The organism is Streptomyces sp. WAC 04229 (assembly GCF_003947455.1).
Lineage (GTDB): Bacteria > Actinomycetota > Actinomycetes > Streptomycetales > Streptomycetaceae > Streptomyces.
Genome location: NZ_QHJH01000020.1, coordinates 1 through 55,676, shown reverse-complemented (window position 1 = coordinate 55,676; position 55,676 = coordinate 1). Strand labels below are relative to the sequence as shown.

Annotated in this window: 53 protein-coding genes, 1 pseudogene and 1 riboswitch (1 of these 55 running past the window's edge); of the genes and pseudogenes, 32 read left to right on the top strand and 22 right to left on the bottom strand. The window is 73.1% G+C overall.

Features of this window, described 5'->3' with window-relative positions; all coding sequences use genetic code 11:
- Positions 1-458, top strand: the 3' portion of a protein-coding gene (locus DMH12_RS08815) for a type 1 glutamine amidotransferase (RefSeq protein WP_125490992.1). 241 nt of this gene lie to the left of the window's left edge; 458 of the gene's 699 nt are visible here — the last part of the coding sequence; its start codon lies beyond the left edge, outside the window; the stop codon is at positions 456-458.
- A 10-nt stretch (positions 459-468) separates the two neighbouring features.
- Here DMH12_RS08815 and DMH12_RS08810 read toward each other — a convergent pair whose 3' ends face one another.
- Entirely contained in the window at positions 469-1,644 is a 1,176-nt protein-coding gene (locus DMH12_RS08810; RefSeq protein ID WP_125490991.1) for a GDSL-type esterase/lipase family protein, read from the bottom strand.
- A gap of 169 nt (positions 1,645-1,813) precedes the next feature.
- On the opposite strand from DMH12_RS08810, the gene DMH12_RS08805 reads away from it, so the two are divergent.
- The 7 genes from DMH12_RS08805 to DMH12_RS08775 all read left to right on the top strand — a co-directional run bounded on the left by DMH12_RS08805 (position 1,814) and on the right by DMH12_RS08775 (position 8,430).
- Positions 1,814-2,767, top strand: coding sequence for a hypothetical protein (locus DMH12_RS08805; RefSeq protein ID WP_125490990.1), 954 nt, complete (start codon positions 1,814-1,816; stop codon positions 2,765-2,767).
- A 71-nt stretch (positions 2,768-2,838) separates the two neighbouring features.
- Positions 2,839-3,129, top strand: coding sequence for an SCO0607 family lipoprotein (locus DMH12_RS08800; protein WP_399186897.1), 291 nt, complete (start codon positions 2,839-2,841; stop codon positions 3,127-3,129).
- A gap of 187 nt (positions 3,130-3,316) precedes the next feature.
- The gene (locus DMH12_RS08795; RefSeq protein WP_125490989.1) at positions 3,317-4,102 is read left to right on the top strand and encodes a BlaI/MecI/CopY family transcriptional regulator; all 786 of its coding nucleotides are present in this window, start codon (positions 3,317-3,319) and stop codon (positions 4,100-4,102) included.
- A gap of 64 nt (positions 4,103-4,166) precedes the next feature.
- On the top strand, positions 4,167-5,030 hold the full coding sequence (locus tag DMH12_RS08790) for a DMT family transporter (RefSeq protein WP_125490988.1): 864 nt from the start codon (positions 4,167-4,169) through the stop codon (positions 5,028-5,030).
- A 79-nt stretch (positions 5,031-5,109) separates the two neighbouring features.
- Positions 5,110-6,564 (top strand): basic amino acid/polyamine antiporter, encoded by a 1,455-nt coding sequence (locus DMH12_RS08785; RefSeq protein WP_125490987.1) that lies wholly within the window; start codon positions 5,110-5,112, stop codon positions 6,562-6,564.
- Between the two features lie 20 nt (positions 6,565-6,584).
- Positions 6,585-7,847, top strand: coding sequence for an arginine deiminase (locus DMH12_RS08780; protein ID WP_125490986.1), 1,263 nt, complete (start codon positions 6,585-6,587; stop codon positions 7,845-7,847).
- Positions 7,848-7,983: 136 nt separating this feature from the next.
- A complete protein-coding gene (locus DMH12_RS08775; RefSeq protein ID WP_125490985.1) occupies positions 7,984-8,430 on the top strand; it encodes a hypothetical protein in 447 nt (148 codons plus the stop codon).
- A gap of 12 nt (positions 8,431-8,442) precedes the next feature.
- Here the strand turns inward: DMH12_RS08775 and DMH12_RS08770 are convergent, their stop codons facing one another.
- Together DMH12_RS08770 and DMH12_RS08765 are read right to left on the bottom strand one after the other, a co-directional pair.
- Positions 8,443-10,818 carry a glycoside hydrolase family 65 protein gene (locus DMH12_RS08770; RefSeq protein ID WP_125490984.1) on the bottom strand — a complete coding sequence of 792 codons (2,376 nt, stop codon included), beginning with the start codon at positions 10,816-10,818 and terminating at the stop codon, positions 8,443-8,445.
- Positions 10,815-13,205 (bottom strand): phosphoketolase, encoded by a 2,391-nt coding sequence (locus DMH12_RS08765; RefSeq protein WP_125490983.1) that lies wholly within the window; start codon positions 13,203-13,205, stop codon positions 10,815-10,817. The genes DMH12_RS08770 and DMH12_RS08765 overlap by 4 nt, the downstream gene beginning before the upstream one ends.
- Before the next feature lie 318 nt (positions 13,206-13,523).
- On the opposite strand from DMH12_RS08765, the gene DMH12_RS08760 reads away from it, so the two are divergent.
- Both DMH12_RS08760 and DMH12_RS08755 read left to right on the top strand, forming a co-directional pair.
- Positions 13,524-14,162 (top strand): TetR/AcrR family transcriptional regulator, encoded by a 639-nt coding sequence (locus DMH12_RS08760; protein ID WP_125490982.1) that lies wholly within the window; start codon positions 13,524-13,526, stop codon positions 14,160-14,162.
- Positions 14,163-14,254: 92 nt separating this feature from the next.
- Positions 14,255-15,829 carry an MDR family MFS transporter gene (locus DMH12_RS08755; protein ID WP_399186905.1) on the top strand — a complete coding sequence of 525 codons (1,575 nt, stop codon included), beginning with the start codon at positions 14,255-14,257 and terminating at the stop codon, positions 15,827-15,829.
- A 68-nt stretch (positions 15,830-15,897) separates the two neighbouring features.
- Here DMH12_RS08755 and DMH12_RS08750 read toward each other — a convergent pair whose 3' ends face one another.
- The 7 genes from DMH12_RS08750 to DMH12_RS08720 all read right to left on the bottom strand — a co-directional run bounded on the left by DMH12_RS08750 (position 15,898) and on the right by DMH12_RS08720 (position 24,514).
- Entirely contained in the window at positions 15,898-16,902 is a 1,005-nt protein-coding gene (locus DMH12_RS08750) for a twin-arginine translocation signal domain-containing protein (protein WP_125490980.1), read from the bottom strand.
- 25 nt (positions 16,903-16,927) lie between these two features.
- On the bottom strand, positions 16,928-18,208 hold the full coding sequence (locus tag DMH12_RS08745) for a TRAP transporter large permease subunit (protein ID WP_125490979.1): 1,281 nt from the start codon (positions 18,206-18,208) through the stop codon (positions 16,928-16,930).
- A gap of 3 nt (positions 18,209-18,211) precedes the next feature.
- The gene (locus DMH12_RS08740) at positions 18,212-18,826 is read right to left on the bottom strand and encodes a hypothetical protein (protein WP_125490978.1); all 615 of its coding nucleotides are present in this window, start codon (positions 18,824-18,826) and stop codon (positions 18,212-18,214) included.
- Entirely contained in the window at positions 18,823-20,952 is a 2,130-nt protein-coding gene (locus DMH12_RS08735; protein ID WP_125490977.1) for a hydantoinase/oxoprolinase family protein, read from the bottom strand. Before DMH12_RS08735 ends, DMH12_RS08740 begins: the two co-directional genes overlap by 4 nt.
- A 100-nt stretch (positions 20,953-21,052) precedes the next feature.
- Positions 21,053-22,651 carry an FAD-dependent oxidoreductase gene (locus DMH12_RS08730; RefSeq protein ID WP_125490976.1) on the bottom strand — a complete coding sequence of 533 codons (1,599 nt, stop codon included), beginning with the start codon at positions 22,649-22,651 and terminating at the stop codon, positions 21,053-21,055.
- 49 nt (positions 22,652-22,700) lie between these two features.
- A complete protein-coding gene (locus tag DMH12_RS08725; protein ID WP_125490975.1) occupies positions 22,701-23,810 on the bottom strand; it encodes a LacI family DNA-binding transcriptional regulator in 1,110 nt (369 codons plus the stop codon).
- Between the two features lie 191 nt (positions 23,811-24,001).
- Positions 24,002-24,514: a GNAT family N-acetyltransferase gene (locus tag DMH12_RS08720; protein WP_125490974.1), complete on the bottom strand. Its 513-nt coding sequence runs from the start codon at positions 24,512-24,514 to the stop codon at positions 24,002-24,004.
- 306 nt (positions 24,515-24,820) lie between these two features.
- On the opposite strand from DMH12_RS08720, the gene DMH12_RS08715 reads away from it, so the two are divergent.
- Together DMH12_RS08715 and DMH12_RS08710 are read left to right on the top strand one after the other, a co-directional pair.
- On the top strand, positions 24,821-25,405 hold the full coding sequence (locus DMH12_RS08715; RefSeq protein ID WP_114531742.1) for a sigma-70 family RNA polymerase sigma factor: 585 nt from the start codon (positions 24,821-24,823) through the stop codon (positions 25,403-25,405).
- Entirely contained in the window at positions 25,405-26,157 is a 753-nt protein-coding gene (locus DMH12_RS08710; RefSeq protein ID WP_125490973.1) for an anti-sigma factor domain-containing protein, read from the top strand. Before DMH12_RS08715 ends, DMH12_RS08710 begins: the two co-directional genes overlap by 1 nt.
- 59 nt (positions 26,158-26,216) lie before the next feature.
- On the opposite strand, the gene DMH12_RS08705 is transcribed toward DMH12_RS08710, so the two are convergent.
- The 3 genes from DMH12_RS08705 to DMH12_RS08695 are packed head-to-tail and all read right to left on the bottom strand — an operon-like array spanning position 26,217 to position 28,869.
- Positions 26,217-26,963 (bottom strand): SDR family NAD(P)-dependent oxidoreductase, encoded by a 747-nt coding sequence (locus tag DMH12_RS08705; RefSeq protein WP_125490972.1) that lies wholly within the window; start codon positions 26,961-26,963, stop codon positions 26,217-26,219.
- Positions 26,960-27,952, bottom strand: a complete 993-nt coding sequence (locus DMH12_RS08700) for a S9 family peptidase (RefSeq protein WP_125490971.1) — start codon at positions 27,950-27,952, stop codon at positions 26,960-26,962. Before DMH12_RS08700 ends, DMH12_RS08705 begins: the two co-directional genes overlap by 4 nt.
- Positions 27,949-28,869, bottom strand: coding sequence for a zinc-binding dehydrogenase (locus tag DMH12_RS08695; protein ID WP_125490970.1), 921 nt, complete (start codon positions 28,867-28,869; stop codon positions 27,949-27,951). The genes DMH12_RS08700 and DMH12_RS08695 overlap by 4 nt, the downstream gene beginning before the upstream one ends.
- A gap of 89 nt (positions 28,870-28,958) precedes the next feature.
- On the opposite strand from DMH12_RS08695, the gene DMH12_RS08690 reads away from it, so the two are divergent.
- Positions 28,959-29,903 carry a LysR family transcriptional regulator gene (locus DMH12_RS08690; protein WP_125490969.1) on the top strand — a complete coding sequence of 315 codons (945 nt, stop codon included), beginning with the start codon at positions 28,959-28,961 and terminating at the stop codon, positions 29,901-29,903.
- Between the two features lie 19 nt (positions 29,904-29,922).
- On the opposite strand, the gene DMH12_RS08685 is transcribed toward DMH12_RS08690, so the two are convergent.
- From DMH12_RS08685 to DMH12_RS08660, 6 genes are all read right to left on the bottom strand, one after another.
- On the bottom strand, positions 29,923-30,696 hold the full coding sequence (locus DMH12_RS08685) for an ABC transporter ATP-binding protein (RefSeq protein ID WP_125490968.1): 774 nt from the start codon (positions 30,694-30,696) through the stop codon (positions 29,923-29,925).
- Positions 30,693-31,721 carry an iron ABC transporter permease gene (locus tag DMH12_RS08680; protein WP_125491007.1) on the bottom strand — a complete coding sequence of 343 codons (1,029 nt, stop codon included), beginning with the start codon at positions 31,719-31,721 and terminating at the stop codon, positions 30,693-30,695. Before DMH12_RS08680 ends, DMH12_RS08685 begins: the two co-directional genes overlap by 4 nt.
- 98 nt (positions 31,722-31,819) lie before the next feature.
- A complete protein-coding gene (locus DMH12_RS08675) occupies positions 31,820-32,908 on the bottom strand; it encodes an ABC transporter substrate-binding protein (RefSeq protein WP_399186889.1) in 1,089 nt (362 codons plus the stop codon).
- 62 nt (positions 32,909-32,970) lie between these two features.
- A riboswitch (cobalamin riboswitch) is annotated at positions 32,971-33,157 on the bottom strand.
- A gap of 70 nt (positions 33,158-33,227) precedes the next feature.
- Entirely contained in the window at positions 33,228-33,887 is a 660-nt protein-coding gene (locus tag DMH12_RS08670) for a fasciclin domain-containing protein (RefSeq protein ID WP_125490967.1), read from the bottom strand.
- 335 nt (positions 33,888-34,222) lie between these two features.
- Entirely contained in the window at positions 34,223-35,155 is a 933-nt protein-coding gene (locus tag DMH12_RS08665; protein WP_125490966.1) for a M56 family metallopeptidase, read from the bottom strand.
- Between the two features lie 7 nt (positions 35,156-35,162).
- Complete coding sequence (locus DMH12_RS08660) at positions 35,163-35,546, bottom strand: BlaI/MecI/CopY family transcriptional regulator (RefSeq protein WP_161327483.1); 384 nt, start codon at positions 35,544-35,546, stop codon at positions 35,163-35,165.
- A 92-nt stretch (positions 35,547-35,638) separates the two neighbouring features.
- Between DMH12_RS08660 and DMH12_RS08655 the strand changes: the two are divergent.
- Positions 35,639-35,834 (top strand): annotated as a pseudogene (locus DMH12_RS08655) (TerD family protein); the annotation flags it as partial.
- A 19-nt stretch (positions 35,835-35,853) separates the two neighbouring features.
- Here DMH12_RS08655 and DMH12_RS08650 read toward each other — a convergent pair.
- The 3 genes from DMH12_RS08650 to DMH12_RS08640 all read right to left on the bottom strand — a co-directional run bounded on the left by DMH12_RS08650 (position 35,854) and on the right by DMH12_RS08640 (position 40,732).
- Complete coding sequence (locus tag DMH12_RS08650; protein WP_125490964.1) at positions 35,854-37,542, bottom strand: hypothetical protein; 1,689 nt, start codon at positions 37,540-37,542, stop codon at positions 35,854-35,856.
- A 128-nt stretch (positions 37,543-37,670) separates the two neighbouring features.
- Entirely contained in the window at positions 37,671-38,369 is a 699-nt protein-coding gene (locus DMH12_RS08645) for a lytic polysaccharide monooxygenase (RefSeq protein ID WP_125490963.1), read from the bottom strand.
- 185 nt (positions 38,370-38,554) lie between these two features.
- The gene (locus tag DMH12_RS08640) at positions 38,555-40,732 is read right to left on the bottom strand and encodes a DUF1996 domain-containing protein (protein ID WP_185832209.1); all 2,178 of its coding nucleotides are present in this window, start codon (positions 40,730-40,732) and stop codon (positions 38,555-38,557) included.
- Positions 40,733-40,994: 262 nt separating this feature from the next.
- On the opposite strand from DMH12_RS08640, the gene DMH12_RS08635 reads away from it, so the two are divergent.
- The 18 genes from DMH12_RS08635 to DMH12_RS08550 all read left to right on the top strand — a co-directional run bounded on the left by DMH12_RS08635 (position 40,995) and on the right by DMH12_RS08550 (position 55,379).
- The gene (locus tag DMH12_RS08635; RefSeq protein ID WP_125490961.1) at positions 40,995-41,828 is read left to right on the top strand and encodes a DUF899 family protein; all 834 of its coding nucleotides are present in this window, start codon (positions 40,995-40,997) and stop codon (positions 41,826-41,828) included.
- Between the two features lie 146 nt (positions 41,829-41,974).
- Positions 41,975-42,631 (top strand): bifunctional 2-polyprenyl-6-hydroxyphenol methylase/3-demethylubiquinol 3-O-methyltransferase UbiG, encoded by a 657-nt coding sequence (locus DMH12_RS08630; RefSeq protein ID WP_185832208.1) that lies wholly within the window; start codon positions 41,975-41,977, stop codon positions 42,629-42,631.
- Between the two features lie 95 nt (positions 42,632-42,726).
- Complete coding sequence (locus DMH12_RS08625) at positions 42,727-43,044, top strand: gas vesicle protein (protein WP_125490959.1); 318 nt, start codon at positions 42,727-42,729, stop codon at positions 43,042-43,044.
- A 36-nt stretch (positions 43,045-43,080) separates the two neighbouring features.
- Positions 43,081-43,557, top strand: coding sequence for a gas vesicle structural protein GvpA (locus tag DMH12_RS08620; protein ID WP_125490958.1), 477 nt, complete (start codon positions 43,081-43,083; stop codon positions 43,555-43,557).
- A complete protein-coding gene (locus tag DMH12_RS08615) occupies positions 43,554-44,318 on the top strand; it encodes a GvpL/GvpF family gas vesicle protein (RefSeq protein ID WP_125490957.1) in 765 nt (254 codons plus the stop codon). The genes DMH12_RS08620 and DMH12_RS08615 overlap by 4 nt, the downstream gene beginning before the upstream one ends.
- Before the next feature lie 4 nt (positions 44,319-44,322).
- The gene (locus tag DMH12_RS08610; RefSeq protein WP_125490956.1) at positions 44,323-44,601 is read left to right on the top strand and encodes a gas vesicle protein GvpG; all 279 of its coding nucleotides are present in this window, start codon (positions 44,323-44,325) and stop codon (positions 44,599-44,601) included.
- On the top strand, positions 44,598-45,233 hold the full coding sequence (locus DMH12_RS08605; RefSeq protein WP_125490955.1) for a hypothetical protein: 636 nt from the start codon (positions 44,598-44,600) through the stop codon (positions 45,231-45,233). The genes DMH12_RS08610 and DMH12_RS08605 overlap by 4 nt, the downstream gene beginning before the upstream one ends.
- Complete coding sequence (locus tag DMH12_RS08600; protein ID WP_125490954.1) at positions 45,230-46,120, top strand: SRPBCC family protein; 891 nt, start codon at positions 45,230-45,232, stop codon at positions 46,118-46,120. Before DMH12_RS08605 ends, DMH12_RS08600 begins: the two co-directional genes overlap by 4 nt.
- 18 nt (positions 46,121-46,138) lie before the next feature.
- The gene (locus tag DMH12_RS08595) at positions 46,139-46,519 is read left to right on the top strand and encodes a gas vesicle protein (RefSeq protein ID WP_125490953.1); all 381 of its coding nucleotides are present in this window, start codon (positions 46,139-46,141) and stop codon (positions 46,517-46,519) included.
- Positions 46,516-47,355, top strand: a complete 840-nt coding sequence (locus DMH12_RS08590; RefSeq protein WP_125490952.1) for a GvpL/GvpF family gas vesicle protein — start codon at positions 46,516-46,518, stop codon at positions 47,353-47,355. The genes DMH12_RS08595 and DMH12_RS08590 overlap by 4 nt, the downstream gene beginning before the upstream one ends.
- The gene (locus tag DMH12_RS08585; RefSeq protein ID WP_125490951.1) at positions 47,352-47,600 is read left to right on the top strand and encodes a gas vesicle protein; all 249 of its coding nucleotides are present in this window, start codon (positions 47,352-47,354) and stop codon (positions 47,598-47,600) included. Before DMH12_RS08590 ends, DMH12_RS08585 begins: the two co-directional genes overlap by 4 nt.
- Complete coding sequence (locus tag DMH12_RS08580; RefSeq protein ID WP_125491005.1) at positions 47,597-47,890, top strand: gas vesicle protein K; 294 nt, start codon at positions 47,597-47,599, stop codon at positions 47,888-47,890. The genes DMH12_RS08585 and DMH12_RS08580 overlap by 4 nt, the downstream gene beginning before the upstream one ends.
- A gap of 88 nt (positions 47,891-47,978) precedes the next feature.
- Entirely contained in the window at positions 47,979-49,130 is a 1,152-nt protein-coding gene (locus DMH12_RS08575; protein ID WP_260474143.1) for a substrate-binding domain-containing protein, read from the top strand.
- A gap of 126 nt (positions 49,131-49,256) precedes the next feature.
- Positions 49,257-50,588: an ABC transporter substrate-binding protein gene (locus DMH12_RS08570; protein ID WP_125490950.1), complete on the top strand. Its 1,332-nt coding sequence runs from the start codon at positions 49,257-49,259 to the stop codon at positions 50,586-50,588.
- A gap of 24 nt (positions 50,589-50,612) precedes the next feature.
- Positions 50,613-51,599, top strand: coding sequence for a carbohydrate ABC transporter permease (locus tag DMH12_RS08565; RefSeq protein ID WP_125490949.1), 987 nt, complete (start codon positions 50,613-50,615; stop codon positions 51,597-51,599).
- Positions 51,596-52,459: a carbohydrate ABC transporter permease gene (locus DMH12_RS08560; RefSeq protein WP_125490948.1), complete on the top strand. Its 864-nt coding sequence runs from the start codon at positions 51,596-51,598 to the stop codon at positions 52,457-52,459. The genes DMH12_RS08565 and DMH12_RS08560 overlap by 4 nt, the downstream gene beginning before the upstream one ends.
- Positions 52,456-53,487, top strand: coding sequence for a hydroxyacid dehydrogenase (locus DMH12_RS08555; RefSeq protein ID WP_125490947.1), 1,032 nt, complete (start codon positions 52,456-52,458; stop codon positions 53,485-53,487). Before DMH12_RS08560 ends, DMH12_RS08555 begins: the two co-directional genes overlap by 4 nt.
- A complete protein-coding gene (locus DMH12_RS08550) occupies positions 53,484-55,379 on the top strand; it encodes a DUF2264 domain-containing protein (RefSeq protein WP_125490946.1) in 1,896 nt (631 codons plus the stop codon). The genes DMH12_RS08555 and DMH12_RS08550 overlap by 4 nt, the downstream gene beginning before the upstream one ends.
- Positions 55,380-55,676: the final 297 nt, after the last annotated feature.

Sequence of the window (55,676 nt, the reverse complement as noted above, 5' to 3'; positions counted from 1 at the left end):
GTGCCGCCGTGTTCGGGATCTGTCTCGGCGGGCAGCTGCTCGCCCAGGTGTCGGGTGGGACGGTGCGGGGCGACCACGGCGAACCGGAGGTCGGGAGCACGCCGCTGAGCCTGCGGTCCGAGGCCGCGGACGATCCGCTCCTGCGGGGGCTGCCGTCTCGGGTGACGGCGGTCGAGCACCACAAGGACGCCGTCACCGCCCTGCCGCCCGGCGCCACCTGGCTGATGGAGAGCGAGCGGTGCCCGTACCAGGCGTTCCGCGTCGGTGAGCGGGCGTGGGGCGTGCAGTTCCATCCCGAGGCCGGGGCGGACCGGGTCCGGGCGTGGGACGCCGGGCGGCTCCGGGCGAGCGGACTTGACCCGGTGGAGCTGTCCCGCCGGGCGGAGCGCGACGAGCCCGCGGCCGAGGCGGTCTGGCACGAGGTCGCCCGGCGCTTCGCCGCGGTCGTCGGGGCGTGAGGGACCGGGGTCAGCCGCTGAAGGCGCCCTGGTCGGCGAAGACCAGCTCGGCGAAGCGTTCGCCCATGCGGCGGTGGGTGGCAGCGTCCGGGTGGAGGCCGTCGGGCAGGGGCAGTTCGGCGGTGTCGGCCTCGCCGTAGAGGTCGCGGCCGTCCAGGTAGGACAGGTGCGGGTCGGTGGCGGACCGCTGCGCCACGATCCTGGCCAGCTCGTCCCGGATGACGTTCAGGGTCAGCTTCCCGCTCGCGCGCTCCGCCGGGTCGCCCGTGGCCACCCAGCTCATCCGTCCCTCGGCGACGCCGGAGAAGTCGGGGGCGAGCGGGCCGGGCGTGTCCTCGTGGACGGGGCACAGGATGGGCGAGACGACCAGCAGCGGGGTGGTGGGATGGCCGTCGCGGATGGTGTCGAGGAAGCCGTGCACGGCCGGGCCGAAGGCACGCAGGCGCATGAGGTCGGCGTTGACCACGTTGATGCCGATCTTCACGCTGATCAGGTCGGCCGGGGTGTCGCGCATGGCGCGCGCGGTGAACGGGTCGAGCAGGGCGCTGCCGGCCAGTCCGAGGTTGACGAGTTCGACGCCGCCGAGGGTGGCGGCGAGCGCCGGCCAGGTGGTGGTGGGGCCCGCGGCGTCGGAGCCGTGGCTGATCGAGCTGCCGTGGTGCAGCCAGACCCTGCGGCCGTGGTCCGGGGCGGGCTCGACGGGGGCGTCGGTGCGCAGGGCGACGAGTTCGGTGGTCTCGTTGTGCGGCAGCCAGATCTCGATGTCCTTGTCGCCCTCGGGCAGGTCGGCGAAGCGCAGGGTGCCGACCGGGCCGCGCTCGACGTCCGTCGTGCCGGTGGTCATGTCGATGGTCAGGGTGTTGCCGCCCGCGACGCTGCCCCGGCCCGACGGGCGGCCGTCGACGAGCAGTTCGTAGATCCCCTCCGGGCGCGGCGGGGCGCCGACGTAGGACCGCTTGGTGGGCAGGGTGTCCAGTTCGAGCGCGGTGGCACGGGTGCGCAGCACGAGGCGTACGCCGGAGGGCTGGGACTCGGCCATGGCCAGCTGTCCGTCGGTGTTCTGGGCGCGGGCCGCGGCGGGGAGCCGGTGGGGCAGCAGGCCGTGCTCCGTGCGCTCCAGGTCGAGGGCGCCCCGCAGGAGGTCCCCGGTGAGGGGCGTGGTGATCCAGCCGTCCGTGGTGTGCATGTCGCCTCCGGCGATGGTGATGCGTCTCGCTGCGTCGCGCTTTCCTTCGCCGATTATGCGCTTGCCTAATTCAATTAGGCAAACGGGGTGCCGCTCCGGTCGCGGGGCGTGCGGGGTGACCGTAGACAGGAGGTGTGAGCGCGGGCCCCGAGAGAGGAGGCGGAAGAGCATGCGGCGCAGGAGCGGGCAGGGCGGGAAGACCGGCACCTCCGACGCGGGCTCGGTCGAGGCGGTCCTCGACGAGCTGTACACGACACCGCCGTCCGACTTCGTCTCCCGCCGCGAGGAACGCGCCGCCGCCGCGCGGACGGACGGCCGCAAGGACGACGCGCGGCTGATCCACGCCGCCCGCAGGCCCACGCTCGCGGCCTGGGCGGCGAACCTGCTGGCCCGCTCCCAGCCGGAGGAGAGCCGGCGGTTCCTGGAGCTGGGGCAGTCACTGCGGGAGGCGCACCGCACCCTGGACGCCGCCGGACTCAGGGAGCTGTCCGCGCAGCGGCGGCGCATCGTCACCGCTCTGTCCCGGCAGGCCGCGCACCTCGCCGACGAGGCCGGGCACCGGTTGTCCCAGGGGGCGCAGCGGGAGGTCGAGTCCACCCTGCGCGCGGTCCTCGCCGACCAGGAAGCGGCCGACCGGTGGTCCGGCGGCCGCCTGGAGGTCGCGCTCGCCCCGCCGTCGGAGTTCCCCTCGGCCACCTCCCCGGCCGCACCCGCGACACCCGCACCGGCGCCCCGGAAGGAACCGGCCGGCACCGGGGCCGAGGACGAACTCGCCGAGCGGCGCCGCAAACGGCAGGAGGACCTCGCCCGCGCCGAACAGGAGGCGGAGCGGGCCGCGGAACGACTGCGGGACGCACAGGCCCGGCAGGCGGACGCCGAGACACTGCTGCGGCGGACGGACGGGGAACACGACCGTGCCCGCGAGGCGTTGTCGGCCGCGGAGGACGAACTGCGCGCGGCACGCGAGGACCTCGACCGGACCGGGCGGGAACGGCGGGACGCCGAGGAAGCGGCCCGTACGGCCCGGAAGGCGGTGACGGGGGCGGAGCGGGAGGCACGCACCGCGGCGCGCCGGGTGGACCGTCTGGTCACGCGCGTCGGGCAGCGGGACACATCCGGTTGAGTATCCGTACTCATGATGTGTCCCACCCGTCGCGGGAGGCTTGGGTCATCAGTCACCCGAGGGAGCCAATCGTGCGTACCGGCAAGCGAGTTCGTCTGGCCCTGGCCTGTGTGGCCGCCGCGGCGGCCATGACCGGCTGCTCCGTCGAGGAGGCGACCTGCGGCGGCGGCGAGTACCCGGTCCTGTCCATCGGCGGCACCGGCAGCGCATGTGTGCCCAACGACGAGGAACCGCCCGAGGGTTACACCCGGTACCCCGAGGGCAAGGTGCCCGAGCACGTCGGCGACGCGTGGGACACCTACTGGCAGACACACACCGTCGACGAGGACGGAAGGATCGTGGAGGTGCCCCGGGGCGGGTGAGCGCGGGGGCCATGTGTGCCGAACACACACACGAGATTGCGGCGGCACATACCACGTCGGCCGCCATACGTGGTATACCGGCCCGGCAGCAAACAGGGGAACAACAGACGCTGTTCGTCCGTACTATCTGTGTGTCCCGCCGTTCCTCACGAGCCTTCACGGCCGCGAATCGAGGAGAGTCACCCTCATGTCCGAGAGCACGACGCAGTCCGCCACCCAACTGGCGTCGCAGTACAGCGTCCAGGTCACCGACGACCTGGAGCGCAACGTCAAGGAGCAGGAACGTGTCAGCGCGGAGCTCACCGCGCTCCAGCAGCAGTTGGCCGCGCTGCAGCACGACCACGCCCTGCTGGTGAGCGTGCAGCAGGCGCTCGGCATCGCCGCGCCCGAGCCCGCGACCGGTGCGGCCACCGTGCCCGCGCCGCGCGACAGCGCCCCCGCCGAGCCGGCCACCCGCGGGCGTTCGCGCGGCAGGAAGGCCGCCACCGCGCCCAAGCGGGCCGCCGCACCGAAGCCGGGCGTCAAGCAGTCCACCAAGCCGTCGGCGACGAAGCCCGCCGCCAAGCCGGCCGCGAAGTCCGCCGCGAAGCAGGGCCCGAAGTCCGGCACCAAGCAGGCCGGCAAGGCCATCACCAAGGCGGCCACGAAGGCCGCCGCCAAGCCCGCGGCGAAGAAGGCACCCGCGCCGGCCACCACCCAGCCCACGCTGGTCGAACTGGTGCGGACCCACCTCGTCGAGGCGAGCGAGCCGCGGTCCGCCGCGGAGGTCACCACGGCGCTGGGCAAGGCCCACGCCGAGCGCAACGTCAAGACCACGGTCGTGCGCACCACCCTCGAAGGGCTCGTCGCCAAGAACCTGGCCCAGCGCACCAAGCAGGGTTCCTCGGTCTACTACACCGCCACCGACGCCGCCGCGCCGAAGCAGAAGCAGGAGACCGCGAGCGCGGAAGCGTCCGCGCAGGCCGGCAGCTGAGCACACCGTCCCCCGGGGCGCGGTGCGGCGCGCGGCCGGGGGGATTCGGGGTGAGTATCGGTGGATGGGCTTTGTGCTGCCGGTGCTCTTCGCACTCGTCGCCGCGTTCAGCAACGCGCTGGCCACCGTGCTCCAGCGGCGTGCCGCGCTGAGCGTGCCGCAGTCACAGGGTTTCCGGCCGGGGCTCGTCCTCGACCTGCTCCGGCGGCCCGTGTGGCTCGGGGGCATGCTGGCCGTCGTGGTGGCCGGTGTGGGGCAGGCCGTGGCACTGGCGACGGGGCCCCTGTCACTCGTACAGCCCCTGTTCGTGCTGGAGCTTCCGCTGGCCCTGCTGCTCGCCTCGCTGATGACCGGCGGCAAGCTGCCCCAGGCCATGTGGCTCGCCGTGGGCGCGGTGGTCGTCGGGCTGGGCGTCGCGCTGGTCTCGGCGGCACCGGACCACGGCGAGGAGGATGTGCCGCTGGACCGCTGGGTGCCCGCGCTGGCGGCATGTGCCGGGGCGGCCGTGCTGCTCGCGGCGGCCGGACTGAAGCGGCCCGTCGGCAAGGCCCGCGCCGGATGCCTCGGCGCGGCCACCGCGGTGTGCTACGCGCTGACGGCCGGTCTGATGAAGGACTCCATGCGCGTCCTGGACTCCGACGGCGTGACCGGCTTCCTGTCCGCCTGGCAGACCTACGGGTTCGCCGTGGCCGGGGTGTGTGCCGTGCTGCTCCTGGAGCACGCCATGCAGGGCGGTCCGCTCGTCGCCTCCCAGCCCGCCCTGACCCTGGGCGACGCGACGGTCAGCCTGCTGCTCGGCGTGGTCCTGTACCGCGAGGACGTGCGCGGTGACTGGTGGGTCGTGCCGCAGCTGCTCGGTGTGGGCCTGATCGTCCTGGGTGTCCTCAGCCTGGCCCGGCGCGGCACCGACCTGCGCACCGCGCAGTGACCGGCTCCCCGGCCGGGATGCCCGCCTCCGCCACCTGAGGCACAGTGGTCCCAGTCGCCGAGCCACCCGGAGGGACGGCATGTCGCAGGCCGCTGCTTCCGGCGCCGACGGCGCATCCCCGCCCCCCGCCAAGCTGCCGTTGTTCACCCTGACCGCCATGGTGGTCGGGTCGATGGTGGGCGCGGGTGTGTTCTCACTGCCGGGGCGGTTCGCCGAGGAGACCGGCGTCGCCGGGGCGCTCATCGCGTGGGCGATCGCCGGTACCGGCATGCTGATGCTGGCCTTCGTCTTCCAGTCCCTGGCCGTACGCCGGCCAGACCTCGACGCGGGTGTCTACGCGTACGCCAAGGCGGGCTTCGGCGAGTACCTGGGCTTCTTCGCCGCCTTCGGCTACTGGGCCAGCACCTGTGTGGGCAACGTGACCTACTGGGTCCTCATCATGTCGACCGTGGGCTCCGTCTGGCCGGCCCTCGGCGACGGGGACACCGCCCTCGCGGTCGTCCTGTCCTCCCTCGGGCTGTGGGCCTTCTTCTGGATCATCCGGCGCGGTGTGAAGGAGGCGACCGCCATCAACAAGGTCGTCACCGTCGCCAAGCTCGTCCCCATCGTCTTCTTCGTCATCCTGGCCCTGGTGTACTTCGAACCGGGTGTGTTCGCCGACAACTTCGGCGGCGCCGACTACGCCGGTTCCCTGTTCACACAGGTGCGCGGCACCATGCTGGCCACCGTCTTCGTCTTCCTCGGCGTCGAGGGCGCCAGTGTCTACTCCCGGCACGCCAGACGCCGCTCCGACGTGGGCCGGGCGACGGTGCTGGGCTTCCTCAGCGTCTTCGCCGTCTTCGCGTCGGTCACCATCGTGTCGTACGGCATCATGCCGATGGACGAGATCGCCGGCCTGCGCCAGCCGTCCATGGCGGGCGTCCTGGAGTCGGCCGTCGGCACCTGGGGCCGGGTGTTCATCAGCGTCGGCCTGATCGTGTCGGTGCTGGGCGCCTACCTGGCCTGGACGCTGATGGCGGCGGAGGTGCTCTTCGTCGCGGCCAAGGACGACGACATGCCGCGCTTCCTGCGCCGTGCCAACGCCGTGGACGTGCCCGTGCCGGCGCTGCTGATGACCTCGCTGCTCACCCAGGTGGTGCTGGTCGCCACCAGTTTCTCGGACGACGCGTTCAACTTCGCGCTCAACCTGACCAGCGCCCTCTCCCTGGTCCCGTACCTGCTGGCGGCGGCGTTCGCGGTGCGGATCGGCACCCGGGACGATCCGCGCACCGAGGGCGGCCGCACCTCCCGGCGGGAACTGACCTGCGCGGTCGTCGCGACCCTGTACACGGCGTTCCTGCTGTACGCGGCCGGCCCGAAGTTCCTGTTGGTGTCCTTCATCCTCTACGCCCCGGCGACCGCCCTGTTCGTGATGGCCCGCCGCGAACAGGGCCGGCGGCTGTTCTCGCCCGGGGAACTGGTCGTCCTGGCCGTCTCCGTAGTGGGTGCCGTACTCGGTCTCGTAGCCCTCGCGGCCGGGTGGATCAGCCTGTGAGTCCTTCTCGAGGAGGCAGTGTGACCAGCAACGAGAGCGCCGCGCAGCCCGCGCTCGGCGTCCACTCCGAGGTCGGCAGACTGCGCAAGGTCCTGGTGTGTTCGCCAGGTCTCGCGCACCGGCGGCTCACCCCCACCAACTCCGACGACCTGCTCTTCGACGACGTGATGTGGGTGGAGAACGCCCAGCGCGACCACGCCGCGTTCGTCGGCGAACTGCGCCGGCGCAGGGTGGAGGTGGTGGAACTGCACGACCTGCTGGCGCAGATCATGGCGGTCCCGGAGGCCAAGGCATGGCTCCTGGACCGGAAGATCGTCGCCAACCGGGTCGGCGTCGGCCTCGTCGACGCCACCCGCGCCTACCTGGAGACCCTGTCGCCCCGCGAACTAGCGGATTACCTGGTCGGCGGTCTCGCCACCGGTGACCTGCCCGAGGACTTCCGCTCGCCGTACCTCGCGCTCGCCCGTGAGTCGACCGGGGCGCGCGAGTACCTGATGCCGCCGCTGCCCAACACCCTGTACACCCGCGACACCACCTGCTGGCTGTACGGCGGACTCACCCTGAACCCGCTCTACTGGCCCGCGCGGCACGACGAGACACTGCTCATGAAGGCGATCTACACCTTCCACCCCGACTTCAGGGGCTCGACGGTGTGGTGGGGCGACCCCGAACGCGACTGGGGGCAGGCCACCTTCGAGGGCGGGGACATCATGCCGGTGGGCAACGGCGTCGTCCTCATGGGCATGAGCGAGCGCACCTCGCGCCAGGCGATCACCCAGGTCGCGGGCGCGCTGTTCCGCAACGGCGCGGCCGAGCACGTCGTGGTCGCCGGGATGCCGAAGCTGCGGTCCGCCATGCACCTGGACACGGTGTTCACCTTCGCCGACCGCGACGTGGTCACCCTCTATCCGCGCATCATGGACGGGGTCCACACCTTCTCGCTGCGCCCCTCCGACCGGGCACCGGGCTTCGACGTCGTCGACGAGGGCACGACCCCCTTCACCGACGTCGTCGCCAAGGCGCTCGGCCTGTCCGCGCTGCGCGTGGTGGAGACGGGCGGCGACGCCTACGCCTCCGAACGCCAGCAGTGGGACAGCGGCAACAACGCCGTGGCGGTGGAACCGGGCGTGGTCTTCACCTACGACCGCAACACCGCCACCAACGCCCTGCTCCGCGAGGCCCGCGTCGAGGTCGTCCCGATCGTGGGCGCGGAACTGGGCCGCGGCCGGGGCGGGGGTCACTGCATGACCTGTCCACTGGTACGTGATCCGGTGGACTTCTGACCCCGGGGCGCGACGGGCGCCCGCCGCCGGGCGGTCACGGTACTCCGTACGAGTGGTGCGATCCATGGCCCGGCCGTACGGTCGTACGGGGAAAGGAGAGCGGAGACAAGCGACCCCGAGACGGCTGGGAGCAGACATGGGCAGGAACCCGATGAGGGCCGCGGTCACGCTGTGTGCCGCCGCCGCGCTCGCAGTACCCCTGGGCACGGCCACCGCCGCACCGCCGGCGCCGGCCCGGCAGACGGCGGACCCGGTACTGGTGGACTGCGCCGGGCAGCCGGAGGTCCGGCCGGGGACGTTCATCCTGGCCTGCGGGGACGGCAACAGCCGCCTGGTGTCGATGCACTGGTACCGCTGGGACGCCGAGGCCGCGGCGGGCCGGGGCAGCAACGCGGTCAACGACTGCGTCCCCGACTGCGCCACGGGCGCGTTCCGCTCCTACCCCGTGACCGTCCGGCTCGACCGGCCCACGGCCTCGGCCGGGGACCCGGGCGAGCGGCACTTCAGCCGGATCACCCTGACCTACACCGACGGCAGGCCGGACGGGTCGCCGCGCACGGTGACCCAACCGCTGCCGGGCTGACGGCCCCCGGCGTCAGTCGGGGAGCGCGAGCCGGCAGGTGTCCCCCGGCTGGAGCCGCACCTCGCGGTCCGGCAGCCGTACGTCGATCGGCAGCGGTCCGGACTCGGGTACCGCGATCTCCAGCCGGCCGTGCTCCAGCCGGAACCGGACGCCCCAGTGGCCCTGGTAGCGGATGGAGAACCCGTACGAGGACAGCTCCGGCAGCGGCACCGGGTTCAGCCACAGGGCGCCCGCACGGGTCTCCAGGCCGGTCAGGCAGCGCTGGACGAGGTCGAGGGTGCCCGCCATGGCGCCCAGGTGGACGCCCTCGCCGGTGGTGCCGCCCTGGAGGTCGGCGACGTCGCCCTTGAGTGCCTCCTGGCAGAAGGTCCAGGCCTCGGCGCGCCGGGCGCGGGCCAGGATCCAGCCGTGGACCAGTCCGCTGAGGGTGGAGCCGTGGCTGGTGCGGGCCAGGTAGTAGTCGACGGTGCGCTGCCAGGTCTCCTCGTCCAGGTGGTAGCCCAGCCTGCCGAAGAGGGACAGGAGTTCGGCCGGCGAGAACAGGTAGCCCAGCATCAGCACGTCGGCCTGTTTGGACGCCTGGTAGTTGTTCACGCTGTCGTTCTCGGCCTCCAGGACGCGGTCGAGGCGCCGGATGTCGCCGTAGCGCTCGCGGTACCCGTCCCAGTCGAGTTCGGCGAGGTCGCCGTAGCCCTCGAACTGGCTGACGACGCCGTTGTGGAAGGGGACGTGGAGGGTGCGGGAGACGCTGTCCCACTGCTCGAGTTCGCCGTCGCCCAGGGCGGTGCGTTCGACGAGTTCGCGGCGGCGGGGTTCGGGGAGGCCGGCCAGGACCTCCAGGGTGCGGGTGAGGACCCACGCGGCGGTGACGTTGGTGTAGGCGTTGTCGTCGAGGCCGGGGAGACGGGCGCCGGGGTAGGCCTCGTGGTACTCGTCGGGGCCGACGACGCCCCGGATGCGGTGGCGTCCCAGCCCGTCGTCCCAGACGGCGGAGTCGGCCCAGAAGCGGGCGATCTGGAGCAGTGTCTCGGCCCCCTTGGTGTGCAGGAACTCGGCGTCGCCGCTGGCCTCGCAGTACTGCCACACGTTGTACGCGATCGCCGAGCCCACATGGTGCTGGAGGTGGGTGTGGTCCGGCAGCCAGCGGCCGGAGTGCGGGTTGAGGTGCAGTTGCTGCGTCTCCTCCCGCCCGTCGCTGCCGCTCTGCCAGGGGTAGAGCGCGCCGCGCCGGCCGATCGCGCGGGCTGCGGCGCGGGCCCGTTCCAGGCGCCGGTGCCGGTAGTGCAGCAGGGCCCGGGACACCTCGGGGAAGTGGAGGTTGAGGTAGGGCAGGACGAACAGCTCGTCCCAGAAGACGTGCCCGCGGTAGGCCTCGCCGTGCAGCCCGCGCGCGGGTACGCCCACGTCGAGGTCGGCGGTGTGCGGGGAGAGGGTCTGGAGTACGTGGAAGAGGTGCAGGCGCAGGATGCTGCCCGCCTCACCGGGGACGTCGAGTTCGGCCCGGCGCCACAGCTGGCCCCAGGCGGTCCGGTGCGTCAGCAGCAGTTCGTCGAATCCGGGGGCGGCGGCCACCCGGTCGATCGCTGCCTGGAGCGGGTCGCTGATCGCCGGGTCGCGTGAGGTGTGCAGGGCCACGATCTTGTCGACGGTGACGGTGCGGCCCGGTTCCGTGCGCGGGTTGGTGCGCTGGGTGACGCACAGGTGCTCGCGTGCCGGGGCGACGGGCGCCTCGGCGGTGGTGCGGGCCGCCATACCCACCCGGATGTCCGAGGTGCGGGTGCGGCAGCGCAGCCACACGGTGCCGTCGTCGGCGCTGCCGGTGTGCACGTGGATCAGGTGGCTGCCGTCCAGGTCCCGGTAGCGCGGTACCCCGGAGTTGGTGACGCCGCCGTCGAGGGCCGACTCCACCTCCAGGTCGACCGGGCCGCCCTCGGACGTGAACTCCGTGCGCAGGGCGGCGAGATGGGGATCGGCCATGTGGACCAGGCGCAGCTGCCGCACCGACAGCACGCGGCCCCCGCCGAGGCCGAAGCGGGTGCGGCGCTCCAGCACCCCCGAGTCCAGGTGTACGGTCTGGCGGTGGTCGAGGACCTCGGCGGTGTCCGGCGTGAGCCAGTCCTCCCCCGCGGGCCTGAACCGCAGGGGCAGCCAGTTGGGGAGGTTGACCATGTCCTCGTTCTCCACCTCGCGGTCGGCAACCGTGGAGGTGAGCCGGTTGTAGCAGCCGGCGACATAGGTACCCGGGTAGTGCGTGTCGTCCGCGGGGCACTCGGGCAGCGCGCCGCGTGTGGCGAAGTAGCCGTTGCCCAGCGTGCACAGCGACTCGCGCAGCCGCTCCTCGGCGGCGGCGTAGTGGTCGTAGTCCCAGGTCGACGGGGTGGCGGTCACCGCGGGGCCTCCCAGCTCCAGTCGGCGACCTCGGGCAGGTCCACCCCGTGTTCGCGGATCCAGTCGTGGTGCCGCTGCCGTACGTCCGCCATCCGCTGCCGTACGTCCGCGGCGCGCACCGCGAGGCCGGGCACCCGGTCGATGACGTCCATGACGAGGCGGTAGCGGTCCATGTCGTTGCCGACCACCATGTCGAACGGCGTGGTGGTGGTGCCGACCTCCTTGTAGCCGCGCACGTGCAGGTGCGGGTGGCCGGTGCGCCGGTAGGCGAGCCGGTGGATCAGCCAGGGGTACCCGTGGTACGCGAAGATCACCGGCTTGTCGGCGGTGAACAGGCCGTCGTACTCGAAGTCGCTCATGCCGTGCGGGTGTTCGCCACTGGGCAGCAGGCGGGCGATGTCCACGACGTTGACCACGCGCACGGCGAGCGAGGGCAGGTGGCGGCGGAGGAGCTGGGCGGCGGCCAGCACCTCCTGGGTCGGGACGTCACCGGCGCAGGCGAGCACCACGTCGGGTTCGCGGCCGCCGTCCTCGGTGCCGGCCCAGTCCCAGACGCCGGCTCCGCGCGCGCAGTGCGCCTTCGCCTCGTCCATGGACAGCCAGTCGAAGCAGGGCTGCTTGCCGGCGACGATCACGTTGACGTAGTCGCGGCTGCGCAGCGCGTGGTCGGCGACGGAGAGCAGGGTGTTGGCGTCCGGCGGCAGGTAGACCCGTACGGCCTCGGGGCTCTTGTTGAGGATGTGGTCGACGAAGCCGGGGTCCTGGTGGGAGAAGCCGTTGTGGTCCTGACGCCAGACGTGGGAGGTGAGCAGGTAGTTGAGGGAGGCGATCGGTGCCCGCCAGGGCAGGCGGCGGGTCACGCGCAGCCATTTGACGTGCTGGTTGACCATCGAGTCGACGATGTGGACGAAGGCCTCGTAGCAGGAGAAGAGGCCGTGCCGTCCGGTGAGGAGGTAGCCCTCCAGCCAGCCCTGGCAGGTGTGTTCGGACAGGATCTCCATGACGCGGCCGTGCCGGTCCAGGTCCTCGTCGACGGGCAGCGTCCGTTCCTGCCATGCCTTGCCGCTGGCGGCGTAGACGGCCTGGAGGCGGTTGGAGGCGGTCTCGTCGGGGCCGACGAGCCGGAAGTCGCGCCGGTCCGCGGTGGCGTCCATGACGTCCCGGAGCAGGTCGCCGAGGACGGCGGTGGGTTCGTGCGTGGCGGCGCCCGGCGCGTCCACGGTCACGGCGTACTTCTCCAGCGGGGGCAGGGGCAGCTCCTTCAGGAGCAGGCCGCCGTTGGCGTACGGGGTGGCGCCCAGCCGCCGGGTGCCCTCCGGGACCGCGGCGAGGACGGCGGGCCGCGGGGCTCCGGTGGCGTCGAAGAGTTCCTCGGGCCGGTAGGAGCGCAGCCACCGCTCCAGTTGCGCGAGGTGGTCCGGGTCGGTCCTGACGCCGGACAGGGGGACCTGGTGGGCGCGCCAGGTGCTCTCCACCGGCACTCCGTCGACCTCGGCCGGTCCGGTCCAGCCCTTGGGCGTGCGCAGCACGATCATCGGCCAGCGGGGGCGGTCGGTGGCCCCGCCCTCCCGTGCGGCGCGCTGGATGGCGGCGATGCGGTCCAGGGCGGTGTCCATGGCCCGCGCCATGGCGCGGTGGACGGCTGCGGGGTCGTCGCCGGTGACGTGGAGCGGTTCGTGGCCGTAGCCGCGCAGCAGCGTGTCGAGTTCGCCCTCGGGGAGCCGGGCCAGGACCGTCGGGTTGGCGATCTTGTAGCCGTTGAGGTGCAGGATGGGCAGGACCGCCCCGTCGTGCACCGGGTCGAGGAACTTGTTGGAGTGCCAGGAGGTGGCCAGCGGGCCCGTCTCCGCCTCCCCGTCGCCGATGACGCAGGCGACCAGCAGGTCCGGGTGGTCGAAGGCGGCGCCGTAGGCGTGCGAGAGGGAGTAGCCCAGCTCGCCGCCCTCGTGGATCGAGCCCGGCGTCTCGGGTGCCACGTGGCTCGGCACCCCGCCGGGGAACGAGAACTGCCGGAACAGCCGGGCCATGCCCGCCGCGTCCCTGCCCACGTTCGGGTAGGTCTCGCTGTACGACCCTTCCAGCCACGCGTTGGCCAGCACGGCGGGCCCTCCGTGGCCGGGACCCCAGACGCACAGCGCGTCGAGGTCGCGCGCCTTGATCACGCGGTTGAGGTGGGTGTGGACCAGGTTGAGTCCAGGTGAGGTGCCCCAGTGGCCGAGCAGCCGGGGCTTCACGTGCTCGGGGCGGAGCGGTTCGGCCAGCAGGGGGTTGGCCATCAGGTAGATCTGACCGACGGAGAGGTAGTTCGCGGCGCGCCAGTGGGCGTCCAGGCCCGCGAGCTCCTCGTCGGTGGGCCCGGGGGGCGCCTGCTGCGTGTCGGCGGACATCGGGGGTCCTTTCCGGGTCGGGACAGCGGTCGGGCGGCGAGGGCGCGGGGTCCGGTGCACATCCCAACCCCGCGCCGACCGGCCGGGTACCCGAGCGGGCCGTTCGGGTCACGTCGCGTTCCGGACGGAGTACCGGGAGCGCGCGCGGACGCGAGCAGCGCGGCCGTCACCGGCGCCGACCCCGGTGACGGCCGCGCTGCTGCCCGGTGTACCTCAACTTCGCCTCTGGACACACAAGTTGTTCATGGTCTGTGACAAAGAGCGGCGACGCGGGCTGAACCACGAGTCAATTTTGCATACCGTGCATCTTTGCATACCATGCAACTTATGTCGGAGAAGAGTGCCGCGGGAGGCGGTCTGCGAGAGCGGAAGAAGCGGGCGACGCGTGCCGCCCTCGCCGAGGCAGCCGTACGCCTCGCCGCCGAGCACGGGGCGGAGAAGGTCACCGTCGAGGCGATCAGCGCCGCGGCCGGGGTGTCGGTGCGCACGTTCTTCAACTACTTCGACACGCGTGACGACGCCTTCGTCGTGATCGACGCGGACGCGGGGGCGCGCATGCGGCGCGCCGTCCTGGACGCGCCGGCCGCACTCTCCCCGCTGGAGGCCCTGCGCGAGGCCATGGCGGCGGAGCTGGCCGAGGCGGAGCAGCAGCACGAGCTGTGGCGACTGCACGCCGAGGTGCTGCACGCCTCGCCGCACCTCCTGGCCCGCGGCGTCGGCGCCCACATGGCGGCCGAGGCCGATCTGGCCGACGCGCTCGCCGAACGCCTCCGCGGCACCGGCGCCGAGGAGGCCGCGTCCGGTCTCTACCCGCGGCTGCTGGCCGCGGTGGCCGGCGCCGCGGTGCGGACCAGCGTGGAGCACTGGTCCGCCCATCAGCAGGAAGCCGCCTTCATCGACGTCTTCCACGAGGTGTTCACCCTCCTCGCCGCCGGCCTGCCGGCACCCTCCGCGTAGCCTCCGCGCCGGGCTCGCGCCCCACCACCACCACCACCGAAAGAGATGTCGTGACCACACCCCAGGCGCCCGCCGACGCGCCTCCCACCTCGATGACCCACCGGCAGATACTCCAGGCCATGTCCGGTCTGATGGCCGGCATGTTCGTCGCGATCCTGGCCGGCACGGTCGTGGCCAACGCACTGCCCACGATCATCGCCGACCTGGGCGCCAGCCAGTCCTCCTACACCTGGGTCGTCACCTCCGAACTGCTGGCGATGACCGCGACGGTCCCGCTGTGGGGCAAGCTGTCCGACCTCTTCAACAAGAAGCTGCTGCTCCAGCTGTCGCTCGGCATGTTCGTCGTCGGCTCGCTGCTGGCCGGCTTCTCTCACGGTGTCGGCCTGCTGATCTTCAGCCGGGTCGTGCAGGGCATCGGCGCGGGCGGTCTGACCGCCCTCGCGCAGGTCGTGATGGCCTCCGTCATCCCGCCCCGCCAGCTGGGCAAGTACGCCGGCATCTTCGGCGCCGTCTTCGCCGTCGGCACGGTGGCCGGACCGCTGGTCGGCGGTGTCCTGGTGGACACGTCGTGGCTGGGCTGGCGCTGGTGCTTCTTCATCGGTGTCCCCTTCGCGCTGCTCGCCATCGCCCTGCTCCAGCGCACCCTGAGCCTGCCGACCACGCGGCGCGAGGTGCGCATCGACTGGCTCGGCGCCTTCCTGATCGTCGCCGGTGTCTGCGCGCTGCTCATCTGGGTGTCCCTGGCGGGCAACGAGTTCGACTGGGCCTCCTGGCAGACCGCCGCGCTGGCCGGTGGCGGTGTGCTGCTGCTGGTCGCCGCGGTCTTCGTCGAGGCCCGCACGCCCGAGCCGGTCATCCCGCTCGACATCTTCAAGAACCGCACCGTCACCCTGACCACGGTCGCCAGCCTCCTGGTCGGCGTCGCCATGTTCGGCGGGACCGTCTTCCTCTCGCAGTACTTCCAGGTCTCGCTGGGCAAGTCGCCGACGGTCGCGGGTCTGATGAGCCTGCCGATGATCCTCGGCCTGCTGGTGTCGTCCACCGTCGCCGGACAGGTGATCAGCCGGACCGGCAAGTGGAAGCGGTACCTGGTGGCGGGTGCGGTCACCATGGCCGTCGGCCTCGCGCTGCTGGCCACCATCGACGCCAAGACGCACTTCGGGCTGCTCAGCCTCTACATGGCGGTGCTCGGCGTCGGCGTCGGCATGCTGATGCAGAACCTGGTGCTGGCCGCTCAGAACGACGTGCCCGCCGCCGACCTGGGCGCCGCGACCTCCGTGCTGTCCTTCTTCCGCAGCATGGGCGGCACCATCGGGGTCAGCGTCCTCGGCGCGATCCTCGCCAACCGGGTCGCCAGCGAGATGACCAAGGGACTCAGCGGCGCGGGCATCACCGTGCCCGGCGGTGAGGCGTCGGGCGAGAGCAGCGTCCCGGACATGTCCACGCTGCCCGCACCGATGCGGACGATCGTCGAGCACGCCTACGCCGTCGCCACGGCCGACCTGTTCCTCATCGCCACGCCGTTCGCGGTGCTCGCGCTGGTCGCCGTCGTATTCATCAAGGAGAAGCCGCTGAAGACCACCAGCGGCATGGAGCGCCTGGCCGAGGAGGCGGGCGGGACGGACACCGCTCCGGCAGGCAAGGACCCGGCGGCGCCCGTCGCCTGACCCGGCCGACCCCACGGGGCCGCCCGTCCGCTTCGGACGGGCGGCCCCTTCGCCGTGGCGCGGGTGTGTCAGCCGCGGGCCATCGCGATCGATCCGGCCAGCCGCTCCCCCGCCTCGTAGACCATGTACGGCACCCCGCCGTCCGTGCCGAATGAGGGCGCCGCGGCGCGGCCGTTCTCCGGCGCGGAGCCGCGGGAGTCGTAGAAGACGCCGAGGTGCCTGCGGAGCGAGAAGTCGTTGCCTACCTCGGTGATCATCAGGTCGCCGCCGCTCTCCTTGTCCTTGTTGTAGACGACGTAGGTGCTGTTGTTCCGGTGCAGCAGGTGCGGTCCGCCCACGTTGACCGCGCCGACGTCGCCGTGGCGCACCAGGGGCTGCTGGGCGAACGTCCAGGTGCGGCCGTCGGCGGACCAGCCCCAGCCGATGTCGCGGTGGTTGGTCGTGTTGTTCAGCATGAACACCATGACGTAGCGGGCGCCGCGCGAGGGCAGGTCGTGCCGGAAGACCCGCGCGTACGAGGTCTCCGTGGTGCCGGACGGCAGCATCGAGGTGGTCAGCACCACCTTGTCGTAGGTGAAGTTCACCCCGTCCTCGGAGCGGGCGAGCCGGGTGGTGGTGTTCTCCCCGTGGAAGTACAGCCACATCTCCCGCTCCTCCGCGTTCCACATGACGTGCGGTGAGGAGACGTGGCTGACGGAGTAGTGCGGCGCCCACTTGTGGGAGACGATCGGGTTGTCCGGGTACTCCGTGAACGGTCCCTCCAGCGAGTCGCCGTAGGCCAGGCAGATGCCGCCGGGGGCGTCGTGCGGGGCGTAGTACAGGTAGTAGCGGCCCAGCCGGCCGCTCGCGGGCAGCCGGTCGTAGACACCGCGGACGGTCGGGAAGATGATCTCGCCGGTGGGGTTGTAGGCGAGCTGGGACGGCGTCAGCAGGGTGCGGACGTGGGTGTAGTCGGGGAAGCCGCCGGGCGCGGCGGAGGCGGCGGGTACGGCGGTGGCGCCCAGCGCGAGGGCGGCGCCGGTGACGGCCGTGCCCTTCAGGAACAGACGGCGGTCGAGGTGCGGCTCGTGCATGTCGACTCCTGGGGGGAGGGAGGGGTCAGAGGTACAGGGCGGCGGTGACGCACATGCCGCCCAGGGCGACCAGCCACACATAGGGCAGGGTGCGGACCATGACCTGCTGCGGGCCGACACCCGCGTACTGGGCGGCCCACACCGTCTGCGTGCTGGTCGGGTCGGCGACGCCGAAGACCTGGTTGTACGAGGTGGCCATGCCGAGGACGGCGACGGCCGGGTAGATGCCGGTGGCGATGAGGACTCCCGCGATGCCCGCGCCGAGACCGAAGACGTTCAGCGGGCCGCGGTACAGGCAGAGCGGCACCAGCAGGGTGAAGACGAGGACGAACACCACCGGGTTCTGCGGGCTGACCGCCTTCATCAGCGGCTCCAGCGCCTCGACGGCGCCGGGGAGTTTGACGGCGGCGAGCAGGATGCCGATCGCGACGAACAGGGCGAGCGGGGGCGCGGCCACTTCGAAGCCGCCGTACAGGGTGCGCAGCAGCCGCTTGTTCATCTCGCCGGGGCGGGTGGTGGTGACCAGCGCGTAGAGCACGCCCGCCAGCAGGGAGGGGATGATGGCCACTTCCAGGCCGAGGGCCAGCACCAGCGGGACGGCGGGGGCGAGCAGCGCGTACCAGGGCGCGTCGCCGAGGCGTTCGCGGCGCGACGGCGGCCGGGCGCTCACCGACTTGAGGGACCAGGCGTGCTCGGTGCCGCGCCGCCGGTTCTCGATCACCACGTAGGCGACGGCGGCGACCAGCGCGAACGGGAACAGCTTCACCATGAAGCCGCGCACCGTGTCGACCGGCAGGTCCAGCGCGGTGGAGAAGAACTGCCAGACGGGCAGTTCGAAGGGCACCCCGACCGCGATGCCCATCAGCACGGTCCCCGCCGCCGTCACCTTGGGCACGCCGACGGCGACCATGGCGGGAATGCCGATGATGCCGGCCAGCATCGCCGCGGGCGCCGATCCGGTGACCGTGCCGACGAGCGCGGAGACGGCGAGGACGCCGAGGGCGACGACGGTGGGCCGGTCTCCGCCGAACTCCACGATCTTGCGGACGAGGGTGCCGGCGATGCCGGTCTCGTCGAGCAGTCTGCCCAGCCAGGAGCCGAGGATGATGGCGACCATGGTGGCCGCGAGCGCCGGGGCGCCCTCCTGGAGGACCGTGTCCAGGACGCTGTTCTCACCGGTCAGCGGGGCGCCGGACAGGAAGGCGATGACCACGGCCAGCAGGACTAGGGCGAAGGCGGTGGGGAGTTTGCGGGTGAGCATCGCGGCGACGCCGGCCGCCATGACGAGGAGGATGACGACACCCATGGGTCAGTTCTCTCTTCTTGCGTCACGTGCAGGTGAGGGGAGGTTTCCGGTCTCGGCCTCGGCGGCCAGGGCGGCGGTCAGCAGCAGGGGGCTGCGGCCGAGTCCGCAGACGGTGCGGGCGTAGGCGTGCGCGGCCACCTCCTCGGCGCCGGCGACGTGGCCGGGCACCCGCAGCCGGCCCAGGCGCAGGGCGTGGTGGCCGAGGGCGCGCTTCAGGGCGGCGCGGGCGGGGCCGTGGTGGAGGTGGGCGTGCACCGCCTCGTGGGCGAGGGCCGCGGCCCGTACGGAGCCCGCCGGGTACCAGGCGCGCCAGCCGCGGGCGTCGACGACGCGTTCGGCGAGCGCGATGGTGTCGGCGTACAGCTCGACCGTGGGCGGTCTGGAGGTGTAGCGGGCCAGCAGGCCGTGTGCGAGGCCGCCGTCGCTCTCCACCACTCTCGCGGCGCACGGGACGGGCGCGAGGGCGGAACCGAACGCGTCGGCGGTGCGGGCCCAGTCGCGCAGCAGCTCCGGGTCGCGGTGCTCGTGGGTGGGGGTGGCCGCCAGCAGCCGTACCGCCCACCCGATGTCGTCGGTGGCGGCGGGGTCGGCCGTCGCGAGGGTGTCCTGGACGGTCATTCCCGCACCTCCAGGACGGCGACGACGGGTTCGTCGGCGGCGCGGGAGCGCAGCTCGCTCCGGGCGAGGGCGAGCAGCGGCGCCGGGTCGAGGACGCCGGAGAGGTCGGCGATGCGGGAGCCGACCAGCAGCCGCACGGCGGGGGCGCGGACGCCTCCGTCGCCGTAGGAGGTGGCCTCGGTCACCAGCTTGGCCAGCACCTCGGGGGCGCTCGCGACGGTGGTCGCCTCGACCCGGGCGTCGGCCGCGTGGTGGCGTACGACGCCGTCGGCGTCCACGACCCGCACCGGGTGGCGGACGGGGCGGAAGCGGCGGTGCACCTCGGTGCCGTAGACGGTGTGCGCGGGGGTGCCCGCGAGCACGTCCACCTCGGACGGCTCGGTCCTGAGGCTGGTGGCGGCCAGGCGCAGCCGTTCCCCGTCGTCGGCGCGGTGGGCCCGGTCCTGGGTGCGCAGCTCGGTCGCGCCGGTGGCGATGGCGCGTACGACGTTGGTCTGCGGGTCGACGGTGACCTCGACCTCGACGCCGTCGGCGGCGGCGCCCTGTTCGACCACGGCGCGTTCGGCCTCGGCGCGGACGGCGAGGATCTGCTCCTGGGTCGCGCCGGGCACGATCCGCTCGACCTGTTCGCGGACCAGGGCGAGGGCGACGCCGATGGGGCTGATGACCTCGTTGTTCCGGGCGATGCGGCCGGTCATGCCGGTGCGGTCGGCCAGGTGCGGGGTGACGGAGGCCGCGCCGCCGCCTCCCCCGACCAGGACGGCGGTGTCGGTGTCGAGGCGGTACTCGCGGGCCAGGTCGTCCACGACGGCCTTCACCTGGTCGGTCCCGGCGTCCAGGAGCCGGGCGGCGGCGGTGGGGACGTCGGTGCCGAGGGCGGCGGCGAGCGGGGCCAGGGCGGCACGGGCGGTGCCGGGGTCGGCGTGCGCGAAGTCGCCCTCGGGGACCCGGCCGAGCGCGTTGGCGGCGCAGGTCATGGTGAGCGCGAACCGGCCGCCCGCGGCGTCGAGCACCGCGTAGTCGGCGGGGTCGCCGGGCAGCGGGCTGATCGTGGTGAGCGTCGCGTCCCGCAGGTCGGCCGGGTCGGCGAAGCAGGCGTACGGCAGGCCCGCGATGTGCGCGCTGCGTGGTCCGGTGCCGGTGACGCGGCCGCCGGAGACGCGCACCATGGAGCCGCCGCCGACGCCGACCGTGCGCACGTCGAGGGCGTTGAGGTACGAGGTGCGGCCGAGGATGGTGGCGTGGCGGACCGCGACCTTGCCGCGCTTGACGACGCTGATGTCGGTGGAGGTGCCGCCCGTCTCCAGGAACACGCCCTCGCTGACGCGTTCCTGCATCAGCGCCCCGGCCACCCCGGCCGCGGGACCCGACAGCACGGTCAGCAGGGGCCTGCGCCGCATCTCGTCGAGGGACATCACTCCCCCGTCGCAGCGCATCACCATCAGCGGCGCGGAGACGCCCGCCTTGGTGATGGAGGCGTCGACGAGGTCGGCGGTGGCCAGCATGCGGGGCAGGATCGCCGCGTTGACCACGGCGGTGCGGGTGCGCTTGCGCAGTCCGTACAGCGAGGTGATCTCGTGGGCCGCGGTGGTCGGCAGGCCGGTGGCGCGGGCCGCCTCGGCGACCGCCGTCTCGCCCTCGGGCCGGTCGACGCCGAACGGTTCGCTGGCCACCAGCGCCTTCGCGCCGGCCGCGGTGAGCCGTTCGACGGCGGTCTGTACGGCGGTGGCGTCGTCGGGGTCGGGCACGTGCGCGTAGTGCAGCGGCAGCCGTTTGCCGGGCGTGAGTTCGAGCTTGGCGAGCGAGGCCAGGCGGCGGGTGAAGTACGTGCCGCCGCCGGTGCCGATGCCGAGCAGGCCGACGGTGGCGACGTCGCCCTCCAGCAGGGCGTTGGTAGCCTGGGTCGTGCCGTGTGCCAGGAAGGCGACGTCGGCGGGTGCGTGTCCGGTCTGCGTCAGCAGCCGGTCGAGCGCTTCGACGATGCCGTGGGCGACGCCGTCCTCGTGATGGTGGCTCGTGGGGACCTTCACCTGGCCCACGAGCCGGAGCGTCGTGGCGTCGACCGCCACGGCGTCGGTGAAGGTTCCGCCCACGTCGATGCCGACGCGGATGCGGTGGGTGGTCATGTCCGGGCACCTCCTTGTGCTGGGTCGGTCCGCGCGCGGGCGGTCACCGGGCGGGGCAGGTGGAGCTGCCCCGCCCGAACTCCCCCGCGCGCGGGGTCGTTCAGTAGCCCCTGACGTCGGGCCAGTGACGCTGCACACCGCCGCGGTCGAGGACCTTGGCGAACTCGTCGTACCTCTTGTCCTCGGCCTGCACCTGGTGCGGCTCGACGTTCTCGGTGAGGCAGTGGGCGGCGAGGGCTCCGGCGACCTCGCCGATGTTCCACTCCACCGGGTGCAGCCGGTAGCAGCCGTTGGTGATGTGCGTGGTGCCGAGGTTCTTGCCGGCCGGCAGCAGGTTGCGCACCCGGCGCGGCACGAGCGCCCCGAGCGGGATCTCGAAGGGCACCGACCCGATGTCGACGTAGTTGTCGCCGCCGGTGGAGGGGTGCAGGTCGATGCGGTAGTTGCCGACGCCCACGGAGTCCCGGTGGCGGGTGCCGCCGTAGGGGCCGACCAGGTCGATGGCGACGTCGTGCTCGGTGACGGTGGTGACCGCCTTGATCCGGCGGGACTCGCGGACGTACGCCGCCTTGGCGAGTCCGTCGGGGGTGCCGGTCACGTCGGGTCGCGGACGCAGCCCGGGGAATCCGGTGCCGCCGTCGGGGCGGGGCGCCTCGGTCTGCAGCCAGTACAGCACCGACAGGGACAACTGCCGGGCCTCGCGCAGGGCGTCCGCCTCCTGACCGATGTAGGGCTTCAGCCAGTAGTCGTTGAGCGGCCAGTTGACGAGGGTGATGTCGGAGTCGAAGGCGCCGTCGGTGTGGAGCTTGCGGGCGAGGATGCGGCGGAAGCCCCACAGCTCCTTGTCGCCCGCGTCGGCGCTCTGGTCGGCGCTGACGGCCAGCGGGTCGAGGTCGGGGTTGGGTTCGAAGGTGCGCGGCACCGGTTCCAGGGTGCGCGGGTCGGGTGCCTCGAAGCCGAGCAGCGGGCCGGGCCAGAAGCCGGGCCGGTAGGAGCGCCAGAAGTCGTAGTCGGCGGGGCGGTCGACGGTGTGGTCCTCGCCCTCGTGGTGGGAGAGGGCGAAGCAGACGGTGATGCCCTGCTGGTTGTCGGGCTGGGCGTGCTCGGGGGCGTGGGGTTCGTCGAACTCGGCCCTGGACTCGGCCCCGTTGGCGTGCTCGACGCCCGCGAGGTGGAGGAGTTCGCCGGTCTCGGTGGCGTCCAGGACGTAGCGGGCGGGGACGGTGCGGCGGGTGCCGTCGCGCAGGTCCTCCAGGGTGACGGCGCGCACGACATCGTTGTCCGACTCGGCGGCCACGGGGCGGTGCTCGGTGAGGACGGTGAGGCGTCCGGCCGCCAAGTGCGGGGCGAGCAAGCCCTCCAGGACGGCGAGGGCGACCTTCGGCTCGTGGCACAGCTTGCTGACCCGCCCGGCGCCCGGGTTGAGGTCGGTGAGCGCGAGGGCCTCGGCGCGCAGGGGGTACCACTGGCGGTAGTACTGGCGGATGCCCTCGCGCAGTCGCCGGTAGGTGGCGGTGGTGCCGAACTGCTCGACCCACGGGTGTTCGTCGGGCGGGACGGCCTGGCTGGTGAGCTGGCCGCCGATCCAGTCCGTCTCCTCGGTCAGGACGACACTGCGGCCGGCCCGGCAGGCGGCGAGGGCCGCGGCGACGCCGCCGAGGCCGCCGCCGACGACGAGGATGTCGGGTTCCGGTATCACGCTGCTCCTCTGGTGGTGCGGTTCGTACAGGGGGTGGGGTGACGGGAGTTCACGGGCCGGCGGGCGGGCCGGCGGTGGTGCCCGGTCTGAAGGCGCAGGCGACGAGCGTGCCCCTGGCGGGTTCGCCCGCGACGCGGGCGGCGAGCAGCCGCACCGCCTCGGCGCCCAGCGTGGGGCGGGGGATGTCGAAGCCCATGGGGGCCGGTTCGTCGGCGAGGTCGGCGGGCGGGCTGCCGAGCAGTGCCAGCGACACCTGGCCGGGGCAGTCCAGGCCGGCCGCGTCGACGGCCGTGCGCAGCGCCCGCCAGGCGGTTCCGGTGTCGGTCTCCTCGGCGACGAACGCGGTCACACCGTCGGCCAGCCAGGCGCTTACGCGGTCCGCGGTGAGATCGCGGCGCAGGTCGCCGGAGCGGAACACGGCGCCGGGGCCGGCGGGCAGTCCGCTCGCCGACAGACCGTCCAGGAAGCCGCGTTCGCGGTCGCTGGAGGCGGGCGCCTCGTCGTCCTCGCGGACCAGCACGACCCGCCGGTGGCCGAGCCCGGCGAGGGTGGTGACGACCTCGCGGCTCGCGCTGACGTAGTCGGCGCCGACCCAGGCCAGCCCCTCCGCCTCGTCGGGCCGGCCGACGTGCACGACCGGGAAGTCGTCGGCCACCAGCCGGCGCAGTTCGTCCGCGGGGGCGTGGCGGCCCAGGAAGAGACAACCGTCCGCCAGCCGCACCCGGTTGAGCGCGCCGGCCCCGGCAGCGCCCGCTCCCCCGCTGCTGGAGCCGGTGAACAGCACCAGGTCGTAGCCCTGCGCCGCGGCCTCCTGCTCGACGCCGACGAGGAAGGGGTAGTACGAGTGCCGGACGTCGGTCGGGAAGGTCGCGGTGAAGCTGAACACACCGAGCAGGTTGTTGCGGGCGGCGGCGAGGCGGCTGGCGGCGGGGTCGGGGACGTAGCCGAGGCTGCGGGCGGCGTCCAGGACCTTGCCGCGGGTCTCCGCCGAGATCGGCCGGCCGGTCGCGGTGTCGCGTCCAGAGAGCACCAGGGACACCGTCGCCTGCGACACACCCGCGAGCCGGGCGACCTCCGCCTGCCTGGGCCGGCCCCGTCGGCCGGGGGGCGCGGGGGCCCGCCCCGGCTTCGTCCGCCCTGTGGCTTCCTTCGCCACCACTGCTCCCCTCGGTCGCGTTAATGCGCATTACCTAATGCGCATTAACCAGTAATGTGAAGGAGCCCGGGGACGGGGTCAAGGGTTTGGACCGAGGAAAATGCCGGGTGCCGGCGGGAGGGATTCCCGCCGGCACCCGGTGTGCCGGATCAGTGCCGGATCAGTGCCGGATCAGTGCCGGATCGGTCGCGGGATCAGATACCGAAGGGCGCCGCGTACCGGACGGTGCCGGCGGGCAGCGGATGGGCGGCGTCCAGGGGGAGGGCCATGAGGGCCTCGTCCGGGACGTCGATGGTCAGGCCGATGCCGTGGGCCGAGGCCCGGGTGAAGCCGAACCGGGGGTAGTACTCGGGGTGCCCGAGGACGACGACGTGGTGCTCGCCGAGCCGCTCGGCCGCCGCCAGCGCGGCCCGGACGGCGGCCGCACCGGCGCCGCTGCGCTGCGACCCGGGCCGGACGGCGACGGGTGCCAGGCAGAGCGCCGGGTGCGCACCGATGTGGCAGCGGGTCAGCAGGGCGTGGCCCACGGGGCGGTCGGCGTCGTCGACCGCGACCACGGACAGGCCCTCGATCCAGGCCCCGGGGTCGGCGCGCAGCGCGTCGACCAGGGCGGCCTCCTCCGGCGTGGGGAAGGCGGCGCGGACGATGTCGCGGACGGCGGGGATGTCGGCGCCGGTCTCGGCGCGGGTGTGCCAGGTGTGAGGCATGACGGGACGGGGATCCGTTTCTGGTGTCTGCGTTCGTGGAATGCGGGGTCAGGCCGCCGCTCGGGACGCGAGGGAGATCCGGGCGCAGCGAAGGGCGGCGTCGAGCACGGTCATCAACCTCACCTCCCTTTCCTCCCGCTCCGGGGAGCCGATCGAACGCGAACGGGGGCCAGTGTACCCGTGCGAGGGTGGGCGTCGGGCGAGGTCACCGCGTCCTTCGGCGGTCCGGCGACCAATCCGCGGGCCGTCCGGCCCCGGATTACGCGGGGACATGTCCGCCCGTCGCGTTCTTTTGGAGAAACCGTCGTGAAGGAAGCCGTACACATCGGCCGAAATCCATCGTCACAGCCCGACCTGCAACAGCTGATCCGCGAGGTGGCCCTCGGCGATCAGGACTCCTTCGCCGCGGTGTACGACGCGATGGCGGGATCCGTGCTCGGGGTCGCCCGGGCGGTGCTGCGCGACCAGGCGCAGTCCGAGGAGGTCGCGCAGGAGGTGCTGGTCGAGGTGTGGCGCACGGCTCCGCGCTACCGGCCCGAGCGGGGCACGGTGGTGAACTGGATCCTGACCCTGGCCCACCGGCGGGCGGTCGACCGGGTGCGGTCGGTGGAGGCCGCCGCGGCCCGCGACCACCGGGCCGCACTGCTCGACCGTACGCCCGAGTTCGACGAGGTGACGGAACAGGTGGAGGCCCGGCTGGAAAGGGAGCAGGTGCGGCGCTGCCTGCGCACCCTGACCGAGATCCAGCGCCAGTCCGTCACCCTGGCCTACTACCGCGGCCTGACCTACCGGCAGGTGGCCGAGGCGCTCGCGCTGCCGCTCGGCACGGTCAAGACGCGGCTCCGTGACGGCCTCATCCGACTCCGCGACTGCCTGGGGGTGAGTGCGTGATGCGCACCGAGGACCTGCACAGCCTGACGGGCGCCTACGCCCTGCACGCGCTGCCCGACGACGAGCGGACCGCCTTCGAACGGCATCTGGCGCGGTGCGCCCCCTGTGAGCGGGAGACCAGTGAGTTCGCCGCCGCCACGGCCCGGCTGGGGCTGGCCGCGACGCTCGTGCCGGGCCCCGCGATGAGGGACCGGGTACTGCACCGGGTCACGACCGTGCGCCAGGCCCCGCCGGGTGGCGGCACGGTCGGCAAGGCACGCCGCCTCGTACCCCGGGGGCGTGGTCTGGGCCGTTGGGCGCTGGCCGCCTGCCTGGCCGCCGCGGCGGGGCTGGGTGGCACGGCGGTGTGGCAGTACGAGCGGGCGCAGGACGCCGGAGAGCGGGCGGCTCAGGCCGAGCAGCGGGCCGAGACCCTGTCCGGGGTGCTGGCCGCGCCGGACGCCGAGTCGCGTACCGCCCGTCTGTCCGACGGCGCCACCGGGACCGTCGTGGTCTCCGGGGACCAGGACCGGGCCGTGTTCCTGGCCTCGGGCATGGCCGAGCCGCCGCGGGGCAAGGTCTACCAGCTCTGGTTCGACGACCACGGGACGATGCGGTCGGCGGGCCTGATGGATCCCGGCCGGTCCACTCAGGCGGTGCTGATGGAGGGCGCCGTCGACGGTGCGGGCGGCGTCGGCATCACCGTGGAACCGGCGGGCGGGTCGCCGCAGCCGACCTCCGACCCGGTCGCCCTGATGAGCATGCCGGCCTGAACGGGGTGAGGGCCCCCGCACGATCCCTCACCTCGCACGACCGCGTCCGCGCTACGCGGTCAGGCGGGCACCGCACCGATCAGCCCGCCGTCGACGACGAGATCCTGGCCGTTGACGTAGGACGCGTCGCCCGAGGCGAGGAACGCCACCGCCGCGGCCACCTCTTCCGGGCGCCCGAAGCGGCCGGCGACGATCCGGCCGGTGACGGCCTCCGCCTCCGCCGTGGTCAGCGCGTCGGCCGGGTACATCGGGGTGTCGATGTACCCGGGGCTGACGGAGTTGACGCGGATGCCTCGGGGGGCGAGTGCGGCGGCGAGAGTCCGGGCCAGGTTGTGCACGGCCGCCTTGGTCGCCGAGTAGAGGGTCAGGACACTGTTGCCGCGGTACAGGGTCCAGGAGGCGTTGATGACGATCGATCCACCGTCTGCCAGCAGCGGCAGTGCCTTCCGGACGGTGAAGAACACGCCCTTGAAGTTGGTGTCGACGGCATGGTCGAAGTCCGGCTCGGTGATGCCTTCGAACGGCATGAAGGTGCCGGTGCCGGCGTTCGCGAAGAGGCAGTCCAGCCGGCCGTGACGGTCCCGGACGGCCTCCATCAGCCGATCCACCGCGTCGAGGTCGGCGGCGTCGGCCACGATCCCCGAGGAATGGGGGCCGATCCGGTGGACGGCGGAATCCACCCGCGCGCGGCTGCGGCCGGTGACGACGACGTGAGCGCCCTCGGCTACGAGGCGGTGCGCCGTCGCCAGACCCATGCCGCTGGTGCCGCCGGTGACGAGCACGGTCTTCCCCGTGAATCGGTTCATGCTGGTGTTCCCGTCAGTTCGTGCGTGATGTGGTCGCTGAGCCGGGGCAGCCACTCCGGACGGGCGTTGCCGAGGAGGTGGTCGCCGTGCGGGACGGACACGTAGGTGCCGTGCGGCGCCAGGCGGGCCAGGGGCTCGCCGTTCGTCACGCCGGGGATGACGTCCTGGCCGCCGTCCACGACCAGCAGCGGGGCCGCGATGCGGGGTGCCAGGGCGGTGAGGTCGACGGTGTCGGCGAACGCGTGAGCGGCGTCGGCTCCTCCCGCTCGACCGGCCATGATGTCTCGTACGGGCGGAGGAAGTTCCTCCCAGTCGAGGCGGAAGGGACCGCTGACGGTGGCCACGGCGGCCACCCGAGGCTCCAGCGCCGCGGCCCGGGCCGCGAAGTAACCGCCCAGGCTCATCCCGACGAGCCCGACGCGTGCCACGCCGAGGGCATCGATGACCCGGCCCACGACCCGCTCGTAGTCCGGCACGAACGTCGTGGCGGCCGCGAGCGCGCCTTGACCGGGGCCGTCCATCGCGAACACCGCCAGCCCCCTGGCCAGCAGCGCGGACGCGAGATCGAGGAACTCCTCCTTCGCCGAGTCCAGACCGGGGACGACGACCACGGTCCCCGGCGCGTCGGAGGGGCCGCGCAGCCAGCCGGTGAATCCCTCACCGCTCACCCGGCGCGCACCGGGCTCCAGCAGGGTGAGCGCCCTGCTCAAGGCCAGATCCGCCTTGGCGGCGGCACGATGCGCCTCCTCGTACGGTGCCAGCGTGGCGAGGTGGAACCACCGGGCGGCCACCAGCAGGTACTCACCGGCCGAGCGGGTCGATCGCGCGTCGTCCGCGCGCTGGAGGTGGCCGAGCCCGGTGCGCATGCAGGACGGCCCCCATGCGCCGAGGGAGGTGAGGCCCTCGGTGACCCGCCGGTACTCGTGAGGGTCCACGCCCGCCCCGATGGCACGGGTCCACTGGGCGGCGGCGAACTCGGCGCCCCTCATCGTGCTCCTCCGGTCAGCAGGACGGCCTTGCCGCGAATCCGGCGCTCTCTCAGGTCGACGAGGGTTGCGGCGGTCTGGGTCCAGTCGGTGACGCGGCCGATCTCCGGGTGCAGCCGGCCCTGTTCCACGAGGCTCACCAGTGCGGAGAGGTCGCGGTCGTACGGGGCGCCGGCGTAGTGGAAGTGCTGGATCGTCGCGCGCTCGGGCCCGCCGAGGAGCTGGAAGAAGTCGAGGGTCGCGGGGGTGCGGCTCGCCTGGCCGAACCAGATGAGCAGACCGCCCGGGCGCAGCTTCGACAGGGCGAGGGGCAGATCGGGACCACCCGTGGACTCCAGCACAACGTCGAACGGCCCCTGAGCCGCCGCGACCTGGTGCACCACCCGTGCGCCCAGCTCCGCGAGCCGCTCGCCGCGCGCCGGTGTGGCCGTCACCGCCGTCAGCTCCGCCCCGGCCCCGGCGGCGAGCTCGGTGACGTAGTGGCCCACGCCTCCTGAGGCGCCGGTCAGCAGCACCCGTCGGCCGGCCAGGGAACCGGCCGTACGCAGCAGCCGCAGAGCGGTGATGCCGGCCAGGGGCAGGGCCGCCGCCCGCACGCTGTCGAGGCTGTCGGGGAGCACCGCGAGGGAGTGCGTGGGCACAGCGGCGTACTCGGCCCAGCCGCCCTGCGCCGGGTGGCCGACCACGCGGCTGCCGATGCCGGGACCGGAGCCGTCGGCCGCGGCCTGTACGACGAGACCCGCGACGTCCTTGCCGGGCAGCAGCTCCGGCCGGGGGCGTTCGAGGAGGAACGTCTCTCCCCGGTTCGGGGCGAACGCCTCGACTTTGATCAGGGCCTCACCGGGCTCCGGCACGGGCTGGGACACCTCGGCGAAGCCGACCGGGCGCGCCGCTTCTCCCGTCGGAATCAGTCTTTGCATGGAGAGGATGCAACCCCCGCGGTCGCCCCGCGATCCAACAACGAACCAGCGAAGCCGACAACTTTCGGTTGTCACCTATGGTGGGCGCCATGGATCTCGACGTGGCACACGTACGTGCCTTCGTGCGCACCGCCGAGGAACTGCACTTCGGCCGGGCGGCCGGGACGCTCGCCGTCTCCCAGCAGACGCTGTCCAAGAGGATCGCGCGGCTGGAAACCCTGCTGGGCATCGCGCTCTTCCACCGTGGCGGCACCGGAGTACGCCTCACCGACGCCGGACGGCGCTTCCTCGCTCCGGCCCGGCAGACGGTGGCCGCCGCCGACGCCGCGGTCGCGGCCGTGTCCGGGAAGGAACGTCCGCTGCGCGTGGACGTCTGGGGGCACCTGTACGCGCCGATGCGGACGCTGGCCCAGGTCGCCGGACGAGCCGGTGAACTGGCCCTGGGGCACGGGCGCGACCTGCCCTCGGTGACGACGGCGCTGCTGCGCGGTGACATCGACGCGGCCTTGGGGCGAGTCCATCCCCCGCTGCCCACCGGGCTGGCACACCGCCTCGTCCGTCTCGAACCGGTGGACGCCGTGCTGGGTGCGGACCACCCGCTCGCGGCCGAACCGGTCCTGCGGCCGGACCAGTTGTGCGACAGCACACTGTGGGCTCCCGGCACCCTGGACCGGCTCGACTTCCTCCACCGGTTCGCGGACCGGTTCGGCGTCCGGCACACGGCCACGGGGGTCAATCTGGGGCTGGCCCACTTCCTGGCCGAGGTGGCGGCGGAACCGCGCCGCTTCTCACTGGTGCCGGCCGACGTGCCCCTGCCCGATGTCCCGGGGCTGCGCTCCGTCCCCCTGGCCGATCCCACGCCGCTGTACGCCTGGTCGTTGCTGTGGCGCGCCGGAAACGGATCCCCGGGGCTGAACGGCCTGGCCACCGCTTGCGCCGAGGAAGCGGGTCGCAGTCGGTGGCTGGAGTACGACCCGACCCGCGACTGGCTTCCCGAGCCACCCACGAGCGTTCCCGGTCCCGGACGCGATTGATGCGCGGGCGGCGCGGCCGCTACCCCCTCAGCGTGCCCAGGAAACGGACGTGCGGGCGGTCGTCGGGGCCGGTGCGGGTGACCTCGGCGTGGACGCCGTAGACCTCCGCGACCAGGGCGGCGGTGAGGACCTCCGCCGGTTCGCCGTGGGCCACGACACGTCCCTCGGAGAGCACGACGAGGTGGTCGCAGTACATCGCGGCGAGGTTGAGGTCGTGCAGGGCGACGACACTGGTGACGGGCAGGGCGACGACGAGGGCCAGCACGTCCAGCTGGTGCTGGATGTCGAGGTGGTTGGTGGGTTCGTCCAGCAGGAGTTCGCGTGGCTGCTGGGCCAGGGCGCGGGCGATCTGGACGCGTTGGCGTTCGCCGCCGGAGAGGGTGTGCCAGAGCCGGTCGGCCTGCCCGGTGAGACCGGTGCGCGCGAGGGCGTCCGCGACCACCTCCTCGTCGGCCGCCGACGCCGGTGTCCAGGCGCGGCGGTGCGGGATCCGGCCGAGCCGGACGACGTCGCGGACCGACACCTCCACCAGCGTGTCCGCCTGCTGTTCCACGACGGCCACGCGCCGGGCGACGGCGCGGCGGCCCATCCGGTCCAGCGGGCGGCCGTCCAGGGCGACGACGCCGGAGGTGGGGGCGAGCACGCCGGCCAGCAGCCGCAACAGGGTCGACTTACCGGACCCGTTGGGGCCGAGCAGGCCGGTCATGGCGCCGGGCCGCGGGCTGAGGTCGACGCCGTCCAGGATCAGCCGCCCCCCGGCGGCGCGGGAGACCCGCTCGGCGCTCAGCGTCACCGTGCCCTCCGGGTGCGGTACAGGACGAGGACGAAGGCGGGTACGCCGATCAGCGAGGTCACCACGCCCACCGGGACCTCCTTGGGGGCGAGGACGGTTCGGGCCAGGGTGTCGACCCACACCAGGAACACGGCTCCGGCGAGGGCGCAGACCGGCAGGAGGCGGGCGTGCCCGGGACCGGTCAGCGCCCGCACGGCGTGCGGCAGCACAAGTCCGACGAAGCCGATGGCACCGGCCGAGGCGACCAGGGCGGCGGTGAGCAGGGCCGTGGCGCACAGCAGGACCAGCCGGGTGCGGGCCACGTGGACGCCGAGGGTGGCCGCGGCGTCCTGGCCGAAGGCGAAGGCGTCCAGCGTCCTGCCGTGGCCGAGGCACACGGCGAGGACCAGCAGCAGGACCGCGGTACCGGTCCACACGTCCGTCCAGCCGGCCCCGCCGAGCGAGCCGAGCAGCCAGAAGAGCACCCCGCGGGTGGTCTCGGAGTCGGCCGCGGTCATCACCACGAAGGAGGTGAGCGAGGAGAACAGCTGCATCGCCGCCACGCCCGCGAGGACCACCCGGTCCGGGGTGCCGCCGAGGCTGTGGCTGAGCAGCATCACCAGCGCGAAGGAGCACACCGCGCCGAGGAACGCCCCGCCGGGGACGGACAGCGCGCCGCCGCCCACGCCGAGTACGACGACCAGGACGGCGCCGGTCGAGGCACCGGAGGAGACGCCGAGCACGAAGGGGTCGGCGAGCGGGTTGCGCAGCAGGGACTGGAGGACGGCGCCGCACACGGCGAGTCCGGCGCCGCACACCGCGGCGAGCAGGGTCCGGGGCAGCCGCAGGTCCCAGACGATGCCGTCGCGGATGGGGGTGACGTCGGCGGCGGGGCCCGCGCCGAGGTGGGCGACGATCACGGACCACACGTCGGCCACGCCGATGTCCGCCGGTCCGATGGTGACGGCGACGGCCACGGAGGCGCACAGGGCGACGACGCCGGTCAGCGCCCACAGGGGGTAGGCACGGCGGCCGGCCGTGGGTATGCCGGAGGGCGACCGCTCCCCGGGCGCGGCCCGGTCCTCGGACGACGTTCGGTCCTTGGAGGTCGCCCCGTCCTCGGACGCCGCCCGGCTCGCGGACGTCACTTGGTGAGGCCGTACTCGCGCAGCGCGGCCGCCACCTGTTCGACGCCCTCGACGGTGCGGATGGTGGGGTTCATGGCCTGACCGCTGAGCAGGACGTACCGCTTCTCGCGGACGGCGGTCATGTTCCGGGTGACCGGGTCGGACTCCAGGAACTCGATCTTCTTCGCGGCGGTCTCGGCCGTCTGCGACTTGCGGGTGAGGTCGCCGAGGACGAGGACGTCGGGGTCGCGGTCGGCGACGGTCTCCCAGCCGACCTGCGGCCATTCGTCGTGGGTGTCGTCCATGGCGTTCTTCGCCCCGACCTCGCGGGTCATGACGCCGGGGGCGCCGCAGCAGCCGCCCATGTAGGGCGACGTGGAGTTGGCGAACCAGTACATGAGGGTGGCGTCGGAGGCGTCGACGCCGGACGTCGCCTTCTCCACCCGGGACTTCAGGTCGGCGACCAGCTTCTCGCCGCGTTCCTCGACGTCGAACAGCCGGGCCAGGTCGCGGACCTCGCGGTAGACGGTGTCCATGGTGAAGGGCTCGCTGCGGACGCCGTCGCCGTCGCCGCTGTTGTCCTTGCCGACGCAGTCGGACGGGGAGAGGTAGGCCGGCACGCCGAGTTCGCCGAACTGCTCGGGGGTGGCCACTCCCCCGGTGCCGAGGGTGGAGGCGAAGGAGGCGGCGACGAAGTCGGGTTCGGCGTCCAGGACCGTCTCGAAGGACGGCATGTCGTCGGCGAGCCGGGGCACACCCGCGTTCGCCTTCTCCAGCCCCTTCATCACCGGGTCGGTCCACGTGGCGGTGCCCGCCATGCGGTCGGCCAGGCCGAGGGAGAGCAGGATCTCGGTGGTTCCCTGGTTGAGGGAGACCGCTCGCTGCGGGGGTGCGTCGACCTCGACCTCGCGGCCGCAGTCACGGACGGTGCGCGGGTAGCCGGCCGTGTCCGGCGCGGCGGAGTCGCCCCCGGTGTCCGTCCCGGAGCCGCAGCCGGCGGCCAGCAGGGCGCCGGCCAGGAGCGGCACCAGGCCGCGGACGGCGCGGCGGGGGGCGGGGAGGCGTCGGAAGCCGACGGGGCGCGATGCGCGCGAGGAGGCGGGCAAGGGGGATCCTCTGGCGTCGAGGGCTCGTACGCGAAGCCCGTTCGTACGGTGCGTCCCGCGCCGTACGGGGCGCGGGTGCCAGCAGGTCTTCGGACTCGGGATCGACCGGGCGGGACGCCTTCCCGGGCGGCCTGCGCCGCCCAGTGGCCCGTGTCCCGCCCGTCACCCTCACCGCTGCGCGTCAGCTCCGGATTCGCACCGGATTCCCTGACCCACCAGGTGGGTTCGACTGGCTTCCGCAAGCTACCACAGGGTCCTCGCGCCGTCGGGGGGCGGGCGGCTGCCTCACCCGCCCCCGGCGCCGACGCGCCCGACCGCGTCAGCTCTCGGGCATCAGGACGCTGTCGATGATGTAGACGTTGGCGTTGGCGGTCTTGACGTGGCCGCAGACCACGTTGGCGGAGTCGTTGACCTTGTAGGCCCCGTCCGAGCCGGAGGTGGTGAGCTTGGACTTCTGCAGGGTGTCGAAGGAGCCGTTCTCCAGGTCCTTGGGGGCGAGCTTCTGGCCCACGACGTGGTAGGTCAGGATGTCGGTGAGCATCGCCTTGTCGTTGAGGACCTTGTCCAGGTCGGCCTTCGGAATCTTGGCGAAGGCGTCGTTGGTCGGCGCGAAAACCGTGATGTTCTGGGCGTTGTTGAGGGTGTCGACCAGACCGGCCTTCTTCACCGCCGACACCAGCGTGGACAGGGCCGGGTTGTTCGAGGCGGCGGTGGCGACCGGGTCCTTCGCCATGCCGTCGAACGAACCGGCGCCCTCCTTCGGCACGGTGGAGCAGGCCGGACCGAACGGCTCGTCGGCGCCGGACATGCCGCCCGAGGTGTCCTCGGACTGCTCGTCGGTGGCCGCGGGGGCCGAGGACTCGGCCTGCGCGGAGTCCGAGGAGCCGCTGTCTCCGTCGTCGGAACAGGCGGCCAGCGACAGGGGCAGGAGGGCGGCCGCGACGACTGCGACGGCGGAACGACGGATACGGGCGTTCATGGATGTCTCCCTGCAAATCGGCAGCACTGAGGCAGCGCTGATGTAGTGGTGTGGAACGTGGAGCGCGTCGGGGTGGAGCGGTGGTCCGCTCGGTGAGCTGTCCGCCCGTCGGGCGGTTCCTATACGTGTGGAGGCCGAGCCGCCCTGCGTATCGCAGGCAGGGAACGCAGGCGGGCGGTCCGCTGTCGGTGTGGTCCCGGTTCTTTCCTCACACGGGGAATCCGGAGCAGGGCGGCTTCCGGATTGGCCGGTCATTCGATCGAGCGGGGAAGTTTCTCGGGCACCTCTGCGACCACGGGCTGTCCCCCGGAGAACGCCGTCGACGTGACGGGGACTCAGAGCGGGGTGGCGGCCCGCAGGATGAGGAACATGGTGACGGCGGAGTTCGCCGACGACATCGCCGACACGGCCGTTCCGGCGGCCGCGGCCCACGCGGCCAGTCCCACCGAGGTGAACAGGGAGGGCCAGGTGCGGACGGCGGGCGCGGGACCCAGCAGGGCCGCCACCCGGCGCGGCACGGGTCCGGGCGCCGCGAGGCCGGCCAGGGTCGCGACCGGGGTGCCCCGGGAGACGAGGGCGGCCTTGCCGATCGCGGTCGCCACGGCGCGACGGTCGCCGACCACCTTCGCGGCCGCCTCGTCGGCCCAGCGTTCGGCCGTGTAGGAGACGGCGGTGCGCAGGGGGCGCAGGAACGGGTTGGCTAGCGCGGCGAGCCGGACGGCCAGCAGGAAGCGGTGGTGGCGGGCGGCGAGGTGGGCCCGCTCGTGGGCGAACAGCGCGCGCCGCTCGGCCGGTTCGAGGCAGTCGAGCAGCGCGGTGGTGACCACCACCCGGCCCCGGCCTCCGCCGGGCAGCGCGTACGCGTAGGGCACGTCGTCCGGCAGTACGGCCACGGCGGTACCCCGCAGTCCGGCGAGGGCGCGGTGGGCCCGGCGGCGCACCCGGCCGTGCCGCCACAGCGCCCGGACCGAGACCAGGAGCACGGCGCACAGTGCGGGAATCGCCGCCTTGCCGACGACCTCGTCGTAGGGCACCGCCGCCCGCACCTCGGGGTCCGACCAGCCGTCCGGCAGCGGGTTGCCGGGCAGTTGCGCGGTGCCGACCACCATCACCAGCGCCAGGCACACGGTGCTGCACAGCGCCATCACGGCGGCGACGGCGGTGAGCAGCCTGGTCGCGGTGCGCGGGTGCAGACGCTGCTCGGCCAGCCGGGCGACGGGCCATGCCGTCAGAGGCAGGACCAGTGGCAGGAAGACGAAGACCCCCATGGCGGTGTCAGCCGTCCTCCGCGCCGTGCGCGTGCCCGAGCAGGTCGCGCAGCAGCCGCTCGTCGTCCGGGTCCAGGCCGGTGACGAAGCTGGCCAGCACCGCCTCCCGGTCGCTCTCGGCGTCCAGGACCTTGCGCATCCTGCGCGCGGCCAGACCGGCCTGGTCCGCGGGTGTCCAGGCGAAGGACCGGCCCGCCCGCTCGCGGCTGACGGCGCCCTTCTCCAGCAGCCGGGTCAGGATCGTGATCACCGTGGTGTAGGCCAGGTCGCCGCCCAGGCGCTCCTGCACCCAGCCGGCGGTCGCGGGCCCCTCCGCCTCGCGCAGCGCCGTCAGCACCAGGGCCTCCAGCTCGCCCTGGCCCCGCCGCCGCGATCGCCGGTGATCCGTCACGGGCCGCCTCCTTCCGATGTCGTCGCTCTCTGCGACGGCCATCGTATAGAAACCTGATTTCTACAGTTCTGTAGATGAAACGGTGGACACGCAGTCGGCACGACGAAGGAGTGTCCGAGGACGCGTCGACCGAGACCGCCATGGTCTTCGGCGAGCCGTACCGGCACGGCGCCAAGGGGGCACCTCCCGCTCGAGCGAAGCCGAGAGTGGGGACGGAAGATCCGTGCGGTCGGGCAGGGTTGCGCCTCCGGTCTCGCCGGCATCGCCGCGGACTCCGGCGTCGACATCCGACCCGTTCCCGGCCCGGTCACCGGTCCGTGGCGCAGCAGCCGTCCGCCGCACCGGGGGCCGGCGCGGTGTCGAGGCGGCAGAAGCAGGACGCCTCGACCGGTACGTCCGCGAGGGCGGCGGCGAGCCTCAGCTGCCGCTCCACGATCCGCGCCTCCCCCGCCCGGTCCAGCCGCACCAGGCACTCGTGGAGGCCGTGCAGCGCCCAGACGTTGCCCGGGTGCTGGAGGGCGCGGGGCAGGGTGTCGTCGAGGCCCAGGTCGGCCCGGTAGACCGCCTCGGCCTCGGCGACCCGGCCCTGTTCCAGGAGCAGGGCGCCGTACGCGTGCCGGGTGGGCTGCATCCAGCCCCACGGCTCGTCGTAGGGGAGGTTGTCGTCCAGGCCGATCGAGCGTTCCAGGGCGGCGAAGGCGGCGGCGTGGTGGCCCTTGCGGTACTCCAGTTCGCCGTCGAGCATGGCGGAGGCGATGGCGAGGATGTCGGCGCAGGTGTTGTTGAACAGCATGCGGGAGTCCGGCACCCGGGCGACCGCGTCGCGGAACAGGACGCGTTCGGCCTCCGCCTCGGCGACGCGGCCGGTGGCCGAGAGGGCGACGCCGCGGGCGTAGTGCAGCATCGCGGTGGTCACGCAGTACAGGCCCGGATCGGCCGGCACCGGCAGGGCGAGGATGTCGGCCCAGCGGCCGAAGCGGATCAGGACGTGCACCCGCATGGCCAGGAAGCCCTCCAGCCAGTCGGCCATGGGCGGGCTCTGCACGCGCAGCAGTGCCTCGGGAACGGACGCCTCCAGTCGGGCGGCGGTGTCGAGGGCGATGTCGTACCGGCCCAGGAACATCGCGCCGTAGATCCTGAAGTGGTAGTTGTGCGTCCGGTAGAGGGTGTAGAAGTTCATCTCCCCGGCCCGCGCGCGGTACTTCTCGTCGGCCGCGATGGCTGCGCTGTTGTCCGACACGACGCGCCGGTAGTCGCCGCACAGCACTTCGAGGTGGGACGGCATGTGCAGCAGGTGTCCCGCGTCGGGGACCAGGTCGCGCAGCCGGTCGGCGACGGAGAGGGCCGCCTCGGGGGTCGGTGACATCTCCATCAGGTGGATGTAGAGGTGCACGACACCGGGGTGTTCGAGTCCCCCTTCGGCGGCCAGGGCCCGGTCGAGGACCTCCTTCGCGGCGAGGGTGCGGGCCCCCTCGGCGGGCAGCCCCGTGCGCAGGTCCCACAGCTGCCACGGTGTCAGGTTCATCAGGGCGTCGGCGTAGAGGGTGGCCACGTCGAGGTCGTCCGGGGCGAGGTCGTGGACGGCGCGCATGCTGTCGGCGTACGGCGGGTTCCAGACCGAGCAGTCCTCGACGGCGCGCGCCTGCGGGTAGCGGGCACGCAGGGCGCCGATGAGGGCGCGTTCGACGGGGGTGGCCCGGCCCGCCTTGGCGTGGGCGAGTTCGACGGCGGCGTGGGTGCGGTCGACGGTCCGGGTCAGTTCCTCGGCGTCGAAGGCCTCCCAGGGCTTGTTGTAGTTGGGGCCGAGGGCGTAGGCGATGCCCCAGTGGGCCATGGCGCAGTCCGGGTCGGCCGCCACCGCCCTCTCGAAGCACGCGACGGCCTCCTCGTGGTGGAAGGCGTACGTCCACACCAGCCCGCGGTCGAACCACCGCTGGGCCTCGGGCGACGAGGTGGTCACGGGTCGGCCGTGGACACCGAGGTCGTAGTAGTCCATGTACGGACGTATACCGCACTCCGGGACGGCCGCGGAGCACTGCGCGGAAGGCCGCGGCGCACGGTGTCCCCGCCGGACGCGGCGCGCGCCGCGTCCGGCGGGGGTGGGGGGACCGGCGGGGGGCGTGATCAGCCGAAGTCCACGTCACTGCAGAGGAAGTACGTCTGGTCCATGTGCGACGCCTGCCAGATGGTGTAGACGACGTGCCGGCCGCTCAGGCCCGACGTACTCACCGGGATCTCGTAGTTCTGACCGGGTGCGTAGCTGCCCGTACGCGCCACCTGCTGGAGGTCGCCCCAGGTCAGGGCCTGCGTGGCGGGGTCGAAGCCCTGCCGGGTGACGTAGACCAGGAAGTAGTCGGCGCCGTGGCCGGCCTGGTCGTGCAGCTTGACGGTGAAGTCGTCGGCGACGTCCGTGGTCCGCCACGCGCCCACGGTGTCCAGGGAGTCGTAGCGTCCGCTCTCGGTCCGGCCCCCGCTGCACAGCTGACCGTCGGGGACGACGGCCCTGAAGTCACCGGCGGAGCCGTTGCGGTAGAGACCGTTCCAGTTCCACATGGCGTTGGGGTCGTCCTGCCATGCCTGCCAGCACATGGGGTCTTCCTGCGCCATGGCGGGGTTCTGGAAGTCGTCGCCCCAGCGGTCCCAGCAGCCGTAGTTGCGGGATGCGGGGTCGACGACCGAGCCGTGGGCGAAGGCGGTGCCGCTCCACGGGATCAGAGTGAGGAGGACCGCGGTCAGGGCGCCGAGGGCGAGGGTCGTCGTGCGGCGGGCCCGTTTCACCGGACTCACCGGCTTCACTGGATTGCCGTGATCATGACAAGTCATGCTGCCTGCTTCCGTGGGGGGACAGTGGAGACGGGGCGCACCAGTGGGAGCGCTCCCAAAGCCTCGCGGAGTCCAGGCTGCGCCCGCATGAATCCCTTGGCAACATCCGAAACGAGCCAGTTCGCTCGACGGGCGGGCGGGAGAAGTCCCGCCCGCCCGTCGTCACACCGGTGCCGAAGTCCGCGTCAGAGCGTGCGCCGCCTGGAACGGATCAGCAGCACGCAGCCGCCCGCGAAGAGGACGCCGCCGACCGCGGCGGGCCACAGTCCGAGGCCGGAGCCGGTCTCGGCGAGTCCGCCCTGCGCCTGCGCCTGCGCCTGCGGTGCGGCGCCGCCGCCGTCGCCCTGGGTGGCCTCGGGGGCCGGCACGGCGCTGCCCGCGTCGCCCGGGGCGTCCGCCGGTGTCGTGGCGGCCTTGGGCGCGGCGCTCGGGGAAGCGTCGGCGTCCTGGCCGGCGGCCGGGGGCGCGGACTGCTCCGCGTCGTTCTGTCCCTCGTTCCGCCCGTCGTCCTGGCCGCCGTTCTGCCCCTGGTTCGGCTCCTCCTTCTGCCCGTCGTCCCGGCCGTCGTCCTGCCCGGGGGCCGGATCGTCGTTCCCGTTGCCGTTCTGCTCGTCGCGGCCGTCCTGGCCGTCCTGACCGCCGTCCTGGCCGGATTCGGCGGGTGCCGAGGCCGTGGCGGTCTGCTCGGCCGGCGGCGCGGTGGGCTGCTCGCCGCCGTCGCCGCCGCCGGGCTGCTCCTCGCCCTTGCCGTCGTCCGGCGCCTCGGAGGCTCCCGGGTCCTCACCCTGGCCCGGGTCCTCGCCCTGGCCCGGGTCGGAGCCCGGCGGAGGCGTGTCCGCGCCGCACTCGCGGCCGGAGTTGATGCAGTCCGTCATCTCCCGCATCAGGCCCTCGTCGAAGACGTTGATGAAGTCGCTGTGGTCGGTGACGGGCTTGTGCAGCTGCTCGGGGAAGGAGTCCACGGCGAACAACGGGACCGTCCGGCCGCCGTCCTGGAGGCTGGGCGCGTCCACGTCGTACACGACCCGCTGGACCAGCCGCGGGACCGCCTTGAAGCCCTCCGGGCAGCCGCCGTCGGCGGTGGCGAAGGCCATGTGGGTGCGGTGGTTGGCGCTGTCGATGTTGCGGCCGTCCCAGCAGCTCTGGAAGGTGAAGGTGCGCACCACGTCGCTGCCGGAGGGGCAGAGCGGGTACTTATCCTTCAGCTGCCGGTCCTCGAAGCCGGTGCAGCTCCAGGAGGCGTTCGCGTTGGCGTTGCCGTTGACGAACGCCTTCGCGTCACCGGTGATGATGCGCAGCAGGCGCGGCATCTGCGTGACCTTGCCGCGCTCGTTGCCCTCGAAGGTGAGCGTGACCTCGGCCGGTGTGACGATCTCGCCCGCGTTGCCCTCGATGCCGCCGCCGGGTGACTGGGCGTCCTGCTCGGCGGTGCCGTTCTGGAGGCGGATCACGGGCCAGTAGTACGAGGACTTGTCGCCCTGGTCCGCGCAGCTGGTCTCGGCGGCGGCCAGGTCCTCGTCGCTGGAGAAGGCGTTGCTGTCCTGGTTGCCGACGTAGTCGTGGAAGTGGTGGGCGCCGTTTCCGACGCCGGGGGCGGCGATGAGGTTGTCCGAGTTGAACAGGCCCTCGGCGTTGACACCGCAGCTGGTGCTGAAGGAGCCGTTCGAGGCGCTCTTCTGGCGGGGTGCCTTCACCACGTTGGGCTGGACGGACTTGATGTCGGCGTAGTCGGCCGCCACCGGGCCGTTGCCCGCCTGGCCGCCGTTCCCGGCCGCGCCGCCGTCGTCCCCGCCCTGCTGCTGGTCCTGTCCCTGGTCCTGTCCCTGGTCCTGCTGCTCCGGGCTGCCGCTCTGCGCCGGCTCCGTCGCGACCTCGGTGCGGCGCAGCGTGCACTCCGCGAGCGTGTCCAGTCCCTCGGGGCGGTCCCCGGCCTTGGCGACGGCGGCGGCGATGCGCTCGATGGTCGCCGCCCGGTCCTCCTTCAGAGGGTCCAGGATGGCGGCCTCGTCGAGGGAGCCGTCGTCCGCGGTGCGGGCGGCTTCCTGGAGTTGGCGGTACGCGGTGGCGATCTGCTCGTCGAGCTGGGCCAGTTCGGTGTCGACCTCCTGCCTGGCGGGTTCCGGCACGGTGGTCAGCCGCTCGGTCAGGTCGGGGCAGTCGACGGTCGCCGCGACGCCGGAACTGCCCAGGGGAACGGCGTTGTTGCCGGATTCGGTCGCGGAGGCGAAGACGTTCACGGCCACCAGGCCGCCGCCCCCCAGTATCAGCGCGACCGCTCCGAAGGTCGCGCGCCGCGCCCCGGTCGGGCGTCTGCGCCTGTTGTGTCCCAAGGCGTGCTCCTGTGTCGTGACGGACTCGGGCATGGAATGCCCCCGGCTCCATACGGAGGAGCGGGCCGGAGCGTTCAGCCGTCCCCGGGATTCTCAGGAATCCCTCACCTCGCGGGCGCGCCGCGGCGGGGCCCGACCTCGTCCGTCACCGATCTGGCCGCCCTGTCCTGTCGACGTGCGCCGAGTGGTCCGATCGAGGGGCTTGGGCGTCGGACGGCAGCGGCAGGAGGATGGAAGGGGCAGGGACAGCGAGGCACGAACGGAACGCCACCACGAGTGATCCCAGGAGCCGCTGATGTCCGAGAAGCCGAGTGAGACACATCCGCCGGTGGTCGACCGCGCGACCTTCGAGCAGCGGCTGGAGGAGTTGCGGTCCAGGGAGAAGGCCCATACCCGCGAAGGGGACGCGATCGCCGCCGCGCGCCGCAGGCTCCCGATGGTCGAGGTGGCCGCGGACAGCCGCCTGCTGGGACCCGACGGCCCCGTGACGCTCCTGGACGCGTTCGAGGGGCGACGCCAGATGATCGCCTACTACTTCATGTGGTGGCCCGGGCGGCCCGCTGCCGAGCAGTGCGAAGGCTGCACCTGGGTGATGAGCCACGTGGGTGAGCTGGCCTATCTCCACTCCCGCGACATCACCTTCGCCGTGTTCTCCCAGGGGCGGAACGTCAGTTACGGCTTCGCGGACGCGGAGACCTCCTACGAGGAGAGCCTCCGCTATCGCGCCTTCATGGGCTGGACGATGCCGTGGTACTCCGCGCAGCCCTCGCTCGAGACGCTCCTGGTCGGCCGGGAGCCGGGCCTGTTCCACCTGGTGTGCTACCTGCGCGACGGCGACCGTGTCTTCGAGACGTACTGGACCAGACGCCGTGGGGCGGAGGCGGTGGACTACAGCTACGCACTCATGGACCTCACGGCGTTCGGGCGTCAGGAGGCGTGGGAGGACTCACCGGCGGGCCGGCCGCGCCTCGGACAGGCCACGCGGACTCTCAGCGGGGCCCCGGACTGGCGGCCGCTCCGGGACGGGCAGGGCGGACGCCCCACGGCACACTGGCCACGCGTCGACGCCGGCCGCTCCGACGACCTGGGGGCCACCGGCACCGGCCCGCCTACCGAGCCCGAGCGCTGAGCCGCAGTGCTGGGCGGGACGAGCCGGAGCGGGCCGAGGGGACGGCGCGATCTGGGCGCCGTTCGCCCGCAGGGGTCCTTGTCGGCGGCTCGGTCCCGGTGGAACGATGCGGACGGCACCGCCTCAGCGCAGCGAAGGGACCCGTCGTGACCGACGACCAGCACCGGCCGCACCCCGCCGCCGCCTTCGACGCGCTGGGCGCCGAGTACGAGAAGGCATTCGCCGGGTCGAGGACGCACCGGCGCTCGCTGGAGTGGCTGCTCGGGCGGCTCGCGCCGGGCAGCCGGGTGCTGGACGTGGGCAGCGGCACCGGCCGCCCCACCGCCGAGACCCTCGCGGCCGCCGGCCACGACGTACTGGGCGTCGACGTCTCGCCGGTCATGGTCGAGCTGGCGGCCCGGCAGGTCCCGGAGGCCACGTTCCGGTGCGCCGACATCCACGACGTACCGCTAGAGGACGCTTCGTTCGACGCCGTCTGCATGTACTTCTCGCTGCTCCAGCTGGACCGGCGGGAGCAGGCGGCGCTCATCGGGCGTCTGGCGCGGGTGCTGAAGCCGGGGGGTTACCTGGTGCTGGCGACCGTGCCGCTGGACGTGGAGGGCGTCGACGCCGTCTTCATGGGACAGCCGGTGCGGGTGACCAGCTTCACCGCGCAGGCCCTCGCCACCGTGGCCGAGGAGGCCGGTCTGGAGGTGGTGACGGAGGAGGCGACGCTGTTCACCCCCGCCCACCCGGACGCCCGGCCCGAACCGCACCTCTTCCTGCACTGCCGCCGCCCGGCCGCCACCGCGCCGGACGCCTGACCCACCGGTCCCGCGGCAGGCGGCCGGCTCCGGCACCGCCCCGGATGGGGTAACCCCGCACGCGCGCACCGGGCCCCGCGGCCAGAGTGGGCAGCATGACAGAGCCTGGCGAGCGACGGCGCCGCACGACCTCCACCGCCACCCGGGAACGTCCCGTGCGCGATGCCCGGGACGCGGCCCGGCGCGCCGCGGACGCCCTCTCCGAGCTGATCCGGCACCACCTGGAGGGCGTCTCCGCGGTGTGCCGCAGCGAGGACGACGGCTGGATCGTCAACGTGGACGCGCTCGAAGTCGCCCGCATTCCGGACACCACCAGTCTGCTCGCCACCTACGAGGTCGAACTGGACTCCGCGGGCGGCCTCGTGCAGTACCGCAGGATCGCGCGCTACCGGCGCGGCGCCCAGGACCAGTGAGCCGACGGTGAGGCGCGTACCCGGAAGGACCACCGCATGATCACGTACGACGACGAGGTCATCTGCGCGCCCCGCGCCGGAACCCTCTACGACGTCCTCGAACTCATCCTCGACCGCGGCATGGTGATCGACGTCTTCGTGCGCGTCTCCCTGGTCGGCATCGAGATCCTCAAGGTGGACGCGCGCATCGTGGTCGCGAGCGTCGACACCTACCTGCGGTTCGCCGAGGCCTGCAACCGGCTGGACCTGGAGCACGACGCGCGCTCCAAGACCGTGCCCGAGTTGTTCGGCGGCCCCGTCGCCAAGTCCGTCGGCAGGGCGGGCGCGAAGCGGACGGCGCGCTCGCTGACCGACAAGGTGCGCGACGCCCTCGCGCCGGACGAGGACACGGACGAGGAGACGGACGAGGAGGAAGCACTCCCCCGCGGGCGGTCCTCCTCGGCACGCCGCCGTACCGAGGAGGACCGCCCGCGCGACCGACCCCGCCGCCGCACCCGTAGGGAGGACGCATGACCGCGCCCGTCACCACCACCGCCACCGGCTCCGAGCTGAAGTCGCTCTACGTCTACGGCATCACGCCCGCCGGGATCCGCGCCCCCCGCTCCCCCGGCGTCGACGGCGCCCCGGTGCGGCTGTTGACCGACTCCGGCCTGTGCGCCGCGGTGTCGGACGCGCCGGCGCGGCTCCTGCCCCGGCGCCGCGACCTGCATGCCCACCAGGCCGTCCTGGACGAACTGGCGGCGCAGGGGCCGCTGCTGCCCATGCGGTTCGCGGTGCTCAGCCCCCGGACCGACGCCCTGCTCGACCAACTGCGCGCAGACTCGGCCCACTTGACGCGGCAGCTCGAAGAGGTGCGGGGATGCGTCGAACTCAACGTCAAGGGCACGGTGGTGCCAGGCCACTTCGCCGATCTGGTACGCCGCGACGAGAGCCTGCGGTCCATGGCGCTGCGGACCCGGCGCCGTCCCGACTACGAGGCCAACGTCCGGCTGGGAGAGGCGCTCGCGCTCGGCGTACGCCGGGAGGCACGGCGCGCCGCGCGGGAGGTCCTGGACCGTCTGACGCCGCTGGCGGTGCGCACGGCCGGGGGCACGACCGACGGCGATCAGGTGCTCAGCGCGTCGTTCCTGCTGCGCGCGGGCGAGGAGCGCCGGTTCCGGGAGGCGGTGGACGCGGTGGCCCGTGCCTGCGGGGACCGGCTGGCGCTCAGCGTGACCGGCCCCCTGCCCTGCTACAGCTTCGTCGAACCGCGTCCCGCGACGGCGGGGCGGTGACGGGGTGGGCATCGTGAGCGGGCTCCTCCTGCTGCCCCTCGCGCCGGTGCGCGGCACGGCGTGGATCGCCGACCACCTGCTCCAGGAGGCCCGGCGCCAGGTCCACGACCCGCGCGCCGTGCAGGCGAGGCTGGCCTCGCTGAACCGGGCCCTGGACGAAGGCGCCATCGACGAGGCCGTCTTCGAACGGGAGGAGGAGCGGCTGCTCGCCCGCCTCGAACGCCGGGCCCGTCAGGGCGGCCCTACGACCACCATGGACCGAGCGCAGAGAAGGCACGCATGAGCGACAGCAAGACGGCCCTGGCGGCAGCCATGGCAGGCGGATACCTCCTGGGGCGCACGAAGAAGGCCAAGCTCGCCTTCGCGGTCGGCTCCTACCTCGCGGGGCGGCGCATCGGCCTGTCGCCGGGCGACCTGCTCTCCCAGGGACTGGGCGGGCTCCAGCAGGCGCCGCAGATCCGCGAACTCACCGAGCAGCTGCGCGGGGAACTGCTGACCGCCGGGCGCGCGGCCGCCACCGCCGCGGCGAACCGACGGCTCATCGGTCTCGCGGACTCCCTCCGCGACCGTACCGACGCGCTCACCGGCGAGGGCCGGAGGGACGACAGGGACGACGAGGGCCCGGACGAGGACACGGAGGACGAGGACGCCTACTTCGACGAGGAGGACGAGGAGGAGGACCACGAGCCCGAGCCCGAGCCCGAGCCGCGTCGGCGCACGGTGAAGAAGGCTCCGCCGCGCAAGGCCGCGCCTCCGGCGAAGAAGACGGCCAAGAAGACCGCGAAGAAGAGCGCGAAGAGCCCGGCGAAGAAGGCCGCGCCAGCGAAGAAGGCGGCGAAGACCGCGCCCGCGAAGAAGGCGGCTCCCGCGAAGAAGACCGCCGGTTCACGCAGGCGGGGAGGGGGACGCGGATGACCCCCGACCGGCAGGACCAGGACACGCCGTCCCCTCTCGGGGGCCTCAAGGACGCCCTCGGCGGGTACCTCTCCGCCCGGGGGCACAGCCTCGTAGGCAAGGCGGGGGAACGGATCGGCGGCCTCACCGATCGCCTCACCGCCTCCGCAAACGGCAACGGCAACGGCGGCGGCGGTAACGGCGGCTCCCAGCGCGGGGGCGGTGGCAAGAGCGGCGCCGGCAGTATCAAGGCGACGCACATCATGGAGGTCGTCGACATCGGCGTCCCCCTGCGCGTCGTCTACGACCAGTGGACCCAGCTCCAGGAGTTCAGCGACTTCACCAAGGGCGTCCGCAGCGTCAGCGCCGAGGACGAGGTGACCAGCAACTGGAACCTCAAGGTCGGCCCGTCCAGCCGCAGCTGGAAGGCGACCGTCCAGGAGCAGGTCCCCGACGAGCGGATCGTGTGGACCTCCGAGGGCGCCAAGGGCAGCACGCGCGGCGTGGTCAGCTTCCACGAGCTGGCGCCCCGGCTGACCCGGGTGGTCGTGGTCTGCGAGTACTACCCGTCGGGCTTCTTCGAGAAGACCGGCAACCTCTGGCGCGCCCAGGGACGCCGGCTGCGGCTGGACCTGAAGCACTTCGCGCGGCACGTGACGCTGGTGGACGAGGAGGAGGTCGAGGGCTGGCGCGGCGAGATCCGTGACGGCGAGGTCGTCCGGACCCACGAGGAGGCCCTGGAGGAGGAGAACGGCGACGAGGAGGACGAGTACGCGGACGACGAGGAGGACGAAGACGAGGACGGTGACTACGAGGACGAGGACGGTGAGTACGAAGACGATGAGGACGACGGGGACGAGTACGAGGACGAGTACGAGGACGACGGCCGTGCCCGCCGACGCCGCTGACGGGGCGGGGAGCGTCCGGTGACCGACATCGACCACCGGTACGCGGACTCCGACCCCCTGGCCTGTCCGCCCGCCACCGGCAGCCTCGCCGACCTCCTCGAACGGGTCCTCGACAAGGGCATCGTCATCGCCGGCGACATCAAGATCGACCTCCTCGACATCGAACTCCTCACCATCCGGCTGCGGCTGTTCATCGCCTCGGTGGACACCGCGAAGAAGGCGGGCATCGACTGGTGGGAGACCGACCCGGCCCTGTCGTCCCGGGCCGCGCGGGACGCTCTCGCCGAGGAGAACGCGCGTCTGCGGGCCCGGCTCGACGCCTTGGACGACGCCCTGGAGCACGACGAGGAGGACGGCGTGACGGCCGCGGTCGAGGAGACGTCGGGAGCCGTTCGGTGAGCGCGGACGAGGGAGTGGAGCCCGGCATCGTCTGCGCCTTCGCCGTCACCGGTACTCCGCCGGACCCCGCCGCGCTCGCCTCGGCGACCGGTCACGAGGAGGGCGGTCCGCTGCGCGCGCTCGACGCGGGCGGCGGTCTGTGCCTGGTCGTCCAGGACGTCCCCGCGGCCCTGTTCGACCAGGAGGCCCTGGCGGAACGCCTCAACCGGCCCACCGACCTGGAACGCTGCGCCCGCGCCCACCACCGGGCCGTCGAGGCCGCGGCGGGGCGGGGTGCGGTCGTACCCCTGCCGATGGCGACGCTGTACCGCGGCGACCGGTCGGCGGTACGGGCCGTCTCCGACCGGCGGCCGGTGCTGGAGGCGCTGCTCGACCGTCTCCGGAACCGCACCGAGTGGGCGGTGAAGGTGCACGCCGCCGAGGGAACGCCGGACGACCTCCCCCCGGCCCCAGCCGGCCCCGGCACCGGCTCCGGTGGCCGTGCCTACCTGAGCCGGGCCAGCGCTCGGCGGCGCGACCGGCAGCAGGCGCACGGCAGGGCGCGGGCCGAGGCGGAGGCCGTCGACGCGGAGCTGCGGCGGTACGCCGTCGCCGCGACCCGGCACCGGCCGCAGAGCGAGCGGCTGACGGGCCGCCGCACCCCGCAGCTCCTCAACGCCGCCTACCTGGTGGAGGACGCCGACCGCGCCGCCTTCACCCGCGCCCTGGCCGGGCTCACCGCCGAGGGGCGGCATCCTGCCGTACGGGCCGACGCGTCGGGACCGTGGATCCCGTACTCCTTCGCGCGCTGGGACGAGGCACCGGACGCACGCCCCGGCCGGGAGGTCCCCGCATGACGGTCGCGGACACCCGTACGCCGGGCCCGGCGCCCGTACCCTGGGGCGGCCCGGAGCAGTACGCGCCGGTCGGGGTGCCCCTCGTCGACCTGCTGGACCGGGTCCTTGCGACCGGGGTCGTGGTCAGCGGCGACCTGGTCCTGGCCATCGCGGACGTGCCGCTGGTGCGGATCTCCCTGCACGCGCTGCTGGCGTCGGTGAGCGAGCGGGTGCCCGCTCCGTGGCCGGACAGCGGTCCGCTGTGACCGGGCGCCGGGAGCACTCCCTCGACCTCGACCCCGAGCGGGTCACGAACGACCTGGCCGCCCTGGTGCTCACGGTCGTCGAGCTGCTGCGCCAGCTCATGGAGCGCCAGGCCGTGCGCCGCTTCGACGAGGGCACCCTCAGCGCGGCGCAGGAGGACCGGCTCGGCACGGCGCTCATGCTGCTCGACGAGCGGATGGACGACCTGTGCGCCCAGCACGGCCTGAGCCGTGCCGACCTGAACCTCGACCTGGGTCCGCTGGGTCCCCTCCTCGCCGATCCCGATCCCTAGGCCCCGGGAACGCACGGGCACCCCGCACGAGCGATCGCTATGATGGCGAAGAATCGCTCAAACGAACATTCACGGGTGGGGAGACCTGATGCGGGAGCCGGTCGATCTCAGGCGCCAGCGGATCCTGGCGGCGGTGCAGGCGCGCGGTACCGCGCGGGTGCGGGACCTCGCCGACGAGTTGCAGGTCTCGGTGGTCACCGTGCGCCGGGACGTGGAGGAGCTGACGCGTGAGGGCCGGCTGGCGCGCGGGCACGGGGTCGTCCGGTCCACGCTGCCGGACCGGGAGGCGCCCGCGGAGACGGGCGGGGCGGCCGGGGACCGGGTGGCGGTGGTGGTTCCGGTGCGGCACTCGTACCTCACCGAGACCCTGCACGGCGCGCGCACGGTCCTGGAGGAGTCGGGGCTGCGCATCGCCCTGCACCTCGCGCCGCAGGCCTCCGGTGCCGAACGGCCCCTGGTGGAGCGGGCGCTGGCGGACGGCGCACAGGGGCTGCTGATCGCCCCCCGCTGGCGCGGCCGGGCCGAGGAGGCGGCCGACCACGAGTGGCTCGCCGGTACCGGGGTGCCGACGGTGCTGATGGAGCGCCGCCCGTGGCGGGGCAGCGCGCTGCACGCCCTCGACTCGGTGTGCTCGGATCACTGGTACGGCGCGCACCTGGCGGTGGAGCACCTGGTGGGCCTCGGTCACCGGCGCATCGTGTTCGCCACGCGGCACGACAGTCCGACGGCCCGTTCGCTGCGCGCCGCGTTCACCGAGATCGCGGGGGCCCATCCCCTGGTGGAGCAGTGGGCCTGGACCCTCGTCTCGCCGGAGGCCGGGGTGGACGGGCCGTACACGGCGGACGAGACGGCCGAGCCGCCCGCGCTGACGCGCAAGCTGGGGGCGACCGCCATGGTGCTGCACGGCGACGTGGACGCGCTGATGATCGTCCAGCGGCTGGCGGAGGAGGGGGTGCGGGTGCCGGAGGACTGCTCGGTCGTGGCGTACGACGACGTGGTGGCCGGGCTCGGCTCGCCGCCGCTGACGGCCGTGGCGCCGCCGAAGGCCGAGGTCGGGCGCATGGCGGCGGAGCTGCTGCTCCAGCGACTGTCCGAAGCACCCGGGACCCGGCCGGGCCGGCGCGTCGAGCTGCTGCCGCGGCTGATGGTGCGCGGCTCGACCGAGAGTCTGTCCGGGCAGCTGACCGAGCTGTCGGCCGGACACCCGACCGGGCAGCCGACCGGACAGCCGACCAAGTGAGCGTTTGAGCGTTTAATTTTCTTCTGATCGATCTCTTGACCGTTTGAGTCGGGGCGTTCAGGATTCCCGTGTCCCGAACAGTCGTGGCCGCACCCCCGCGGACACGCAGGAGCCGCGGGAGGCGCCATGCCCGGACGACAGAGCCGTCGGTCCGTGCTCGCCGCGATGGCCGCCGTACCCCTGACAGGAGCCGTGAGCGCCTGCAGCGGGGGGAACGGGGCATCGTCGGCCCGCACCGGAACCACCACGCGCGTCACCTTCTGGTCCGCCCTGCGCGGCAGCCAGGAGGTGGTCGACGCCTTCAACCGCACACACCGCACCATCCAGGTCGACTTCCAGCAGATCCCCTCCGGCGGGCAGGGCGGTTACGCCAAGCTCAGCAACGCCGCCCGGGCGGGCAACGCGCCCGACATCGCCACCATCGAGTATCCGCAGGTCCCGGGGTACGCCATCGACGGAGTCGCACGCGACATCACCGACCTGGTGAGCGAGCGCCTGCGCCGCAAGCTGCTGCCGCAGGCGCTCGGACTGACCACGTTCGAGGACCGCGTGTTCGCCGTGCCGCTGGACGTCGAACCCATGGTCATGCACTACCGCGCCGACCTGTTCGACCGCTACGGCCTCGACGTCGCGCGCACCTGGGACGAGTTCGCCGAGCAGGCCGCGACCGTGCGCCGCAAGGCACCGGACCGGCGGCTGGTGCTCTTCCCCACCGACGGGATGACGCAGTTCGCCTGCTACGCCTGGCAGGCGGGCGCCCAGTGGTTCGACACCTCCCGGGGCGCCTGGAACGTGTCCCTCGCCGACGCGCCGTCCCGGCGGGTCGCGGACTACTGGCAGCGGCTCATCGACCGCGACCACGTCTTCATGAACGCGGTCGAGAGCCGGCAGTCCGACGCGCAGATCGGCAACGGGCTGGTCCTCACCCGGCTCAGCGGCGCGTGGGACGCCGGCGCGCAGATGAACGCCCGGCCCGGGCAGAAGGGCCAGTGGCGGATCGCGCCGCTGCCGCAGTGGGACACCGGCAGTCCGTCCGCCGGCACGCACGGCGGATCGACCTTCGCGGTCACCAAGGACAGCCGGCACCCCGAGGCCGCCATGGAGTTCATCGAGTGGCAGGTCTCCCACCCCGACGCGCTGCGCGCCCGCCTCTCCAGCGGCACCAGCAGCCAGTACCCGGCCGCACCCGGCCTGGTGCCGGTGGGGCGGGACGCCTTCGACCGCTCGTACTACGGGGGGCAGGACATCTACACCCTGTTCGAGCAGGAGGCCGAGAAGATCGGCGAGCAGTGGCTGTGGGGGCCGAGGATGAGCGCGACCCAGAAGGTCATGCAGGACTCGTTCGCCCGCGTCGGCGGCGGCCAGGGCAGCCTCGTCGAATCGCTGCGCACCGCGCAGGAGGGCACCATGCCCGACCTGAAGGCCCTCGGCCTGTCCACCACCCAGCGCAGCACCTGAGCCGACGAAAGGCAGGTGACACCCATGACCACGACGACCCACTCACGGGTGCCGGCCGGCGCGACCCGCGCCGCCGCCCCGGAGCCCTCCGCCTCCGGCATCCGCGCCCGCAGAGCCGCCAAGCGGCGCCAACTGGCCGCCTGCGGCGTCCTGATGACGCCGTTCTTCGCCCTGCTGGTCACCGTCTTCCTGATCCCCGTCGGCACCGCCGTCTACCTCAGCTTCTACAGCGACGACCAGCCCGGGCTCGGCTTCGGCCCCGAGCGAACGGTCTTCGTCGGACTGCGCTCCTACGCCGCCGTGCTCACCGACCCCACCTTCCTCGGCGGGCTCGGCACGGTCGCCCTGTACTGCCTGATCTACATCCCGCTGATGGTGGCCGGCGCGCTCGTCCTCGCCCTGCTGCTGGACTCCGGCGTGGTCCGGCTGCGCGCCTTCGCCCAGCTCGGCCTGTTCCTGCCGCACGCGGTGCCCGGCATCATCGCCGCGCTGATCTGGCTGTACCTGTACACGCCCGGCATCAGTCCGGTCATCGAGCTGTTCGCGAAGGGCGACATCACGATCGACTTCCTGGGCGTGCACACGGTGATCCCGTCCATCGTGAACATCGCGCTGTGGAGCAACCTCGGCTACAACATGGTGGTCTTCTACGCCGCGCTCCAGGCCGTGCCGCGCGAGGTGATCGAGGCGTCCGTCGTGGACGGCGCGGGGCCGGTGCGCACCGCGCTCCAGGTCAAGACGCCGCTGGTGCGGGCGTCCATCGTGATGGTGGCGATCTTCACCCTGATCTGGGCGCTCCAGCTGTTCACCGAGCCGATGCTGCTCAGCCAGTCCTCCCCGATGATCAACTCCCGGTTCTCGCCCAGCATGTACATCTACGACGCGGCCTTCACCCGCAACAACTACAGTCTCGCGGCGGCCGCCTCGGTCGTCCTGCTGGTGTGCACCATCGCCCTGTCCTACGGCGTCACCCGCTTCACCAGCCGCGCCGACGCCGAGGAGGCCCGATGAGCGCCACCGACAGTTCGCTGCTCCGCCCGAGACTGCTGGGCCGCCTCACGGTCAACGCGGTCGTCGCCGTCTCCGTCCTCTACACGCTGCTGCCCGTGCTGTGGCTGGTGCTCGCCGCCGGCAAGACGCGGGACGCCCTGTTCAGCAGCGACCTGCTCTCCCTGAGCGACTTCTCGTTCCTCCAGAACCTCGGCGACCTGTTCGCCATGGACGGCGGGCTGTACGGCCGCTGGTACGTCAACAGCCTGCTGTACGCCGTCCTCGGGGCGGCCCTGGGCGCGCTGGTGAGCGTGGCCTGCGGCTACGCCTTCGACAAGTACCGCTTCCGGCACAAGGAGAAGCTGTTCGGGCTGGTGCTGGCGGCGGTCATGGTGCCGCAGACGGTCCTCGCGCTGCCGCTGTACCTGATGGCGTCCGAGGCCGGTCTGGTGAACACCTTCTGGGCGGTGTTCATCCCGGTACTGTTCAACCCGTTCGGCGTCTACCTGGGCCGGATCTTCGCGCGGGGCTACGTGCCCGACGAGGTGCTGGAGGCGGCGCGCGTGGACGGGGCGGGCGAGCTGACCACGTACGTCCGGGTGGCACTGCGGATGCTGGGGCCGGGCCTGATCACCGTCTTCCTCTTCCAGCTGACCGCGATCTGGAACAATTTCTTCCTGCCCATGGTGATGCTGTCCGACCAGGACCTGTATCCCGTCAGTCTCGGCCTGTACCAGTGGAACAGTTCGGCGTCCGTGTCGCCGGAGTACTACCCCGTGGTGATCATGGGTTCACTGCTCGCCGTACTGCCGCTCATCCTCGCCTTCGTGCTGCTCCAGCGATTCTGGCGCAGCGGCCTGACCGCCGGAGCCGTCAAGTGACCCCGTACGCCCCCGGACCCGGCTTCCGGCCCCGTGCCGCCGTGGCCATGTCCCCGGACGCCGCCTCGGCCGTCCTCGACCCCCAGTCGCTCGGCGCGTTCCGCCGGGTCTGCGAACTCGCGCCGTTCCCGGTGCTGGACGACCTGTCCACCCCGCGGGCCCGGTCGGTGCTGGCCGACGTGGACCTGCTGATCACCGGCTGGGGCTGTCCGCCGCTGGACGCGGACGTGCTGCGGGCGGCTCCGGCGCTGCGGGCCGTGGTGCACACGGCGGGCAGTGTCCGCGGGCATGTCACCGACGCCTGCTGGGAGCGGGGCGTCGAGGTCTCCTCGGCCGCCGCGGCCAACGCGCTGCCGGTCGCGGAGTACACCCTGGGCATGATCCTGCTCAGCGGCAAGCGGGTGCTGGAACGGGCCCGCGACTACCGGGCCACCCGGACCCGGGGCAACTGGCTGCGCACCTCGCGCGGCGTCGGCAACTACCGGCGCACGGTCGGCATCCTGTCGGCCTCGCTGATCGGCCGCCGGGTCGTGGAACTGCTGCGGCCGCACGACATCGGCGTACTGCTGCACGACCCGTACGTGAGCGACGCGGAGGCCGCCGAACTCGGCGTGGAACGCGTCGAGTTGCCGGAACTGTTCGCGCGCTGCGACACCGTCAGCGTGCACACCCCGCTGCTGCCCACCACCCGTGGGCTGGTCGGCCGCGCGCTGATCGAGTCGATGCCGGCCGACGCGGTGCTGATCAACACCTCCCGCGGGGCGGTCGTCGACCAGGAGGCGCTCACCGACGCCGTCGTGGCCGGCCGGATCCGGGCCGTGCTGGACGTCACCGACCCCGAGGCGCTGCCGCCGGACCATCCGCTGTGGGACTGCGAGCACGCCCTGATCACCCCGCACCTCGCCGGCTCCGAGGGCAACGAGTGGCGCCGCCTGGCCGACCTCGCGCTCGCCGAGACGACCCGCTGGGCGTCCGGAGCCGGCTTCCTCCACCCCGTACGACGCGAAAGGCTGGCGTTCCTGGCATGAGCATCCCGTTCGAACTGCCCACCGAGGACCGTGCGTCGAGCCCGTACACCGGCTGGACCCGGGCTCACTGGGAGGCCGTCGCCGACGGGCTGCTGTGGGCCGCGTGGCGCTGGAGCACCCCGGGCAACGCCCTGCTCGACCTGCCGGGACGCCCGTCGCGTTCCGGTGTGCGCTCCGACGGCCTGGAAGGCTTCGCGCGCACGTTCCTCGCGGCCGCCTTCCGGGTCGCGGGCGCCGACGGCGCGGACCCGCACGACTGGCTGGGCCGCTACGCGCGCGGCCTCGCCTCGGGCACCCTCACCCCGGGCCGCGACGACACCGAGTCCTGGCCGTTGATCCTCGACCACGACGTGCAGGGCCAGCCGATGGTCGAGTCGGCGTCGGTGGCGCTCGGGCTGCGGCTGACCGCGCCGTGGCTGTGGAAGAACCTCGACTCCGGGGTCCAGGACCGGGTCGAGGAGTGGCTGCGCGGCGCGCTGCGGCACGTGCCGGCGCCGAACAACTGGTACCTGTTCCCGTACACGGTCGCCGGGTTCCTGGAGTCGGTCGGCCGCGGCGACGCGGAGACGGCCGCGGCACGGGAGCGGGCGCTGGAGCTGATGGAGGGCTGGTACCGGGGCGGGGGCTGGTACGCCGACGGCGACGGTCGCGCCTTCGACCACTACAACGGCTGGGCGCTGCACCTGTACCCGGTGCTCGACGCCCACCTCGGCGGCGACGCCGACGCCCTCGGCCGGTACGGGGAGCGGCTGCGGGCCCACCTGGAAGGGTTCGCCCTGATGTTCGGCGCCGACGGCGCGCCGCTGCACTACGGCCGCTCGCTGACCTACCGCTTCGCGGCGTCGTCCGCCGTGGGCCTGGGCGCGCTGACCGGGCACACCCCGCTGTCGCCGGGTGCCTCGCGGCGGCTGGTGAGCGGCAGCCTGCGGTACTTCATGGACCGCGGGGCGCTGAGCGACGAGGGGCTGCTGAGCCTGGGGTGGTTCGGCCCGCACGAGGCGACGCTCCAGCCGTACTCGGGACCGGCCTCCCCGTACTGGGCGTCGAAGGCGTTCGTGTCGCTCCTCGCCCCGGCCGGCCACCCGCTGTGGACGGCGCCCGAGGAGCCGGCGCCGGTGGAGGAGGCGGACCGCGTGCTCGCCCTCGCCGCGCCCGGGCTGCTGGTGCAGTCGACGCGCGAGGACGGGATCGTCCGGCTGCACAACCACGGCAGCGACCATGTGCGGCCGCACGAGGGCGAGTCGGCGGACCAGGACGACCCGCACTACGGCCGGCAGGCCTACTCGACCCGGACCGGTCCCACGGCCGGGGAGAACGCCGCGGACAACCACCTGTCGGTCGAGGTGGGCGGCCGGGGCAGCGTCCGGCGCCGCATCCACCCGCTCGGCGCCGGGCAGGGCGACGGCTGGGGCTGGGCGGCGTCCTGGCACCGGCCCGTCTTCACCGGCGGCGCCCCGATGGTGCCGGGGCTGCGGGTGGAGAGCGTGACGGTGGCCCGGGGTCCGTACGAACTGCGGGTGCACCGGGTCGTCGGGGCGCCGCGGGGGGCCCGGGTCACGCACACCGGGTGGGCCACCGGCCCCGAGGAGCCCCTGGTCTCCGCGCTGCACGGACTGCACGGCTGGCTGCCCGGGACCGAGACGGTGCGTGCCCCGCAGGGCACGGCGTACGTGCCGTGGGCAGAGCTGCCCCGGCTGTCCGGCGAGACCGGCGGGACCACCCTGCACGTCTGCCTGGCGGCACTCACCGGTGAGCCCGTGAACGTGGCGGTCGCCGAGGCCGTCACGGAGGTCGTGCCGGGTGGGAGCCACGTCGACGTGGTCTGGGCGGACGACGGCGGCCGCACCCGGGTCTCGTTCGGTCCGGTGGCGGTGACGCACTCCGCGGGCTAGGTCGTGTCCGCAAAGTCCGGCCGTCCGCCCGGAGGGCGGGCCCTGCGGCGCCCGGTGCGTGCTCTCGGTGTGCCGGGCGCAGCCCCTCGTACTGGGCGTACTCGGGGCTTCGCCCGGTGCAGCGAGAGTGCGTGCCGGGCGTCGCGGGGCAGGCCGGACTTTGCGGACACGGCCTAGGTGTATTGATCACGAGCGTTGTTGACACTGGTGGGTCTTGAACATGGCGAAGACCTCCGATGTGGTGGAGCTGTCTAGGAACGCACCGCACGGAGGTCTTCGTGTCCCACCGTAATGCCC

Excerpts from the sequence above, each read along its gene's own strand:
- DMH12_RS08810 (WP_125490991.1), bottom strand. The coding sequence starts at position 1,644 with ATGCACACCACGGACGGCTGGATCACCACGCCCCTCACCGGGGACCTC.
- DMH12_RS08805 (WP_125490990.1), top strand. The coding sequence starts at position 1,814 with ATGCGGCGCAGGAGCGGGCAGGGCGGGAAGACCGGCACCTCCGACGCG.
- DMH12_RS08795 (WP_125490989.1), top strand. The coding sequence starts at position 3,317 with ATGTCCGAGAGCACGACGCAGTCCGCCACCCAACTGGCGTCGCAGTAC.
- DMH12_RS08790 (WP_125490988.1), top strand. The coding sequence starts at position 4,167 with ATGGGCTTTGTGCTGCCGGTGCTCTTCGCACTCGTCGCCGCGTTCAGC.
- DMH12_RS08785 (WP_125490987.1), top strand. The coding sequence starts at position 5,110 with ATGTCGCAGGCCGCTGCTTCCGGCGCCGACGGCGCATCCCCGCCCCCC.
- DMH12_RS08775 (WP_125490985.1), top strand. The coding sequence starts at position 7,984 with ATGGGCAGGAACCCGATGAGGGCCGCGGTCACGCTGTGTGCCGCCGCC.
- DMH12_RS08765 (WP_125490983.1), bottom strand. The coding sequence starts at position 13,205 with ATGTCCGCCGACACGCAGCAGGCGCCCCCCGGGCCCACCGACGAGGAG.
- DMH12_RS08760 (WP_125490982.1), top strand. The coding sequence starts at position 13,524 with ATGCAACTTATGTCGGAGAAGAGTGCCGCGGGAGGCGGTCTGCGAGAG.
- DMH12_RS08755 (WP_399186905.1), top strand. The coding sequence starts at position 14,255 with ATGACCCACCGGCAGATACTCCAGGCCATGTCCGGTCTGATGGCCGGC.
- DMH12_RS08750 (WP_125490980.1), bottom strand. The coding sequence starts at position 16,902 with ATGCACGAGCCGCACCTCGACCGCCGTCTGTTCCTGAAGGGCACGGCC.
- DMH12_RS08745 (WP_125490979.1), bottom strand. The coding sequence starts at position 18,208 with ATGGGTGTCGTCATCCTCCTCGTCATGGCGGCCGGCGTCGCCGCGATG.
- DMH12_RS08740 (WP_125490978.1), bottom strand. The coding sequence starts at position 18,826 with ATGACCGTCCAGGACACCCTCGCGACGGCCGACCCCGCCGCCACCGAC.
- DMH12_RS08735 (WP_125490977.1), bottom strand. The coding sequence starts at position 20,952 with ATGACCACCCACCGCATCCGCGTCGGCATCGACGTGGGCGGAACCTTC.
- DMH12_RS08720 (WP_125490974.1), bottom strand. The coding sequence starts at position 24,514 with ATGCCTCACACCTGGCACACCCGCGCCGAGACCGGCGCCGACATCCCC.
- DMH12_RS08710 (WP_125490973.1), top strand. The coding sequence starts at position 25,405 with ATGCGCACCGAGGACCTGCACAGCCTGACGGGCGCCTACGCCCTGCAC.
- DMH12_RS08705 (WP_125490972.1), bottom strand. The coding sequence starts at position 26,963 with ATGAACCGATTCACGGGGAAGACCGTGCTCGTCACCGGCGGCACCAGC.
- DMH12_RS08700 (WP_125490971.1), bottom strand. The coding sequence starts at position 27,952 with ATGAGGGGCGCCGAGTTCGCCGCCGCCCAGTGGACCCGTGCCATCGGG.
- DMH12_RS08695 (WP_125490970.1), bottom strand. The coding sequence starts at position 28,869 with ATGCAAAGACTGATTCCGACGGGAGAAGCGGCGCGCCCGGTCGGCTTC.
- DMH12_RS08690 (WP_125490969.1), top strand. The coding sequence starts at position 28,959 with ATGGATCTCGACGTGGCACACGTACGTGCCTTCGTGCGCACCGCCGAG.
- DMH12_RS08670 (WP_125490967.1), bottom strand. The coding sequence starts at position 33,887 with ATGAACGCCCGTATCCGTCGTTCCGCCGTCGCAGTCGTCGCGGCCGCC.
- DMH12_RS08665 (WP_125490966.1), bottom strand. The coding sequence starts at position 35,155 with ATGGGGGTCTTCGTCTTCCTGCCACTGGTCCTGCCTCTGACGGCATGG.
- DMH12_RS08650 (WP_125490964.1), bottom strand. The coding sequence starts at position 37,542 with ATGGACTACTACGACCTCGGTGTCCACGGCCGACCCGTGACCACCTCG.
- DMH12_RS08645 (WP_125490963.1), bottom strand. The coding sequence starts at position 38,369 with ATGACTTGTCATGATCACGGCAATCCAGTGAAGCCGGTGAGTCCGGTG.
- DMH12_RS08640 (WP_185832209.1), bottom strand. The coding sequence starts at position 40,732 with ATGCCCGAGTCCGTCACGACACAGGAGCACGCCTTGGGACACAACAGG.
- DMH12_RS08635 (WP_125490961.1), top strand. The coding sequence starts at position 40,995 with ATGTCCGAGAAGCCGAGTGAGACACATCCGCCGGTGGTCGACCGCGCG.
- DMH12_RS08625 (WP_125490959.1), top strand. The coding sequence starts at position 42,727 with ATGACAGAGCCTGGCGAGCGACGGCGCCGCACGACCTCCACCGCCACC.
- DMH12_RS08620 (WP_125490958.1), top strand. The coding sequence starts at position 43,081 with ATGATCACGTACGACGACGAGGTCATCTGCGCGCCCCGCGCCGGAACC.
- DMH12_RS08615 (WP_125490957.1), top strand. The coding sequence starts at position 43,554 with ATGACCGCGCCCGTCACCACCACCGCCACCGGCTCCGAGCTGAAGTCG.
- DMH12_RS08605 (WP_125490955.1), top strand. The coding sequence starts at position 44,598 with ATGAGCGACAGCAAGACGGCCCTGGCGGCAGCCATGGCAGGCGGATAC.
- DMH12_RS08600 (WP_125490954.1), top strand. The coding sequence starts at position 45,230 with ATGACCCCCGACCGGCAGGACCAGGACACGCCGTCCCCTCTCGGGGGC.
- DMH12_RS08585 (WP_125490951.1), top strand. The coding sequence starts at position 47,352 with ATGACGGTCGCGGACACCCGTACGCCGGGCCCGGCGCCCGTACCCTGG.
- DMH12_RS08575 (WP_260474143.1), top strand. The coding sequence starts at position 47,979 with ATGCGGGAGCCGGTCGATCTCAGGCGCCAGCGGATCCTGGCGGCGGTG.
- DMH12_RS08570 (WP_125490950.1), top strand. The coding sequence starts at position 49,257 with ATGCCCGGACGACAGAGCCGTCGGTCCGTGCTCGCCGCGATGGCCGCC.
- DMH12_RS08565 (WP_125490949.1), top strand. The coding sequence starts at position 50,613 with ATGACCACGACGACCCACTCACGGGTGCCGGCCGGCGCGACCCGCGCC.
- DMH12_RS08560 (WP_125490948.1), top strand. The coding sequence starts at position 51,596 with ATGAGCGCCACCGACAGTTCGCTGCTCCGCCCGAGACTGCTGGGCCGC.
- DMH12_RS08550 (WP_125490946.1), top strand. The coding sequence starts at position 53,484 with ATGAGCATCCCGTTCGAACTGCCCACCGAGGACCGTGCGTCGAGCCCG.